The following is a 55,887-nucleotide window of genomic DNA, read 5'->3' on the forward strand; positions in this document are numbered from 1 at the left end:
GACTTAAGGAAGGAACCAGTTCATGACCACCGTCGGTATTCGCGGCACGTTCTTCGACTTCGTCGACGATCCCTGGAAGCATGTCGGCAACGAGCAGGCGGCCGCGCGCTTCCACCAGGACGGCCTCATGGTCGTCACCGACGGCGTCATCAAGGCTTTCGGTCCCTACGAGAAGGTCGCAGCCGCACATCCGGGCGTCGAGATCACCCACATCAGGGACCGCATCATCGTCCCGGGCTTCATCGATGGTCACATCCATCTGCCGCAGACCCGTGTGCTCGGCGCCTATGGCGAGCAGCTCCTGCCATGGCTCCAGAAGTGGGTCTATCCGGAAGAGCTCAAATACCGGGATCGCAACTACGCGCGCGAGGGCGTGAAGCGTTTCCTCGATGCGCTGCTCGCGTCCGGCACCACCACCTGCCAAGCCTTCACGAGTTCCTCGCCCGTTTCAACCGAGGAATTGTTCGAGGAAGCGTCCCGCCGCAACATGCGCGTGATCGCGGGTCTCACCGGCATCGATCGCAACGCGCCGGCCGATTTCGTCGATACCCCGGAGAATTTCTATCGCGACAGCAAGCGCCTGATCGCCGAGTACCACAACAAGGGCCGCAATCTCTACGCCATCACGCCGCGCTTCGCCTTCGGCGCCTCGCCGGAATTGCTCAAGGCATGTCAGCGCCTCAAGCACGAGCATCCGGACTGCTGGGTCAATACCCACATCTCCGAGAATCCGGCCGAGTGCAGCGGCGTGCTTGTCGAACACCCGGATTGCCAGGACTATCTTGGCGTCTACGAGAAGTTCGACCTGGTCGGTCCGAAGTTCTCCGGCGGCCACGGCGTCTATCTCTCGAACAACGAGTTCCGCCGCATGTCGAAGAAGGGCGCGGCGGTGGTGTTCTGCCCGTGCTCGAACCTGTTCCTCGGCAGCGGCCTGTTCCGCCTCGGTCGGGCCACCGATCCGGAGCATCGCGTGAAGATGTCGTTCGGCACCGATGTCGGCGGCGGCAATCGCTTCTCGATGATCTCGGTGCTCGACGACGCCTACAAGGTCGGCATGTGCAACAACACGCTGCTCGACGGCAGCATCGATCCCACGCGCAAGGACCTTGCGGAAGCCGAGCGCAACAAGCTCTCGCCCTATCGCGGTTTCTGGTCGATCACGCTCGGCGGTGCCGAAGGCCTCTACATCGACGACAAGCTCGGCAATTTCGAGCCTGGCAAGGAGGCTGATTTCGTCGCGCTCGATCCGAACGGCGGGCAAGCCGCGCAACCCTGGCACCAGTCGCTGATCGCCGACGGCGGCGGACCGCGCACCATGGACGAGACCGCGAGCATGCTGTTCGCCGTCATGATGGTCGGTGACGACCGCTGCGTCGACGAGACCTGGGTGATGGGCAAGCGTCTCTACAAGAAGAGCTGACGGCCGCTCATGAGCGCATCTCCCGACACCGCCGGCCAGCCGGTCGCCCTCGTCATCCAGCGCCGCATCGCGGACGACGGCTTTGCCGCGTTCGCGCGGTGGAACGGCGAGGTCGGTGAGGCGCTCAAGGCGTGGCCCGGCTTCCTCAGCCAGGAGGTGGTGCCGCCGCAGCCGCCGGCCCATGTGGACTGGGTGACGATCCTGCGTTTCGCGAATCCCGCCGCCGCACGCGCCTGGCTTCAGAGCGATGTGCGGGCGCGGCTGATCGGAGAGGTGCAGCGTTTCTTCGTCGGTTCGGAGGATGTCCATATCCTGCCCGACACCGGCGTTCAGCGCGACAGCGCGGTCTCCGCTGTCATCTCCTTCAAAGTGCCCGACGGTCTCGAAGACGAGTTCCTCAAATGGCAACAGCGCATCCAGGCCGCCGAGGCCGAGTTCAGGGGATTCCTGCGCCACAAGATCGAGCGGCCGATTCCGGGCCTGCATGATGAGTGGATCGTCATCCTGTCGTTCGACGGCGATGCCAATCTTAACGCATGGCTCGACTCGCCCGTGAGGCAGACACTGTTGAAGGAGGGCGAGCGCTTCAACGCCGGCATGAGCGTGAAGCGGGCGAGCTACGGCTTCAATTTCTGGTTCCCGTCCGGCAAGGTCCAGGCTCCGGAGCAAGGACCTGGCCTGATCTGGAAGAGCAACCTCATCGTCCTCCTGGTGCTCTATCCCGTCGTCTACCTCTGGGGCTATTTCATCAGCGCGCCGCTGATCGACAGCCACGGCGTGCCGGTCTGGCTGTCGCTGTTCGTCGGCAATCTCGTCAGCACCCAGCTGCTCGGCTGGTTCCTCGTGCCGGCCGCCTTCAGGGCGCTTGGCTGGTGGGTCACGCCGAAGGCGGCGCTCGGTCGCCAGATCGCGGGATACGCACTCCTTGCCGCGCTCTATGCGGGATCGATGGGACTGTACGCGCTGCTGCTCGCGTGGCATTGGGGGCGGTGAGGCCATCCACCGTGCGGACCCTTGAGGTGCTGTCGGGGAGCGGCCGGCCTCTGGACACTGACGCCCATGTTCGCCCTGACATTTCTCGGGACCTCGGCAAGCGTTCCCTCAGTGGAGCGCAACCATCCGGCCCTCCTCGTGGAGGCCGCCGGCAAGCGTATCCTGGTTGATTGCGGCGAGGGCACGCAGCGCCAGTTGCTGCGCAGCGGCGCCGGCTTTCGGCGGCTCGACCGCATCCTGCTGACACACGGTCATCTCGATCATGTGCTCGGTATCCCCGGCCTGTTCTCGACGCTGGGCTTGCGGCAGAGCGCCGACGCGATGACGATTCATGCCGGACCGGGCACGCTCGACATCGTCATTCGCATGCTCGCGGGCCTGTGGGGCGCGGGCAGGGCGCCGATCCCTGTGGAGTTCGCGCCGCTGACCGAGGGGCAGGTCATCGACGCCGGTGACTTTACCATCGACTGCTTTCCCGTCCGACACCGCGACACCGACAGCTTCGGTTTCGTCTTCCAGAGCCCCGCCCGCCGCCATCTCTTGTCTGATCGCCTCGAAGTGCTCGGCGTTCCCGATGGTCCCATGCGCGGAGAACTCGCCGCGGGGCGAGCGGTCGTGATCGGCGATCGAACGATCGATCCGGAAGACGTGCTGGGGCCGCCGAGCGGCGGTAGAAAGCTCGTCGTGATCGGCGACACCGAAACCACGGACGGGCTATCCAAACATGTCGCTGATGCCGATTTGCTGGTGATCGAGGCGACCTTCCTCGATCGCGACGCATCGACTGCACGGGACTATGGCCATCTCACCGCAACCGGCGCCGCTTCGTTTGCCGCGGCAAATAATGTCAAGCAGCTCGTGCTGGTCCATATGTCAGGACGCTATCCGGACGAAGAGATCCTGGCTGAGGCGACGAAGGTCTTTCCGATCACGCGGATCGCCGCCGACTTCGATCACATCGTGGTCTAGTCGGCGCGACGAGCACTCAGTTCGTCAAACCCGACTTGATCGCGAGATCCTGCACATGGCTCGTCACCTGCATCAGCCGCGGCAGTGCCTGGTCGCGGAAGGCCGCCATGTCCATGCGCATCGCATCGACCGTGACGCTCAGGCCGCCGATCACAAGACCCTGGGCGTCGAAGATCGGCGTTGCCAGCGTGCGGAGGCCATAGGCATTCTCGCCGTCGGAGACGGCATGGCCTTTCTTCTTCACCTGATCGAGCCGGGCGAGCAGGGCGTCGAGATCGGTCAGCGTTCGCTCCGACAGCTTTACGCGAGGGCGCAATTCCAGTCGCTCGATCTGCTGGTCCCGGGCCAGATGCGCCAGCATGACATGGCCGAGTGCGGCGCTGTAGGCGGGAATGCGCGTGCCCGGCCGCCGGTCCATCTTGTGACGGTCGAGACCGGCACCGACGCGTGCGAGATAGACCACGTCGCCGCCGTCGAGAATGCCGAGCGAGGCTGCATCGCCGACTGCCGGGACGAGATCGCGGAGCAGCGGCTCGACGATCGGCCGCAACGAACCGCGCGAGAGCACGGTGTAGCCGAGGTCGAGACAGGCAACTCCGAGACGGAACCGGCGGCTTTGCGGAACGGTCTGGAGATAGCCGAGCTCGACCAGGGTTTGGATCAGGCGGAACGCGGTCCCGCGATCGAGATCGGCCCGTGCGGCAATCTCACTCAGCGTGAGTTCAAAGGTTTCGCTCGTGAAACTCCTGAGCACGGCAAAGGCCTTGCCGACGGAAGCGACATAATTCTTGGGATTCTTCGCGCTAGCTTCCGGTTTGCGCTTTGCGGCCTTCTTTTCGACCTTGGCCATGCTCGAATGTCCCGCCAGCACAGCCGTCGCCCTTGACGCGGGGACGCGCTGATTTTACGACAGCATCAGTAAATAACAAATGTTCGCATTCCGAACAATATCAATCTGGCGATCGGAGGAAGTTTTGTCGACATCTTCGCTGCACCCTCATGGCGTCTTCTCCGCCGCGCTGACACCGCTCGATGCCGAACTTGCGCCCGATCACGCACGCTTCGTCGCGCATTGCCGCTATCTCCTGGATGAGGGCTGCGACGGCATCGCGATGCTCGGCACGACGGGGGAGGCAAACTCTTTCTCGGTCGCCGAGCGCACCGCGCTGCTGGAGGCCACGATCGCCGGCGGCATCAAGCCGAACCAGCTGCTGCCGGGCACCGGCGTCGCCGCGTTCACCGACACTATCGCGCTGACGCGTCACGCGCTGTCGGTCGGCGTCGACACCGTCGTGATGCTGCCGCCGTTCTATTACAAGAACGTCAGCGACGAGGGCGTTTATGCCGCCTACAGCGAGATCGTGCAGCGCGTCGGCGATGCGCGCCTGAAGGTTGTCCTCTATCACTACCCGCAGATGTCGGCGCAGCCGATCTCGCATGCGCTGATCGAGCGGCTGCGCAAGGCTTATCCGGCGACGTTCACCGGCATCAAGGATTCGTCCGGCGACTTCGCCAACATGACCGCGATGGTCGAGCGTTTCCCCGGCTTCGCGGTCCTGGGCGGTGCCGACCCGCTGATGCTGCCGCTGCTGCGCAAGGGCGGCGCGGGATGCATCACCGCGACCTCGAATGTCGTCGCGCGCAGTCTTGCTTACGTCTTCAAGCATTTTGGCGACAGTGACGATGATCCGGCCCTGAAGGCAGCGCAGGCGCGCATCGTGAGGGCGCGCGAGTTGGTCTCGCGGTTCCCGCAGATGGCCTCGCTGAAGGCATTGGCCGCGGACCGCACCAAGCATGCCGGATGGAAGCGCCTGCGGCCGCCGCTGGAATCCCTGCCGCCGGAGCAAGAGAAAGAGCTGCTCGTGAATGCCGCGGCATTCTCCGCCGCTGGCTAGCGCGGGCACCGGCGACGAGGCCATCGGATGTCAGACACCTTCCAGGTTGCGCTTTACGCGCTTGCCGTGATCGTCGGCGACAAGCACGTCATCGCGTCCGGCTCCGACCAGGAGCCTTATGTCGTGGACTGGCGCGGGCGCTATCGCGGCCGCGCAGTCGCGGTGGTGAAGCCCGGCTCGACCGCCGAGGTCGCCGCCGTCGTCAAGTTCTGTGCCGATAAGCGGCTCGCGATCGTGCCGCAGGGCGGCAACACCGGCATGTGCGGAGCCGCGACTCCAGACGATCACGCGGGCAATGTCGTGATCCGTCTCGATCGCATGCGGGCCGTGCGCGAGGTCAGTCCGCTCGCCAATACGATCACGGTCGAGGCCGGCTGCATTCTCGCCGAGGTGCAGAATGCGGCTCGTAGCGTCGACCGCTACTTTCCGTTGAGCCTGGGCGCCGAAGGCTCCTGCCAGATCGGCGGTAACATCTCGACCAATGCCGGCGGCACGGCCGTGCTGCGCTACGGACCGACGCGCGATCTCGTGCTCGGGCTGGAGGTCGTGCTGCCCGACGGGCGGGTCTTCAACGGCCTGCGCGCACTGCGCAAGGACAACACGGGTTACGCGCTCAAGCAGCTCTTCATCGGCGCGGAGGGGACGCTCGGCATCGTCACCGCGGCGGTGCTGAAACTGTTCTCGCCGCCGCGCAGCTCGGCCCTGGCGCTGTTGAAGTTGCGGGGTGTCGAACAGGCGCTCGAGATCATGGCGCGCCTGCGCGGCGCCGTCGGCGACCGGCTCGGCAGCCTCGAGATCATGTCGCGCGCGCAGATCGAAGCGATCGCGGAGACCGTGCCGCATGTCACGATCCCGTTCGAGCTGACGACGCCGTGGTACCTGATCGTCGAATTGACCGACACGCTCGCGGGCGTCGATCTCGACGAGCCACTCGCCACGGTGCTCGCGGATGCGATGGAGGCCGGCCTCGCCGAAGACGTCATCCTGGCGTCCAATCTTGCGCAGGCGAAGGCGATTTGGGCGGTCAGGCACAGCGTGTCCGAAGGCAACAAGCGCAGCGGTTATGTGGTGTCGCACGACAGCGTGGTGCCGCTGGAGCGTCAGGCCGCTTTCGTCACCAATGTCGAAGCCCGCATCAACGCCGCCGTGCCGCATGCGCGGGTCGTGATGCACGGCCATATCGGCGACGGCAACATCCACGTGATCGCGCTGATCGACCGCGCGCATTGCCAGGAGCCGGCGGCGACGGCTGCGCTGGTCGCGCAAATCAACGAGATCGTCGACGACGAGACCGCGGCGCAGGGCGGGGCGATCAGCGCCGAGCACGGCATCGGGATCACCAACCGCGGCCGGCTGGCCCGCGTCGCCGATCCCCTCGATATCGAGCTGATGCGCGGCATCAAGCGATTGCTCGATCCGAACGGCCTGATGAATCCCGACAAGATATTTGGCGCGGGAGCAGCATGACGATGACGAGCGTTCGCCTGCTTGCCGACGATCTCACCGGCGCGCTCGACACCGCGGCGGAGTTCGTCGGCCTGTGCGGACCGTTCGACGTCTCTTGGGCGGATGCGCCCGCGATCCCGGGCGCGCAAAGCCTCGCGATCGACAGCGGCACCCGCGAGCGGTCGAAAGCCGACAGCGTCGAGATCGTCGGACGACTGGCGCGGCAGCTTCAGGGTGGGACGATCGCCTACAAGAAGGTCGACAGCCTGCTGCGCGGCGCCTGGGCGGCCGAGCTTGGCGCCTGCCTGCGCAGCGGCCATTGGGCCTCGTGTGTGGTCGCCCCGGCCTTCGACTATCAGGGACGCCGCACCGTAGGTGGCCAGCAATTTGCGCGGACAGTGCAAGGCGACTGGCATCGCGTCGGGGACAATCTGCTCGATCAATTGCGGCTCGAGGGCATCGAAGCACGGCAGGGCCGGGCCGATACACTGCCGCAAGGCGGTGTCCAGGTCTTCGATGCGGAGAGTGACATCGAGCTCGATCGCATCGTCGAGATGGCGCGGCAGATGCCGGGGCCGGTGCTGTGGTGCGGAAGCGGCGGGCTCGCCGGTGCGCTCGCCCGTAGCCATCGCGCCGATGCGCCGAGCCAGTTGAAGCGGCCGGTGCTGGGGCTGTTCGGTTCTGATCAGGCCGCGACCGCCTCCCAGCTCGCAGCATGTGGCGAAGCCACCGTTGCGCTGATCGGGGGTGAGGGGCGCGCGCGCGTTCAACGCAAGCTGGTCGACGATGGCGTGGCGTTGGTGAAATTCGCACTCGCGGATGGCCTTTCGCGCGCCGAGGCGGCACAGCGGATCGCGCGGGAGCTGGCGGCGCTGGTCGCGGTGCTCGATCCGCCGGGAACCCTGATCGTCGCTGGCGGCGAGACCTTGAAGGCCGTATGCGTTTCGCTCGGCGCGCAAGCGCTCCGGGTGACGGGGCGTATCGTGCCGGGGCTGCCGCGCTCGGTGCTGCAAGGCGGCCGCTGGGCGGGCGTCGAAATCATCTCCAAATCCGGCGCATTCGGCGCGCGTGAGCTGTGGCGCGATCTGCTCCGGGACAATCATTTGCTCAACATGGGGAGTCCGACATGACCTCTCGTCATCTTGCCATCACCATGGGTGATCCCGCCGGGATCGGGCCCGAGATCATCGTCAAGGCCTGCATTGGGCTGAAGGACCGGATCGCGACGGGCGATTTGCGCCTGCTGGTCATCGGCAGCGGCGCTGCGCTCGATGGCGCGAAGGCCGCGCTCGGCACCGACATTGCCATCCCCGAAGTGAAGACCGGGGATCGCGACTGGCCGAACCTGTGCTTCCTTCAGGCCGACACCGAAGGTGATCCCATCAAGCCAGGCGTGCTCAGCGCCGATGGCGGCCGCTTTGCCTACAAGGCGATCGAGCAGGGCGTGCGCCTGACGCAGGCCGGGCGAACTTCCGCGATTGTCACCGCGCCGCTCAACAAGGAAGCGCTCAACAAGGCCGGCTATCACTTTCCCGGCCATACCGAGATGCTGGCGCATCTCACCGGCGTGCGCGGCTCGGTGATGCTGCTCGCCCACGGCAACATGCGCGTCAGCCATGTCTCGACCCATGTCGCGCTGGAAGACGTGCCGAAGCGTCTGACGCCGGAGCGCCTGCGCATGGTGATCGATCTCACCAACGATGCGCTGCTGCGGCTCGGCATCGCCAAGCCGAAGATCGCGATCGCCGCGCTCAACCCGCATGCGGGCGAGGGCGGCCTGTTCGGGCGGCAGGACATCGACGTCTCGGCGCCGACGATCGCGAAAGCGGTCGCGGACGGCCTCGACGTCGTCGGCCCCGTGCCCGGCGATACCATCTTCGTCAAGCTGCGCGCCGGCCAATACGATGCCGCGGTCGCGATGTATCACGACCAGGGGCATATCCCGGTCAAGTTGCTGGGCTTCCAAGTCGATCCCGCGACCGGCCGCTGGCAGGAGCTGTCCGGCGTCAACATCACGTTGGGCCTGCCGATCATCCGTACCTCCGTCGATCACGGCACCGCCTTCGACATCGCCGGCAAGGGCATTGCCAACGAGCACAGCCTGATCGAGGCCATCGACTATGCCGAACGGCTGGCCGGTGGCGCTCCCGCATCCAAGTTATGAGATCGAGCCCACGATGACCAATGCCTTCACGCCCATCGAAATCCAGCGTCCCGCCGTTCTCGAATTCGGCTGCGGCACGATCACCGCCGCTGCGCGCTTCGTCGAGCGCATCGGCGCCAAACGGCCGCTGGTGATCTCCGACCCGTTCAACGCACGCCGCGTCGACGCGCTGGCGCTGCCGGGCGCCGTCAAGGTGTTCGGCGAGGTGAAGCCGGAGCCGGACCTGCCCAACCTCGAAAAGGCAGTCGCGATGGCGCGCGAAGCCAAGCCCGATCTCGTCATCGGCTTCGGCGGCGGCAGCGCCATGGATCTGGCCAAGCTGGTCGCGGTGATGTGCACGAGCGACGTGACCTTTGCGGACATCGTCGGGCCGGAGAAGGTGGCCGGCCGCAGCGTCGCGCTGATGCAGATCCCGACCACGTCGGGTACCGGCAGCGAGGCGGGCACCCGCGCGCTCGTCACCGATCCCGCCAGCCAGAACAAGCAGGCGGTGCAGAGCCGCTTCATGCTGGCCGATATCGCCATCGTCGATCCGGATCTGACCATGACCGTGCCGAAGGAGGTCACCGCGGCGACTGGCGTCGATGCGCTGGCCCATTGCGTCGAGGCCTATACCAGCCGCAAGGCACATCCCATGATCGATCTCTACGCGATCGAGGGCGCGCGGCTGGTCGGGCAGTATCTCAAGCGCGCCGTGGCCGACGGCGGCGACCGCGAGGCGCGCGCCGGTCTTGCCCTGGCCTCGCTCTATGGCGGCTATTGCCTCGGGCCGGTGAACACCACCGCCGGCCATGCCGTGGCCTATCCGCTCGGCACGCGCCACCACGTCGCGCATGGCCTGGCCTGCGCCGTAATCTTCCCGCACACGCTGGCCTTCAACATGCCGGCGGTGGAGACGAAGACGGTCGCGGTGCTCGCGGCGCTCGGCCTGCCGGAGCAACGCGATCCGAAGCTTGCGCTCGAGGCGACCTATGGGTTCTGCAAGAATCTCGGCATCGAGATGCGGCTGTCGGCGCTCGGCGTGCCCAAAAATGATCTCGGCGTGATGGCCGACGAGGCGCACGCCATCCGCCGCCTGCTCGACAACAATCCGCGCGACCTCGGCCGGGATGCGATCCTGGCGATGTACGAGGTCGCATTCTAGCCATCTCCGCCGCTCATTCGCGGCGGCCAATCAACAAACACCGAAAACAGAGGAAACTTCGATGAGATCGATGTGGCTTGTTCTTGCATCAGCCGTGCTGCTGGCGGCGTCACCTGCAACGGCGCAGGACGGCTATCCGTCCAAGCAGGTGACGGTGATCGTTCCCTTCGCCGCCGGCGGCACCGCCGACATTTTTGCGCGCATGGTGTCGAACCATCTGCAGGTGAAGCTCGGCAAGCCGTTCGTGGTCGAGAACGTCGGCGGCGCCGGCTCGATCCTCGGTGTGACACGGCTCGCGAAATCCGCGCCGGACGGCATTACGCTCGGCCTTGCCAGCACCTCCGCGCTCGCGATCAATCCCACGCTCTACGGGCCGAAGCTCAGCTACCAGCCGGACAACGATCTGGCGCCGGTCGCCCAGATCAGCGTCGTGCCGAACGTCCTCGTCGTGAATCCCAACAAGATCAAGGCGCGCACCGTTCCGGAGCTGATCGCCTATCTGAAGGCGAACCCGGACAAGGTCTCGTTCGGCTCGGCCGGCGTCGGCACCTCGCAGCATCTGGCCGCCGAGCTATTTCAGCAGATGACCGGCACCAAGATGGTGCACGTGCCCTACAAGGGCTCCAGCCAGATGCTGACGGATCTATTGAGCGGCCAGATCGATCTCGCCTTCGACAACGTGCCGCTTCTGCTGCCGCAGGTGAAGACCGGCCAGCTCGCGATGCTTGCGACCGCAACGCCGAAGCGCGCCGCCTTCGATCCCGAGGTGCCCGCCGTCGCCGAATTCCTGCCGGGCTTCGAGGCCGTCGCCTGGCATGGCTTCTTCGTCCCCGCAGCGACGCCAAAGCCGATCGTCGAAAAGCTTTCGGCCGAGATCCGTGCCTTCATGCAGCAGCCGGAGACGGTGCAGAAGATGGCCGAGCTCGGCGCGGCTGCGGTTGCGGTGGATTCCGAACCTTTCAAGGCCTACATCGCCTCCGAGACCGAGCGGTGGAAGAAGGTGATCGAGGCCGCGAACATCAAGCTGGAGTAGGCGACAAGATCGTCCGGGTGGAGGTGAGGCTCCGGCGGTCGATGACGCGATCCGCGCCAAAGTCGCGGCCGGGACCTGAAAGTCCGGTCCGAGCGGCAGGCGATGCTCGGGTGATTTGTTGGGGCCTGACAACTGTCCGTCACGTTACGTCGATTTGATAGGCGGGATCGCAGTCCGCAACTTGGCAAGGGTGAGACATCATGACTGTCCTGCTGAGAGACACCTTCAAGGCCTGGATCGACCGCGCTCCGGGCGCGCCGCCCAAGCTGGTCATGATCGGCGACGTGAGGGTACCGGCCGATGGCTGGCAGGCCCGGCTGACCAGGCGCTCGCCGCAGGGCATCAATCCGAAGATCCTGATCCTCGACGTGAACACGCAGCAGCCGGGCGGCGAGACGCAGGAAGGGATCACCACGATCCCGCTCCGCTACGAGGAGAGTCCGCCGCAGGACGAATACGGCCAGGTGATGATCGCGAGCGGCACGGGTGAGATCGTGGTCCGCATCTGCGGCGCCCACTAGCCGAGCAGCAGATATAGCTTGGAGACCAAGTGAAGGCTCGGTGAGTGCCGGCGAGGCCTCACATGCCGTTGCAGGAACTATTGGCAATGCGGCGGACTTAACTGCGGCTCGCCCGCCACGATCGGGCGCAGTCCAAATGGACCGCTGGCCAAATGGGAGGTGCGACGCCCAGGCCAGCGGCTCCAAGGGAGAGCACTTACGTTGGCCGCTCGGGGTTAATCGTCCACTGAACGAGAAGCTGATGGAGGAGCCGTTCGGCCTGATCCCTCGTCAGTCTGGCTGCCAACTCTGTTCCAATCACCGCTGGGCCTCTGCGCTCCCGGTCGTAGACCATCCAACCGATGCCACCCATCCGAATGAGAAATCTGCTCTGCGAGCCCGTTTCGTCAGTCAAGACTACATGTCCCATGATCTGCCAATCGAAGACGATAGAGAAGCCGTCCCTCCCTGGAGATACGTTCGTGTATGGGAATCGGTTCGGGAAAGATTGGTAATTTTGGTCTGGGAATGTGCTGAAGCGAACAGAAGCGCTGTGAGGGCGGGGTAAGCTTGGAACCGCTTGGCCTTTGCCAAGGGCCAAGCGTCCCCAAGCGGCCCCGGCCTTCACCCCTATCAAGCCCCCCCGGCCGGGGTCGTCTTTACCGGGCTGTCGATATTCGGGACACCATTCCAGTTGAAGTCCGGTCGGACTCGCCGCAGACGGGAATTCGTCTTTCGCTGCAACCGGCTAGCCGCTTCGAAACGTCGCGGCCTGCGGGAACATTGTCCTGCGAATGGACGATGACCGCGTCCGAATCTTCTTCCTAGCATTCACGCGAGCCTCGTTCGGTTCGAGAACGTTCATCAAAAGGCTCCGGCCGTGGGCGGCTATGCCAAATCCGGCCACGACGTTTCGATGAATGAGGGACGACTGAAATGGACCAGTTGCACGCCGAGCGGCTTAGTTTTCACAGTTCGGAACAGCGGCCCTTCATTTCGGTGGCAATACCAACCTTCCGCCGACCGGAGATGGTGCGCCGTGCGATTGAAAGCGTGTTGCAGCAGAAGTTCTCCGACTGGGAAATGGTGATCAGCGACGACGAAGGCCCCGAAGGCGCGGCTTGGAGCATCCTGTCCGAATACGCGCGGAGCGATCGGCGCATCCGCGTCATCGAGAACCACCGCGGCCAGGGCCAAGTCGAAAATACCAACAACGCGATGCTCGCATGTCGCGGCCGCTGGATCAAAGTGTTGCATGACGATGACTGGCTCGCGCCAGCATCGCTCGCGACTTTCGCGGAGATGGCGCGGACGTACCCGACCGCTGCATTCATGACCTCCACATCCCATGTGGTCCATGACGGGGGTATAAAGTACCGGCGAGGGGGCCAGGTTTATCTGTATTCGAGCCAGCAGTGCCTGGAGGATCTCTATTTGGCGGGCAAGACCCGACTGCTTGGGATTGTTCCATCGACCCTGCTGATCAATGCCAACGTCATCCGGGCCGGATGTCTGATGCGAAACTACAAGTCGATAAGCTGGGGCGTCGACCAGCTGTTCTTTCTTGATCTCGCCTGCCAGGGCGACATGGTTGCGATAGACGATGGTCTTGTCTTCTATGACATGACCAGCCACGCGACCATCACGGCAACAGGATCGTTCCCCCAAATCGACCAGGAGACCGTCGATCTCAAGCACCTCACCTGGAGCCTTTTGGAGGATAAGGGACGGCTTCCCGATCCTGATACGGTGGTGCGTGCATTGCGGGTTGCGCGACTGCGCGGACGGATCTTCCACCAGCCCATGAGCGCAACGATCCGCGACGCGATTCAAATCTTGCGGCCCTCGGTCTTGAGGGCCGCTAATCTTGCGATCCGAGCTTGGGCGCGTGCACCGGGTGCGATTGTAAGCCTGTCTTATTGCACCTCGGATTTCTTGTGAGGGCCGTCGCCGACCCGGCAGCGTTGCGCTGGCCGCACCGCCCGTGAACGTAGAGAGAACAAGGCGTCGTTGTTCACAGAAGGGCTGGACCGCGAATGCCGACGCGGCTATATGAGCGGCCTGCGAGCCGGTGATTTGCAAAACTTTTGCCGGGGCTTGCAGCACTTCCGAAGAAAGTCTTGTGATATCAAGTGCTTCGGTGGGGAATGGTGTAACGGTAGCACAACAGACTCTGACTCTGTTTGTCTTGGTTCGAATCCAGGTTCCCCAGCCATTCCGGCGTTTCGCCAATAAAATCAGATAGTTGGGCCGCTTCTGGTCGCTCAAAAGGGTGCCGCTCGTAACCGCTTTTCGGGACCAAAACGCGTAGCCGCGACTCATTTTCGCCGTGATCAGCCTGCGTCATATTGTGACGTTTTGGGTTCAGTTTTTGAAGTAAAATTGCACACCAGAGAGGAGATTTCCCGTTCCGCCTAACCAGCGAACTAACCTCGGTGTGCCTTTTTTGTCTATCGCGTCCCCGCCTTAAATCCTTTCTTGGTATCGAGACCAAAACCTCCTCCGGCACTTCCTCGCGTGAGCCTTGGCTGCTCGACCTGCTTGGCGCGCGCTCGACCTTGGCTGGCGTGACCGTCACGCCCTATACCGCCATGACTTGCGCACCCGTCGCGTGCGCAGTGCGTTCGATCTCCGAGCCGGCAGGCTCGCTTCCCCTTCATAGCTACAAGCGACTTCCCGACGGCGGCAAAGAGAAGGCCACCGATCATCCGCTCTACGAAATGCTCTAGGACGCGCCGAACAGCTTTGCGCCTGCCGCGCTGTTTCGCACGCAGCTCATGGCAGACCCGCCGTTGCAGCCGCACGGCGCCTTCGCAAAAGATCATCCGCGTTGACGGCGGCAAGGCCGCAGAGCTTGTTCGGCTGGATCCCAGGACCGCGCCCGTTGCGGTAGACGACAGCGACATTGAGCCGACCTACAAAGTCAACGGCCGCGAGATCGCAGGCGCGGACCTGATTCATATTCCGTCCCCGCTTATGATCAGCGCAAAGGCCTAGTCGGCGAGGGCAGGGAGGCCATTGCGTTAGCGCTCAGCCGCATGTGATCGCGCCGTCCGTTACCGTCAACATGACCGGCAACCCTGGCTCATCGCCGAGCCAGCACCGTGAAACGGCAGAGCAGATCGGTAGGCTGGTCAACGACCACGTGCAGGTCGCGATCGCTTCCGCACTTCGGACATAGAGCAGGCCCGCGGGAACGCTCTTCCGCCGGTAAATACGAAAGAGAAAAGCCCCCGGTGGAGTTGCACACCGGAGGCTTTCCCTGATGAGACACACGGCGTCGGTGTCAGGCTCCATTATAGCAATCTCGCTGCCTTTCTCGTGAACTTTTTCGAAGAGGTTGGCAAAAAAACTTCGAAGGGTTCGCGATCGGCTCGCTATATCCGTTCCTGATGAGACCCCGTTGCGCCTTGCGCGGCAGTATAGCGGTCTAGAACGAAAGGTGTGGCGGAACATGACGCCACCTATGAGCCAGCCGCAGGCGCATGGATATCAGATCAAGCGCTCCCCTGTATAGGACGCCTTGGTAGGGTTGCACCGGACAATCGAGAGATTGTCGAACTCGCCAAAAGATGAAGGCCCTGCCTTGCGGCATCCTTCTCCACCCCTCTGTTGATGGACATCTGGCAGATGGGTGGGCATCCGGCTACAGCCGGGTAACAGCGTGATTGCTTGCAATCGAGACGCGGAGCTTAGGGCGAGGTCAATGGACGCCACCTCGCTGCGATGGTCATCACCAACGCTACGCTCCAGACTAACCTTCGATGGAATGAACCAACGAACCTCTCCCTTCGGGATAAGCACGGGGGCTACTGCTCTGTGCTTGTCTCTGGAGGGAAAAAGTTTCCCTTGGAATGGGGGACTTGGTTGTTGAGTGTATTGCTGGCAACTGGAGACAATGCAGCTTTCAACTTACCTAGTGTGGTGCGCGCGCAATAGATCGGCTGATTTGGCGTTGCCCACGTTTCGACGAGGAATGGCACGGCGATTTCGAAAACATGACTCAGTAGCGGCCTGTTGGATTGATCAATTCGCCAAGCCAGGCAATAGGCGGTATGGGCCTGCGCCGAATACTTCCTGAAGTTAAACTGACATGTATCCTCGTAGCGGTCGATAAGTCTGGATTTCACTTCGATCAATCGTCCGTCCTTGTGCAGATCGTGACCTTTGGTGTTTCTCCTTGTGCGTTTCGCGTCAGCGTAGATTGCAATCAGGGACTCAGAAATCTCTCCTAGGGCGGCCGACTGGGTTTCGCGGCCGAAATGCTTGTTCAAGACCGTTAGAGCTTCGATTGCTTCGCTCAGGGCCGTAGTCAAGCATGCTTGCACTTCGTTCGTTATATCGCGAACCATGGTATTTCTGTCCTTCCGCGCCGTCCTACCTGGGCAGGCTATATCGGATCGTGAACGATGGGCCGTCCCCGGCTGGTGGCGCATGAACCACATCGTCGCTGGCCTTCTGTAACTGGCGCATCGCAGCGCATGCCATGGGGTGCCGATTCTCGGAAGGGCTGACGATCCGATGAAGCTCGCCGGCATTGATCTCGACATGCGGTCGGCCTTGCGTGGCCGCCCTGGCAATCTGCGCCTCAAGCTCCTCGCGGAAGTCTCTCATAGTCGCCATCGCGCTGATGCCCTTCTGGTTAGTTCGACCAACCGCTGCACCTCATGGAGGTCATGTCTTCTTGGTCCAAGGCTTCCACGGCGCGTCATCCGGCTCATCCCAGATAACCTGTGCAACGCCGATAGGAGTTCCCACAGTCTGGGCGGCTGATCGGGCTGCTATTGCAGCCTCCGCCGATGGGTGAACGATGCCGCTTGGATATCGGCGTCCATCCCTGTCGGCAAAGATGTTGGTGTAGCCGGTGAAGGTAGTGAATTTAGACATGCTATGTATTCCACGCCGGATGAAAGGAATTTCAATTGCTCTGCCGCAAGACGCAAAGTCCAACGAATGCGACTCGAATCATCATTTCTTTTGTTTGGTTGCGCGGAACGTATAGTCCGACGCAGTTCTAAATGAAGTCCACTCGTATTTACCGGCCGATATAAACGCTGGTTGTTCTTTGGACGCATTCTGCACGAGCCGCTTGAACAGATTACCCCGTTCGTCCGTCGTGAGCTCTGGTGACAAGATCGCCATGCTTGAAACGATAAGGGCGGTAACGTAGATCGGCTCGCCCATTTTCCGGGGAAAGGTGATCTCCAGGTCAACAATGTTCTTGGATCGATCGCTATACGTGACTGTCTTCCAAGTCGTCGTTGGATCGTCCTTACTAGCGACGACCTCCTCGCACCGCTTTATGCCGGCGGCTGAGGGTTTGTCGCAGTGTTCGGGGGCACCCGTCGCTTTAAGCGGCGCGCAGCCGGCGAGCAGCATAAGCGCGAGAATTAGCTTTCGCATCAGTGCTGCGCGCTCAGCCAGAGATAGGCTAATCCGACTATGATGGCAGAGAAAAACAACGCCCTGCGCATGCTCTGCTTGTTGAGTCGTTTGGTTTCGTATTCGCCCCAGTCTTCCGGTCGCATATTTGGTCCCCAGCCCGCTCGGAAATATGCGCGTCGGAACTCGCGCTCACAACTGCTACTTGAGTCGAAGGGGTCTTGTAAGTCAGTCCCGACTTACAATCTTTAATTGATTCAATAGTTTGACGCTACTTGGCGAATACGGGTCTTATGGCGCAGCACCGCTGTGGTGGGGCTCTAAAGGGAATGCCATGCTGATTTCCGACGACCGTTATTTCGCACTCGTGCGCACGCTCACCGATGCATGTGCGGTTCCGACGAATACGTTGTGATGGGCCGCAACTGGGTGGAGACTCAGGTTCAGGTCGCGCTGGGCGCGGCCGACGTTTAACCGGCGAGTAGCGCCGATTGCGATCCCGCCCATCCGGCGATCGTGATGCACGGCGAGGAGCCGTCGGCCGAAGTGGTCGCGGAGATCGATCAGGTGCTCGCCGGCCTTGGCAGCGCCAGCGTGCACTAAAGGTGCGCGCATAGCCGTTATGCAAACAAGCCTTGTGAAAGCCCATATCGCGCTGACTACAGGCCAACCGAGCGTTCGGCTTTAGTTGGGCCGTTTGCTTCTCCTCTGTCAGTGCAACCAGCCGGCGCGCATCAACCGCCGTCTGATTTGTCAGGGGAGATCAATTCAACCACTGACAAGGAGTGTGAATGCCTATCGAGACCACCAATATTACGGGCCGCGACGACCACATAATCCGCAAGGCGCTGCCTTACGCCATCGAAACGATCGATCGTCTGCCGTCGCGCTGGCGAGAAGAAAGCGATCGCGAGGACATGACAACCCTGCTTGGTGTTTATGGCGATGCTGACGCGCACCGCCTTAATGCCCGTCAGCATCTCGCCGGTCGCGAGGAGAGCTGAAATGGCGTTCGAACCAACTAAGGCTGATCATGCCGCGCTCGATCAATTCCTCGAAACGGTTTTCGACGCCTACAAGGCCGGTCGCGCTGATCGGAATTCATGTGTCGGCGCCATTGCCCACGTCATGACGGCGGCGGCAATCGACAACGAGGCGGAGTTTAAGAATTATATCCGGCTTTCCGAACAGAAGCTTTTCGACTTCGGGACTAAGTGCAGCACACCCTTGCCCAAGATCGTCCCCCGCGCTTAGATTGTTGCGCGGGGGATTTCTCATGATTCGATCTTGTCTAGCCTTTGTTGTCGCCGTGTCGGTCATTGGTATTGCGACATCAAGCATCGCGGCGGAGACCTGCAGCTCGTGGAAGCAAACGTGCATCGCGAGCAGTCCGAACACGAAGATTGAGGACAACATACAGAAGTGCTCTGCCGCCGCGAAGGACTGCCAAGCCCGGTGTAAGAAGGGCCAGAAAAGCTACTTCGTCGGTCCCTTCAACGGGCAACAGCACCCCGTCGATTCCTGTGGCTGAACTCGCACCAAAAGCTTGACAACAAGGGCGCGGATCACAACGCGTCCACTTGCCCAAGATCGTCCCTCGCGCTTAGATTGCGCGGGGATTTTTATGGAGGGGCAACGATGCAGCAGAAGTGGCGCGGATTGCCGCCCGGCGAAACTGAGCCGACTATCTGGCCTTTTTTCATGATCGTTTTTGGCGTTCCCATTGTTGCAGTAGTCAGCGGCTATTTCCTCGCCACGATCTTTCTCGGCAGTGCCCTCGCTGTTGTCGCTATGGTCGTTTACAAGAGAGAAAAGACGGCCGTAGATGTTGCAGGGGCATTGATGGGGGCCGTCGCTCTGGCTTCAATCGGAGGTTTGTTCATTATGCCGTGGGGGGCGAACGACCACGGGTCCGCGCGGCAAGATACTGCCTATTCTTGCCAACCCGAGCACTATGATCGGGAAAACTGCGAGGCTCAGCGCCGTGGCATTAGTGCTTTGGGCCAGTTTGTGAACGAGTTCAATTCGAGCGCAGAGTTTAGGAGCGAGATCAAACGTCGCGTTGATCGTTGAGTCTAAGTTTTCAAAGACATGGAACGGGAAAGGGCGAGGACCACACCGCGTCCTTTCCCTTACCTAACGGCGCCCCCATTTCTTGAGCTGCTGGTGTGCAAGCATTTCGGATACAAGAGAGCTCAATCCAATTTTGAGCCGCTCGATATCTTCTACCAGTGCGACAAGGTAACCCATGTCGATCTCGACGGGAGTCTCAACGGACTTTGCGTTGTCGAGGCTTAGCGGCTGAATGCTGAATGTCCGATCGCTTGAGCCTTTGAGCCATAGCCCGTGCGCGAGCAGATTGCGACGATGCTGAATGGTCTGGAGCAAATCGAACTGAGTCATAAGACGATCGACATACTGCGGATAAGAAATCCGGACGGCAGAAGATACCTGCTCAAACACGATATCCTTCCGAGCCTGAAAAGCCCTCGGCTTAAAGAGCAGTTGTTCCCACCGACTGGCACTCTTGAAGTCAATGGACCTGAGAATCCAGAACAGCAGGAATTCAATGCCACCCCACTCCAGCGTGATCTTTGAAATTTTGTGGGCAAATTCATCTCCCCACAAATCGCGCTTAAACTCCGTTATCTGATTTTTGACGACCTGATGAACGTCAATGTCAGCCATAGCTCACCCGCAGAATTGATATCTAATCGCCTCAATCATCGCCACGCGATCCCGCAGCGTCCCGTCCGTGGGCAGTGCGGCGCGTGCCCGGCCGTCCTGGTTCAGCTCGGTCTCATAGTGCGACCACACGGCCGCCTGGAGATCGGTGGGGGAGGGCTCCCGGCGCAGATCAGCGAACCGGGCTCGGTAGGAGGCGATCAAGGGCGCCGCACGATCGCGAGCTTGTCGGGGGTCGGTCGTCTTGAGGGACTGCCAAATCTCTTTCCGCTTAAGCACTGGCTGGAGCTTCAGCGGCACGCCGACCCGGACATAGTAGGACGTGCGACCAGGACGTTTTTGGATATTCGTGGCGATCGACATTCGAGTCCTCGTAACCGTGACCCGTAACCACTACTCGTAACCGCTCAGCGTTAAATGCTGTTTTATTTCATGTCGTTATTAAGATCGTTGAATTTTTGCTGGGGGTCCTCAGAGTCCAGGTTCCCCAGCCAGTTCAGGGCAATTCCCCGAGATCCTCATCGGCTAGCGGCGCTTCTTCCGGCCGGCCTTGGCGGCACGCTTCTTCGGCGCCCGTCGCTGGCCGCGACCTGCATCCGCCGCACCCCATGGAATTTTCGCGCCGACACGCGTCTTGGCGCCGACGAGGTTGGGCGTCTGGTTGTATTTGAGACGACGTAGTTTGGCCGTGACGAGCTCGCTCAGCTCCTGGAACGACGGATTGGTGCCGCGCTCGCGTTGTTCGCGCAGCACCTTCGCCATGCAGAACGTGTAGGCACCATACGACGTGACGCCGTCACGATATTCGTAGGACAGCTCCTGTTCCTGACAGGCCTCGAGGAGGATCGGGAGGTAAGGCCCGTGATGCCCGAGCGCGGCCCGCGTCTTGTTGTATTCCCTGTCGGGTTGGGTGCGGAGCGCCATGCTGCGCCCGAGCCGCTGCGTGGCGCCGTTGTCGCCGAGATAGTCGGCGCCGTCCTTGCTCTTGCTCAGACTTTCGTTCAGGGGAGGGAACTCGCGCGGCACCCACATGCCTTCGCTGGCTTCCCACCGCAGCGCCCGGTGGCGGATATCGTCGGGCGGCGTCAGGCCGCGGATGCGTGGACCGCCGTCTCGCGTCATGCCGCCGGAATGGCAGCAGTCGAGCATGGCGACGAAATAGCAGTCGTATGGAAGCTGCGAGTAGAGCTGGCAGAACTGGCGATCGAGAATCGCGTGCTCCGGCGTCCAGTCGAAATCATAGGGAACCAGGCACTCGTCGACGCTGTCCGGTGCGCCGCTCGGACTGTATCTGGGTATCTGGGCGCCATGGCCCGAGTAGAACAGCATGCGCTCGTCGCCGTCGCGGACGCCCTCGAGCAGCCAGTGAAGCCTTTCCATGATGCCCTGCGCCGTCGCCCGCTCATTGAGAACGACGCGAATTTCGTCCGGCTTGAAGCCGCTTTCCTGTAGCACCGAGCTCATGAGGAATACGTCGTTGACGCATCCTTCCAGCCTGTCCGCGGGTTTGGGATAGTCGTTGATGCCGACCAGCAGGGCGCGGCGGGTCGGCCGCGTGTCGATGCGGGCAATGCCCCGCGCGGCGCTGACGATGGAGCGTGACGCTGGCACCGGCACCACATCGTGCCAGACGGTGGCCACGGTCTCGGGGCGCGAGAGGTACCAGGTCGCATTGTGATTCAGGACATCGTTGGGGACATCGAACGGTGTCAGCACCTGCTGAAAATTATCCGCGGCGATCTCGAGCGGATAGGTGAGAACGCGATCTTCCCGATTGAAGAGATGGTACCATTTTCGGCAGGGAAGGTCCTGAATGCGGCCTGCAAAGATGTCGCGCACCGCGGGATTGCCGATCTGCGAGCCCAGCGTGACAAAGACCTTGTCCTTGATCGCAGCGGGGTTGCGCACGAACGTGTCGTAGCAGATCAGCGAGCCCAGGCTGTGAGCCAGGACAACGTCGTAATTGCCGCTCTTCAGCTTGTCGAGGACTGCGCTGCGCAGTGCGGTCTGCAACTGCTCGTCCACCGACCACTGGGCGACCATGCCCGCGGTCCACCTGATCAGGGTTGGTACATCGTCGAGGCTGCGTGTGCCCGCGAGCAGATCGCCGATCCCATGGACGGTCGCGCTCGCCAGCAGTTTCGCCAACGCGATGCCATAGGTGACGAGGTTGGGCGGGCTCTTGTCGAAGAGGTCGTCATACGAGAGGAAGTCGATGGCCGGGTTGAGGCTCTGATCGACGGACTGAACTGCGCGTATAATGGCTTCGGACCATGACTTCCGGAACTCGGCGTCGATCTCCGCATGGCCGACGCCGTGGACGCAAAGCAACGACAGGCGGGTGCTCATGAAAGCTGCCTTCTGCAATCTGAAGTAGCCGGTATGCAAGCGTAAACGCCGGGGATGATGTCACGGCGCCGCGAGCTTCAAATGTGAAGTAGCGCACGAATTCTCGCGACAGTTTGCCTCACCTAGAAGATGCCATCACGAGTCGGATCGCCCTGCGCGGCTTCGTCCTCGGGACAGGCAACCCAAGGAGATTCGTGATGCCCTATGTCGATGGTTTCGTGCTGGCCGTGCCGAAGGACAAGATCGAGGCCTACAAGGCGCTGGCGCGAAAGGCCTGCGCGGTGTGGATGGAGCACGGCGCGCTCGATTACGTCGAGTGCATCGGCGACGACGTGCCCTATGGCGAGTTGACCTCGTTTCCGCGCGCAGTGATCGCGAAGGAGGATGAGGTCGTGGTGTTCGCCTGGATCGTCTACCGCGACCGGGAGACCCGCGATGCCGTCAACAAGAAGGTGATGGCCGATGAGCGGTTCAAGGGCGCCGACATGCCGTTCGACGGCAAGCGCATGATCTATGGCGGCTTCACGACGCTGCTGCGGGCGAGCGACGTCGTCGGCTGAGTGAAGCGCCGCGGGCATATCCGTAGCCCGGATGAGCGAAGCGACATCCGGGAGCGGTGCCGAGGCTATTCCGGGTATCGCTTCGCTCATCCGGGCTACTGCTGCCGCGGAAAACGCGGCGGCAGTTGTGCGCCGCCAGATTTAACGCTGCCTCTACCCGCGCGTTCGCTGCCTCCCATGCAGCATTATGCTAGCCCGTTTCACCTTGCCGGTATCCGGCTGGCATGCCATCCTCAGTCAGCCAGGCATAAACAAACGGAAGCGGGCGCTTAGCTCAAGGCTTCCAAAAAATCCTTGGCGGGGAAACCCTTTGGGAGGTCTGATTTGATGAATTTGAAACACATCACCGGGCTGCTTTGCGCGGCCGCGATATCCCTTACGCTCAGCTCCGGCGCGCAGGCCCAGGATAAGGTCGTCAAGATCGGCGTTATCATGCCGATGTCCGGCGGCACCGCCTCGATCGGTGCGCACGCCAAGGCGGCGCTCGAAGTCGCCATGGACATCATCAACAATGCTCATCCGGAGCTTGGCAATCTGCCGCTGGCGAAGAACGCCGGCCTTGCCGGCCTCGGCGGCGCCAAGATCGAGGCCGTGTTCGCCGACAACCAGGGCAACCCGGCGACGGGCCAGAACCAGGCGCTGCGCCTGATCACGGAAGAGAAGGTGGCCGCCGTGTTCGGCTCCTATCAGTCCGGCGTCACGCTGACCTCGAGCGCGATCGCCGAGAAATACGGCGTTCCCTTCCTGAACTCCGAGTCGGTCGCCGCCAATCTCACCGAGCGCGGCTTCAAATGGTTCTTCCGCACCACGCCGATCGCCACCGATTTCGCCAAGATCTATGTCGACTTCCTCGCCGACATCAAGGCGCAGGGTGCCAAGACCGACAACGTCGCGCTGGTCCATGACAACACCGAATACGGCACCTCGGTCGCCAACACGATCGCAGGCGCGTTCAAGGAGAAGGGCAAGCCGATCGCGCTCGACGTCGCCTATCCCGTCAATGCGACCGACTTGCAGGGGCAGGTGCTCCAGCTCAAGGACAAGAAGCCCGACGTCGTCATCATGATCAGCTACACGTCGGATGCGATCCTGTTCGCCAAGACCATGCAGTCGCTCGACTACAAGCCGGCCGTGCTGCTGGCCGACGATGCCGGCTACTCCGATCCGTCCTTCACCAAGGCGGTCGGCAAGATCTCGCAAGGGGTCTTCAACCGCTCGTCCTGGGTCGTGGGGCCGTCGGGCTCGGCGTCCGCGATCATCGCCGACATGTACAAGAAGAAGAGCGGCGAGGAGATGGACGATACGGTCGCCCGGCAGATGCAGGGCTTCTTCGTGCTGGCCGAGGCCATCGACCGCGCCGGCTCGACCGACCCGGCCAAGATCCAGGCCGCTCTGAAGGCGACGGACCTGAAGCCCGAGCAGCTCATGATCGGCTACAAGGGCGTGAAGTTCGACGACAAGGGCCAGAACGTCCTCGCGTCCGGCGCCATCATCCAGCTTCAGGATGGCGAGAACTATGTCTCGGTGTGGCCGAAGGCCAATGCCGAGAAGGCGCCGGTGCTGCCCTACAAGGGCTGGTGAGCTTGACGGCGGGACCGCGCGTCCCGCCTTTCCCGGAATGATCTGATCAGAGCAACGCAGCTCATGTCCTTTGTTCTCGTGCAGGTGATCGCCGGCGGGCTTCTGCTCGGTGCCGTCTACGCCCTGTTTTCTTCCGGCCTCACGCTTGTGTGGGGCATGATGAACATCGTCAATTTCGCGCATGGCGACTTCGTCATGCTCGGCATGTATGTGGCCTATGTCGTCTACACCCTGATGGGGGGAGGGCCGATCCTTGGCGCGCCGCTGGCGACCTTGGTGCTCGCGACCGTCGGCGTCGTGGTCTATTTCGCCCTGATCCGCGACATCATGAAGGGGCCGATGCTGGCGCAGATCCTCGGCACGTTCGGGCTCGCGCTGCTCTTGCGCTATTCCGTGTTCTGGTGGTTCGGCGCCAACTTCCTGTCGATGCCGCCGAACATCGTCGGCGGCACCTATGCGTTTGCGGGCCTGCGCATCGAAGCCTCGCGGTTGCTTGCCGGCGTCGTCGCGCTGCTGGTGACGTTCGGCCTCCATCTGCTCCTGACGCGCACATCGCTGGGCTCGAAAATGCTGGCGGTGGCGGAGGATCAGACCGCGGCTCAGCTCATGGGCATCCGGCCCGACACCATGCAGGCGATCGCCTGGGCCATCGCGGCCGGCGCCACGGGCCTTGCTGGCGCGCTGATCGCGAACTTCTTCTACATTGTGCCGACGGTCGGCGAGACGCTCGGCATCGTCGCCTTCGTCACGGTGTCGCTCGGCGGTTTTGGCAGCGTGCCGGGCGCGCTCGTGGCGGGCCTGTTGATCGGCGTAATCGAGTCGCTCTCCGGTTATCTGATCGGAGCCGTCTACAAGGACATCGTGGTCTATGTGCTGTTCCTGTTCTTCCTCTGGTTCCGGCCACAGGGCCTGATGGGGAAGATGTGATGCGACGCTGGATCTGGCTCTCGGTCGTCGCCGCATTGGCGATCGCCTATCCGCTGCTGCTGTCCTCGCCGTTCCAGCAGCGCCTGGGCGCGCTGGTGCTGCTCTATGCCATCGCCGCGTCGGCCTGGAACATCGTCGGCGGCTATGCCGGCCAGGTTTCGGTCGGCCATGTCGTGTTCTTCGGCTGCGGCGCCTATGCCGCGATGGGCTCCTACGCAAAATTCGGCCTGTCCCCGTTGTTCGGCATTCCCGGCGGTATCGTGCTCGCGGTCGGGCTTGCCGCGATCGTCGGCGTGCCGACGCTGCGGCTGTCGGGCCATTACTTCAGCATGGCGACGATCGCGGTGGCTGAGACCATGCGGCTGATCGTGACCAACACCGAATGGCTTGGCGCGGCCGTCGGCCTTTCCGGTCCGACCGTGCCGCGCAACATCTTCGATCTCTCGTTCCTGTCGTCGCTGCCGTATTATTATCTCTTCCTCGCCGTGCTCGTGATCACGCTTCTGATCACCTGGTGGATGACCAACAGCCGGATGGGATTTTACCTGCGCGCGATCAAGGATTCCGAGCGCGCCGCACGATCGCTTGGCGCGCCTGCCAGCCGCACCAAACTCTACGCCTACATGCTGAGCGCGGCGCTGACGAGCGTCGCCGGCGCGCTCTATGCGATGATGTTCGGTTTCGTCGATCCGGAGTCCGGCCTCGGAATCCTGATCTCGGTGAAGATCCTGATCATGGCGGCGCTGGGCGGGGCAGGGCTGCTGTTCGGTCCGCTGGTCGGGGCCGCGATCCTCGTGCCGCTGGAGGAGATCTCCAACAGCTGGCTCGGCGGCAAAGGTGCCGGCCTGACCTTCGTGGTCTACGGCGCGATCATCGTGCTGATCGCGCGCTTCCAGCCGGGCGGCCTGCTCAGCCTGTTCGCGGGACGCAGGAAGACCAATGCTGACAAGGGAGCCGGCCATGCTCCTTGAGGCACGCGGAATCACAAAGGCGTTCGGCAGCTTCAAGGCGGTCGATGATGCCTCCGTCACGCTGGAGCAGGGCGACATTCTCGGCTTGATCGGTCCGAACGGCGCCGGAAAATCGACCTTCTTCAACTGCCTCACCGGCGACCTCGAGACCACCGCAGGCCGCGTGTTGTTCGAGGGGACCGACATCACCGACTTCGCGCCGGAGCAGCGCGCCGGGCTTGGGCTGGCCCGCACCTTCCAGGTGCCGCAGACCTTCGAGGGCATGACGGTGCTCGAGAACGTCATGATCGGCGCCTTCCTGCGCACCTCGCACCGCGCCGAGGCCGAAACCAAGGCGCGCGCGGTGCTGGAGCGCGTCGGCATGAGCAGGCTCGCGGATGCGCCGGCGCGCTCGCTCGGCACGCCCGGCCGCAAGCGGCTGGAGATCGCCCGCGCGCTGGCGACCGAACCGAAGGTGCTGTTGCTCGACGAGGCCATGGCCGGCCTCAACGCGCATGAGGTGAGACTGGCCATCGATCTCGTGCGCGAGATCCACCGTTCCGGCATCACGCTCGTCATCGTCGAGCACATCATGGAAGTGATCATGTCGCTGGCGAGCCGCGTGATGGTGTTTCACCAGGGCAAGGAGATCGCCCGCGGCTCGCCGCGCGAGGTCACCTCCAATCCGGCGGTGATCGCCGCCTATCTCGGCACCCGCGCCGCCAAGGCGGCCGCGGGGCACACGCCGGTCGAGCTGATGGGCGGGCCGGACCTATGAGCGGGCCATTGCTCAGGATCGAGCACCTTGAGGTGCGCTACGGCGACCTCATCGGCGTCTCCGATGTCTCGCTCGAGGTGCCCGAAGGCAGCGTCGTCGCGCTGCTCGGCTCCAATGGCGGCGGCAAGACCACGACGCTGAACGCGATCGCGGGCCTCATTCCCGTGCATTCCGGCTCGATCAGCTTTCGCGGCGAGGACATCGCTGGCCAGAAGGCCTTTGCGATCGTGCGCAAGGGGCTTGCGCTGTCGCCGGAGGGATGGCGGCTGTTCGTGCAGCAGAGCGTCGAGAACAACCTCATGCTCGGCGCGACGCCGCTGCACGACAAGTCCCGTCAGGCCACGTTGCTCGAACGCGTCTACGAGATCTTTCCGCGCCTGAAGGAGCGCCGCAACCAGCGCGCCGGCACCATGTCCGGCGGCGAACGGCAGATGCTCGCGGTCGGCCGCGCGCTGATGAGCGACCCAAAACTCCTGATGCTGGATGAGCCATCGCTCGGCCTTGCGCCGGCAGTGGTCGAGTCCATGTACGAGACCTTCGGCCGTTTGCATCGCGAGGGCCTGACCATCCTGCTCGCCGAGCAGTCGATCGAGCTGGCGTTGGAGGTGTCGGACTTTGCGACGGTGCTTCAGGTCGGCAAGAGCGTGCTGACTGGGACGGCCGCGGCACTCGCGGAGGACCCGCAGGTGCAGAAAGCCTATCTCGGCGTCGACTGACTAATTTCCGCCTGGAGCAGCAGCAGCAGGCAACCGGCAAGCCGCGTCTCCATCTCTTTCGACGAAAGCGACAGCGGTCCGGGATCGTTGAGGATCGCGTTCACCAGCGTGCCCAGCACGACCTGGAAGCCGAACGCGATGGCGCGGGCCTTGGCGGCCTTGCGGCCCTTGCCCATGGCCGGCAGCAGGAGAGGGGTGGCGCGCATCGTGGTCGCTTTCGCGAGCGCCTTGAACGGTGTCCATTTGTCCGGGCGGGTGTCGTCGTGCTGGAGCGCGGCGCGCAGCACGCCCTCGTGGTTGCGCATCCAGGCGATGATGCCGCTGACGACGATGTGGCATCGCTTGTCGAGGCTCGTATCCGGTGATGGCGGCCTCATTTCACTGAGCCGCTGCTCGCCGTCGCGCGCGGCCAGCGCCATCAGCGCGTTGAAATAGGCCTCCTTGCTCTCGAACCGGCTGTAGAAGGCGCCGACGGTGGCGCCGACCTCAGCGCAGAGCGTCTCGATCGAAAGCTCGGCAAGGCTGCGCGTCCGCAGCATGCCGGCGCCGGCGCGCAGCAGCGCCAGCGTCGTCTCGCGGCTGCGTTTCTGGCGCGACGGGGCAACGCCCGGCAGGTCGAAATCGCGAAGTTCGGATTCCTCTCGGAGTAGCCGCATCCGCTCTTGCATCCGTGCTAAAGCATAATCATAATTCGGATTATAATTTATGGGCGAGCCGCAGGTCAACCGCGGCGGCCAAATGCACGGGGAGGAGCAGATGAGCGCAGGCAGCACCGCGCCGTTCCGCGGCACCGTCGGCAAGACGGTTGCTGACTCAAAGCCCTGGTGGCCGGAGGCGCCACGGCCGCCCGCGGGCGCGCCGAACATCCTGGTCGTGCTGTTCGACGATGTCGGCTTCTCCGATTTCGGTTGCTATGGCTCCGCGATCAAGACGCCGACCATCGACAGGCTCGCCGCTGAAGGGCTGCGCTACTCGGGCTTCCACACCACTGCGATGTGCTCGACGACGCGCGCGGCGCTGCTGACCGGGCGCAACCATCATTCGGTCGGCGTCGGGTGTCTGGCCAATTTCGATTCCGGCTATCCCGGTTATCGCGGCAAGATCGCGCGCGAGGCGGGAACGCTGGCCGAGATGCTGCGCGTCCATGGCTATCGCAACTACATGGTCGGCAAATGGCACGTCACGCCGCTGACCGAGAGCGGCGCCACCGGCCCGTTCGACGGCTGGCCGCTCGGCCGCGGTTTTGATCGCTTCTACGGCTTCCTCGATGCCGAGACGGACCAGTACGCGCCCGAGCTTGTCTCCGACAACACGCATATCGATCCTCCGGGCACCTATGCGGACGGCTATCACCTGACCGAGGATTTGATCGACCAGTCGATCCGCTTCATCGGCGATCACGTTGCCGACCGTCCCGACGTTCCCTGGCTGACCTGGGTCGCTCTGGGCGCCTGCCATGCGCCGCACCAGGCCCCGATGGATATCATCAGAAGCTACGATGCCGCCTTCGCGCATGGCTGGGACGTCGAGCGCGAGCAGCGTCTGGCGCGGCAGAAGGCGATGGGGCTGGTGCCGGAGGGAACGCGGATGCCCGCGCGCAATGACGGCGTGAAGGCGTGGGAGGAGCATTCGGCCGACGAGCGCCGCGTGTTCACGCGCCTGCAGGCGGCCTTCGCCGGCATGCTCGACCATTCCGATCGGCATCTGGCGCGCCTCGTCGCGTTCCTGGAGACTGCCGGCATCCGCGACAACACTGTGATCATCGTGATGTCCGACAACGGCGCGAGCCAGGAGGGCGGGCCGCTCGGCTTCGTCAATGCGATGGGTCCCTTCAACTTCAAGCCGGAGCCGATCGCGGAGAAGCTTGCCCGTATCGACGACATCGGCGGGCCCGACACCCACAGCAATTTCCCGCATGGCTGGGCGATGGCGTCGAACACGCCGCTGCGGCGCTACAAGCAGAACACCCATGGCGGCGGCATCCGCGATCCCTTCGTCATTAGCTGGCCGAAGCGGATCGCAGGCAAAGGCGAGCTGCGGCACCAGTTCGTCCATGCCAGCGATCTCACGCCGACGCTGCTCGAACTGATCGGCATCGAGGCGCCGAATGAAATCGCAGGCTGCGCGCAGATGCCTCTGGAAGGCGAGAGCTTTGCGCGCTCGATCAATGATGCGTCCGCGCCTTCAAAGAGCTCGCCGCAATATTTCGAGATGTTCGGCCATCGCGGGCTCTGGCAGGGCGGGTGGAAGGCGGTCGCCTTCCATCCCTCGGGCACGCCGTTCGAGAACGACAAATGGGAGCTGTTCCATCTCGACGAGGACTTCTCGGAGACCAACGATCTCGCGGCCAGGGAGCCGGAGCGTCTCGCCGCGATGATCGCGACCTGGTGGGCGGAGGCCGAGAAGCACAAGGTGCTGCCGCTCGACGACCGCTTCGGGCCGCCCTTTGCCGAGAACGCCGCGCGCTTCCACGGTGCGCGCCACCATTTCGTCTTCCACGCCGGCATGGGCCACGTGCCGACCGACGTCGCGCCGGACGTGCGCAGCCGCAGCTACACGATCGAGGCGCATGTCGAGATCGACGAGCAAGGCGGCGATGGCGTCTTGATCTCGCACGGCGATGCGACGTCGGGCTACAGCCTCTACGTCAAGGACGGCCACCTCGTGCACGACCTCAACATCGGCGGTAGCCATCAGATCGTTCGGTCGGACCGGAAAGTGCCGTCAGGCGCGCGGCGGCTCGGGGCGCATGTCGAGCGTCTCTTGCGCAAGGAGCCGCCGGCCAAGGGCTCGCGTACCGGCGTTACCGAATACACGCTGCTGATCGACGGCGAGCCGGCGGGTTCGCTCCAGACCCAGCTCGGCTTCCACACGCTGATCTCGTGGTCCGGCCTCGACATCGGCCGCGATCGCGGCAGCCCCGTGTCGCACTACGAGGCCCCGTTCGAATTCGAGGGGCGGCTGCTGCGCGTCACCGTGACCATGCACGACGACCAGCGGCTCGACGGCGATGCCGTCGGCAACGCGCAGATGGCGCGGCAGTAACGGGAAACGCCTTACTTGATCTTGTCGTAGGCTGCCGCGAAATCGCCCAGCGGCATCGGGATCGCGATCGTCTCCTTGGCCATGTTCTGGAAGGAGACCTTCAACTGCTTGCCCGACCTCAAGGCGCCCAGCAGGTCCGCCGCGATCGGCGTCGAGGCGTAACAGCCGCGGTTCTCGCAGGTCTGGATCTGGAGATCGACGGACTTGCCCTCGTCGACCTGGAGCTTGGCGCCGATGGGAAGGTTGAGACCGAGCGGCAATTGCAGCAGCGCCACCGGCGTGCGGGTGTCGGGCGCGATGCGAATGTTGATCAGCACGATGGTCTGGCCGGTCTTGGTCAGCACCGCGTTCTGCTCCATCGCGCATTCGAGCGGCGCGTCGCGGCTGACGCTGGTGCAGCGCACGACCCAGCCCGCCTGCTGCGCCGGAGCACCGTCAGCCTGTGGCTGCGTCGGGGCAGGCGTGGGCTGTGCGGCCGGCGCAGAGGAGTTCTTCTTGGCGCTCTGCTGGGCGTACGCACCGCCTGTCGACAACAGCAGAACGGCGGCGAGGGCTACAAGTCTGGATTGCATGGACATGGCGAAACCGCGTTGGCGTGAACCGAGGGCCCCGCTGTAGCGTCGCGGAAGCCGCGGCGCAAGCTTACTCGGCGGCTTGCTTAACGCTGCCGTGCTCTTGCGTCTCGTGACCTTCGCCGTCGCCCGAACGGCCCCAGCCCGAGAACCAGTTATTGAGCTCGTCGAGATAGAGATAGACCACCGGGGTGGTGAACAGCGTCAGCGCCTGGCTGACGATCAGGCCGCCGACCATGGCGTAGCCGAGCGGCTGGCGGATCTCCGCGCCGGTGCCGTGGCCGAGCATCAGCGGCACGCCGCCGAGCAGGGCGGCCATCGTCGTCATCATGATCGGCCGGAAGCGCAGCAGCGCGGCCTGGCGGATCGATTCCTCCGGCGTCTTGTGCTCGTCGCGCTCGGCGGCAATCGCGAAGTCGACCATCATGATGCCGTTCTTCTTCACGATGCCGATCAGGAGAATGATTCCGATCAATGCAATGAGGCTGAAGTCGAAGCCGGCCGCCATCAGGATCAGGAGCGCGCCGACGCCGGCCGAGGGCAGGGTCGACAGAATCGTGATCGGATGGATGTAGCTCTCGTAGAGGATGCCGAGGATCAAATAGACCACGACAAGGGCTGCGAGGATCAACAGCGGCACGGTGCCGAGCGATTGCTGGAACGCCTGCGCGGTGCCCTGGAAGCTCGAATTCAGGGTCGGAGGTGCGCCGAGATCGGCCATCGCCTTCTGCACGGCCTCGGTGGCCTGACCGAGCGCGACGCCCTGCGCGAGGTTGAAGCTGATCGTGATCGCCGGGAATTGGCCCTGGTGGCTGATCGAGAGCGGGCGGACCGGATCGGTGGTCCAGGTCGCAAAGGTCGACAGCGGCACCTGGTCGCCGGTCAGCGGCGATTTCACATAGAGCTTGTTCAGGCTCTCGAGGCTGCCCTGCAACTCCGGCAGGATCTCGAGGATCACCTTGTAGGTGTTGAGCTGGGTGAAATATTGCGTCACCTGGCGCTGTCCGAACGCGTCATACAGCGTGTCGTCGATCAGCTGCGGCTGGATGCCGTAGCGCGATGCGGTGTCGCGGTTGATCTTGAGCTGGACCGTGGTGCCCTGCGTCTGCTGGTCGGTCGCGACGTCCCGCAATTGCGGCAGCGTCTGCATCTTGGCGAGGATCTTCGGCGCCCAGTCGTTGAGCTCGGCGAGATCGGCATCCTGCAGGGTGAATTCGAACTGCGTGCGCGTCGGCCGGCCGCCGAGCCGGACGTCCTGGGCCGCCTGCATGTAGAGGCGGGCGCCCGACACTTTCTCGAGCTTGGGACGCAGCCGGGCAATGATCTCCTGCGCCGATGCGTTGCGCTCGTTGCGCGGCTTCAGCGTGATGAACATATTGCCGTTGTTGCCGGCGCGGCCGCTGCCGCCGATGTTCATCGCGATCGTGGCGACGTCGGGATCATCCATCACGATCTTGCCGAGCTCGACCTGGCGCCGCTGCATCTCGGCGAAAGAGATGTCCTGCGAGGCTTCGGAGGTCGCGGTGATCAGGCCGACGTCCTGCTGCGGGAAGAAGCCCTTCGGGATCAGGACGAACAGGTAGACCGACAAAGCGAGCGTGGCGAAGAAGATCGTGAGCGTGGTGCGCCGCCAGGCCAGCGCGTGGTCGAGCACGTATTCATAGCCGCGCAGCAAGCCGTCGAAGCCGCGTTCGCTCCACTGGTAGAACTTGCCGTGGGTCACCTCGCCATGGGCGCGCAGGAAGCGCGAGGCCATCATCGGCGTCAGTGTCAACGAGACGAACATCGACACGAAGATGGTCATCGCCAGCACGACGGCGAACTCGCGGAACAGGCGTCCGATGATGCCGCCCATCAGCAGCAGCGGGATCAGCACCGCGACCAGCGAGATGCTGATCGAGACGATGGTGAAGCCGATTTCCTTGGAGCCCTTGAAGGCGGCCGCCATCGGCGATTCGCCTTCCTCGATGTAGCGCGTGATGTTCTCGAGCATCACGATGGCGTCGTCGACGACGAAACCGACCGCGATGGTGAGCGCCATCAACGACAAATTATCGAGCGAATAGCCGGCCACCCACATGAGCGCACACGCGCCCAATAGCGCCAGTGGAACCGTGATGGTGGGAATGACCGTCGCCCAGAAGCTGCGCAGGAAGATGAAGATGACCATGACCACGAGGGCGATGGTCAAGAGCAGTGTGAATTGGACGTCCTCGACCGCGGCGCGGATCGTCGTCGTGCGGTCGCTGATGAGCTCGATCTTGATCGCGGGCGGGATTGCCGCGACGAGCCGGGGCAAGGTCGCCTTGATCCGGTCGACGGTCTCGATGACGTTGGCGCCCGGCTGCTTGAACACCACCAGGAACACGCCGCGCTTGCCGTTGGCCCAGGCCGCCTGTTTGGCGTCTTCAGCGCCGCTGACCGCCTGGCCGATGTCGCGGATTCGCAACGGGCCGCCGTTGCGATAGGCGATGATGACGTCGTTCCAGTCCTTGGACTGGGTGAGCTGGTCGTTGGCGTAGATCGTATAGGCGCGCTTCGGCCCGTCGATATTGCCCTTGGGGCTGTCGACCGTGGTGATTGCGATCTGGCTGCGCACGTCCTCCATCGACAGGCCCTTGGCGACGAGTTTCGCCGGGTCGATCTGAATGCGGATGGAGGGCTTCTGCTGGCCGCCGATGAACACCTGGGCTACGCCCGAGAGCTGGCTGATCTGCTGGGCGAGCTGGGCGTCGACGGCGTCGCTGACGCTGGTCAGCGGCAGCGTCTCCGATGTCGCCGACAGCAGCAGGATCGGCGCGTCGGCCGGGTTGACCTTGCGGTAGGTCGGCGGCGAAGGCAGGTTCTTCGGCAACTGGCCGCTGGCGGCGTTGATGGCGCCTTGCACGTCGTTGGCGGCGCCGTCGATGCTGCGGTTGAGATCGAACTGGATCGTGATCGAGGCGGTGCCGAGATAACTCGTCGAGGTCATCTGGGCGATGCCGGGGATCTGGGCGAATTGCCGCTCCAGGGGCTGGGCCACCGACGAGGCCATCGTCTCCGGGCTGCCGCCGGGCAAATTGGCGGTGATCTGGATCGTCGGGAAGTCCACCTGCGGCAGCGGCGCGACCGGCAGCAGGGGATAGGCGACGAGACCGACGAACAGAATGCCCGCCATCAGCAGCGAGGTGCCGATGGGATAACGGATGAAAGGTGCCGAAATCCCGCCCTCGGTCATTCCTGTCGTACCTTGTTCTGGCTTGGATCCGAGCTTGCAACGGCCGTCGAGACGAGGCTTCCGGGCTGGACCTTGAACTGACCGCCGGTGATCACCTGCTGACCCGGGCTCAAGCCTTCATCGACCACCGAACGACCGTCGATGGCGTAGCTGACCTTGATCTTGTGCACTTCGGCCTTGTTGTCCTGATTGACGGTATAGGCGTAGAGGCCGTTGGTCGAATGCTGAACCGCGTCGTCCGGAACCACGGTCGCGTCCTTCAGGGTGCGGACCAGAAGGCGCGTCGAAACCGACTGGCCCGGCCACAGCGTGTGTTCCTTGTTGTCGAACACCGCTTTGAGCCGAATAGTCCCGCTGGTCGTGTCGACCTGGTTGTTGATGACCGCGAGCTTGCCCTCGGCCAGCGTCTTCTTGCCGTCGGTGGTGAACGCGATCACCTTGAGCGCACCGGCCTTCTGGCCTTCGCTGATATAAGGCAGCTGATCCTCCGGCGCGGTGAAGATCACCGAGATCGGCTCGACCTGCGAGATCGTGACGATTCCCGTCTGCGTGGAGGCGTTGACGATGTTGCCGATGTCGACGAGGCGCAGCCCGGCCACGCCGGTGATCGGCGCCTTGATCTGGGTGTAGTCGAGCTGGGTCTGGGCGTTGGAGATCGCGGCTTCGTCGGCGGCGATCTGGGCGTTGAGCTGGGCGACCGTCGAGCGCTGGGTATCGACCCGCTGCGCGGTCGCGAATTCCCCGAGCCTCATGGCGCGCTGGAGTTCGAGATTGGCGTTGGCGAGGTTGGCCTCGTCCTGTGCCTTCTTGGCCTTGGCCTGGTCGAGCGTGGCCTGGTAGGGCCGGGGGTCGATCGAGACCAGAAGCTCGTCCTGCTTGACGATCTGGCCTTCCGTGAAGGCGATCTTGTCGATCTGGCCGTCAACCCGGCTCCGGACCTGCACGGTGTTGAAGCCCTGGACCGTGCCGAGACCGGTCAGGTAGACCGGGAAGTCAGTCTTCTGGACCGGCGAAACGCTGACCGGGATAGCCGAAGCGCGGGGCGGGCCCTTTTGGGCGGTCTGGGTTTTTCCGCCCTCGGGCGATCCGTATTTCTGCCAACCGTAGTAACCCGCGGTGGCCAACGCGGCGACAATGACAATCCAGAGAAGCGGCCGCGATTTTTTCATATCGGCTCGTTGGCTCGTGTGCCCAAAACTACGAATTGTGGGGCAATCATAGGGTTCCAGCGCGCTTGTATAATACACGCCAAGTTCCAGTGTAAACAGCACTATCGGTCGGGAATCCTAAACAATTGGAAAGCTTTGCATCGCCTAGGCAACCCTCTGGCGCGGCGGTGTGCAGTGCTGCATTTTCCCGGCGCGAGCGATCCGCGCGCAAATCCTAGGCAATGCTCGGACGTGGTGTGCGCGGGCCGGGTCACGCCTCGCAGATGAGCCGGACGCGACGAGTTGCAAGAACGGTTCTAAATCGCGAGCGCGGCGTTTCGGTTGTCAGGAAAATCCGCATCGGTCATATCGGCCCCCACCACAAGGGGAGCGCAGGATGGACGAGCTGAACGGCAAGCTGATCGCGTGTCAGATTCTGATCACGGGACTGATCGCACGCGTCGCCAACGAGCAGCGCGATCCCTTGCGATTCCTGACCGACTTCCGCGACGAGATCAAAGCCGTCGTCAACGGCGTCAATATCGCCGGCATGGACAACAGTGACCGCGTGCGCGCCGTTGCGCAGAAAACCGTCGACGAATTGTTCTCGCTGATGAAGCCGCCGAGCAGCGATTGATGCCGCGCGCGCGGCGCTGATTTGGCAGTATTTTTCGTGCTCGTTTTAGAATGAATCCAATCTCTATTTAGAACGATTTCAAAGTCCAATTTAGAATCGTTTTGATCTGGACTTATTCCGGGGTTCTCGCGGGTCGCCCGCATTGACCGGCTATTTTGCGGCCGATACCAACACCCATCGTTCGTCGAAGTGAATGAGCGAACAAGAATATGGGGCGTTTGGTAATGGGGCAGGTGGTCGCACCGAAGTCGTTGCGTTCGGTCGCAGCGTTCAATCCGACGGATGACAAGTTCGCGGGAATTTCTGGCAAGAAGGTTTCGGCGGTCGCGAGCCTGATCGCGGCTGCGTCGGTGTCGAGCGGCGCGCAGGCGCAGCAGTCGAACCTGCCGCCTGTGACGGTCGATGCTCCCGTCGAACGGCCGCGTCCGGCCGCCTCGAAGCCCACGCCGGAGCAGGTCCGCGCCCGCAACGCGGTTCGCCGCGCCGCGCAGCGCCAGCAGGCGCAGCAGACGGCTTCCACCACGCCATCAGGCCCCGCCGACGCCGATCCCTATGCCGACCCGGCCGCGCCCTACAAGGTCGACCGCGTCCAGGCTTCGAACAAGTTTCCCGAGCCGCTTCTGAACACGCCCAAGACCATCACCGTGCTCAGCAAGGAAATCCTCGACGACAAGAACGCCACGACGCTGAGGGAGATCGGGCGCTCGACCGCGGGCGTGACGCTGGGCTCGGGTGAAGGTGGCAACGCGTTCGGCGACCGCTTCTTCATCCGCGGCTTCGACGCGCGCAACGACGTCTTCATCGACGGCATCCGCGATCCCGCGGTCTCGATCCGCGAGAACTTCTTCACCGAGCAGCTCGAGATCCTGCGCGGCCCGGCCTCGTCCTATGCGGGCCGCGGCACTGCGGGCGGTGCGATCAACATCGTCACCAAGCAGGCGACCGATCGCAACTTCCAGAACGCCGAGACCACCTTCGGCACCGACATGACCAAGCGCGTCACGATCGATGTCAACCAGGTCGTCGACCCGACCTTCTCGGTGCGCGTTGGCGGCCTGTTCCAGGACGCCAACGTTGCCGGCCGCAACTTCGTGACCGACAATCGCTGGGGTACCTTCATCTCGACCAAGTACACCCCGACCACCGACATCAAGATCACCACGAACTACGTTCACACCGACCTCAGCGGCTATCCCGATTTCGGCGTGCCGTACTACAAGCAGGGCAACGTGCCGGCCACGGAAGCGGGCATTCCGCGCGGGACCTGGTACGGCTTCCTCAATCGCGACTTCCAGACCGCGCGGCAGGATTTCGGCACGCTTACGGGCGAGTACAAGCCGACCAACAACATCACCCTGATCAGCCGGACCCGCATGGAGCAGTCGACGCTGGAATATATCGGCACGCTGCCGCAGTCGCCGATCACGACCAATCCTGATCCGACGAAGTGGACCATCACCGCGAGCGCGCAGAGCCGCAACCAGTGGGTTGACGTCATCGCCAACCAGGAAGAGGCCGCGTTCAAGTTCAACACGGGATCGGTCAAGCATACGGCGGTGACCGGGCTCGAGGTGTCCAATGAACGCATCGGCATTGGCCGCTACACCGGCCTTTCGTCGGAAGCGTTCGGTGCCGGCTCCAACAGCAATGGCGCCCTGACGCTCCAGAACATGTACTCACCCGGCTACACCTACACTCCCGGCCCGTTCAATCCGGTGCTCGGCGGCGATCCGACCCGCTACAACGTCGACAGCGGCGCCGTCTACGTAATGGACACCGCGAACTGGGAAGACACGATCATCGTGAACGGCGGCGTGCGCTGGGACAGCTATAAGCTGAAATCGTCGATTGCCGCGGCTTCGAGCAGCGTCGACTCGGACTTCGTCAACTACAACGCCGGCATCGTCTACAAGCCCGTTCCGATCGGCAGCCTCTATGCGGCCTATGCGACCTCGACCAATCCGTTCGGTTCCGAGCTCGACGCAACCGGCACGGATTACGGCTCGTCTCCGCCGACCGGCACCACGATCCTCGGGCCCGAACAGAACAAGGCGGCGGAAGTCGGCACCAAATGGGAGCTGTTCGACCGTCACCTGCTGGTCAGCGGCGCGCTGTTCCGGACCACCAAGGACAATGCGCGCGAGACCGTCGGCACCACGCTGACATCGGGCGCGGCCTACCAGATCCAGGGTATCGACATCGAGGCCAGCGGCAAGCTGACCGACCGCTGGAGCATCTTCGGCGGCATCGTGCTGATGGAGTCAAAGGTGACCAAGAGCAACATCGCCGGCAATGTCGGCCTGCCGCTCGCCAACGTCGCCCACCAGTCGTTCAGCCTCTTGAGCAAGTACAAGTTCGACGGCGATTGGGAGCTCGGCGGCCAGGCGGTGTTCCGCTCCAAGGTCTATGGCGGCACCTTCGGCGCCAACACCGGCACGCTGATCCCGAGCTACTGGCGCTTCGACGCGTTCATCGAGAAGAAGATCGACAAGAACTGGACCATGAAGTTCTACGCCCAGAACCTCACCAACAAGCTCTATTACGACACGCTCTATCGCAGCGCGACGCCGTTCGTGGCGGTCGCGCCGGGCCGGGCGTTCTACATCGTAACAACAGCGAAGTTCTGATCATGTTGACGTGCCTGCCTGGCGTTCTCAGCAAAGATGATGTGGCGGATTTCCGCCGCATCATGAACGCCAGCGACTGGGAGGACGGCCGCTCCACCGCGGGTGCGCAGTCGGCCATCGTGAAGCGCAACGAGCAATTGCCGCCCGACAGCGAGGTCGCGCGCAAGCTCGGTCACCGCATCATTTCGGCGTTGACGTCGAACCCGCGGTTCCTGGCAGCGGCGATCCCGCTCCAGATCTTCCCGCCGCTGTTCAACCGCTATGCGGCGAGCAGCGGCCACCATTTCGGCCTGCACGTCGACAATGCGATCCGCGGCGACCGCCTGACAGGTCTTCGCATCCGCACAGACCTGTCGGTCACGCTGTTCCTCGCCGAGCCGGACGAGTATGACGGTGGCGAACTTGTGATCGAGGACACCTACGGTTCGCACGAAGTCAAGTTGCCAGCAGGCGACTGCGTGCTCTATCCCTCGACCAGCCTGCATCTCGTCACGCCGGTGACCCGCGGAACGCGGGTTGCGTCTTTCTTCTGGCTTCAGAGCATGATACGGGACGATCAAGCCCGGAGCATGATCTTTGACCTCGACACCGCGATACAGGCGCTGGTGGAAAGGCTCGGGCGTGACGATCCCGAGACGGTCAAATTGACGGGTATCTATCACAACCTCATTCGATACTGGGCAGAAGTATGAAGATCATGTCCCCCCAAGCAAGCCTTGCCGCCGCTGTGATGCTGGCGGCCGCCTGGCTCGCATCCCCTGTTTCTGCCCAGACACAGCCCGCACCGGCGCCGCCGGCACAGGCCCAGCCGGCACAGGTCCAGTCGCCCCCGGCTAGCCCGGCTCCCGCGCCATTGGCCGCCGCGCCTGCGGCTTCGACCGCTCCCGCTGCAACCGCTCCCTCTGCTCAGACGGCATCGCCTGCAGCCACCAACCCGGCGGCCGCGAAGGCGGAGGCCGTGACCGTTGGCGTGCCCGGCATGAAGGAATTGTCACCCTGGGTGATGTTCATGTCGGCCGACGTCGTCGTGAAGGCGGTGATGATCGGGCTCGCCTTCGCCTCGCTGATGACCTGGACCGTCTTTATCGCCAAGTCGATCGAATTGTCGGCTGCTTCGTCCAGGCTGCGTTCGGCACTGAAGAAGATCGCGGAGGCACGGTCGCTCGCGGAAGCGCAGATGGCGCTCGGCGCCAAGCAGGGCGTCCTGCCGTCCTTCCTGGCGGCGGCGCTGCGCGAGGCGCGGATGTCGGCCGGCCTGTCCAGCGATGCCGGCATCAAGGAGCGCGCCGCCTCGAGCTTCCAAGAGATCGTGCGCGCGGAGGCGCGGCGCATCCGCATCGGCATGGGCGTGCTCGCGAGCATCGGCTCCACGTCGCCCTTCGTCGGCCTGTTCGGCACCGTGTGGGGCATCATGAACAGCTTCATCGGCATCTCGAAGTCGCAGACCACGAACCTTGCCGTCGTCGCGCCCGGCATCGCCGAGGCGCTGCTCGCCACCGCGATCGGTCTCGTCGCCGCCATTCCCGCGGTCATCATCTACAACCACTTCTCGCGCATGACGAAGAGCTATCTCGAGCTCGTCAGCCGTGCCTCGGGCGCGGCGGGACGGTTGCTGTCGCGCGATCTCGACCGCAGCCACGGCAGCGTGCATTCGCGCGCAGCGGAGTGAACCATGGGTGTTTCGCTCGCAGACAACGATGACGACGACGATTTCTCCGAGACGCATGACATCAACGTCACGCCGTTCATCGACGTCATCCTGGTGCTGCTGATCATCTTCATGGTCGCAGCGCCGCTCTCCACGGTCGACCTGCCGATCGATCTGCCGACGTCGAGCGCGACGCCGCAGAAGAAGCCGGACAAGCCGACCTATCTCAGCATCAAGCCGGATCTGACGCTTGCCATCGGAGAGAACCCGGTCCACCGGACCGAGCTGATCGGGACGCTCGACGGAATGTCCGACATGGCCAAGGACAAGTACGTTTTCCTGCGTGCCGATCGTTCGGTGCCGTATGGCGAGTTGATGGGCGTCATGGAGCTCTTGCGCGCGGGCGGCTATACCCGGGTGAAGCTGGTTGCGCTGGAAGGCGCTCCGGGGATGCCCGCGGCAGGCGCCGCCCAGCCTTAGAGGCCCGCGATGTCCGACGAACCCAGACCATCCCGGAAGCTTTGGATTTTGGCGGCAGTGGCGGCGCTCGGACTCCATCTGGGCGGCGCTGCGCTTGCGCTGGCCCATTTGCGAACCGACGATGACGACGATGGCCTTGGCGCGATCGGTGCAGAGTTCGCCGTGGAGATGGCCTCGCCCAAGGCGCCCGAGACCGATTTGCCGCCCGGGCCCGACAGCGAGGCCATGCAGGAGCAGCAGGCGCTTCCCGAGCAAAAGGCCGAGACCAAGGAGACGGAGCTTCCAAAGGACCAGTCACAGGAGGTCGAGGATCCCGACCGGGTCGTGACCGAGAACAACGCGAAGAAGCCGACGGAAGACGAACCGAAGATTCAGGCGATTGAAACTCCGGCTGCCGAGGCATCGCCGAAATCGGTTGCGACGGCGCGGCAGACCCTCGATGAGGATGCGCGCGAGGCCGAGAAGGCGCTGGCGCCTGTCATTGGCATCGGCAAGGACATCCTGAGGATTACGGCTGACTGGAACCGCAAGATCAGCGCGCATCTATCCGCGCACAAGGTCAATCCGGAGGGCAAGGTGCCGAGCAACCAGACCGCAAAGGTGAGTTTCGCGCTCAACCGAAGGGGGAACGTGATCTCGGTCGACGTCATCGAGTCGTCCGGGGATGCGGCTTACGACGCCGCCGCGATCTCCATGGTCCACAAGTCCGATCCTTTCCCGATACCGCCTGCCGGGCTGACCGACGATCGGTTCGAACGCACCGTCGAGATCATGTTCAAGCCGCCGGACGAGAAGAAAAAGAAGAAGTCGGCTCAGCGCCAGTAGAGCCGGATCCCGACATAGACCACGACCAGGCAGGCGAAGATCAGCGCCACCGGCAGCGGCCTTTTCTGGACTGCACCGAACGCCGCCGCTCCGGAGGAGGCAATCTTCTTCGGCTTCGGGGCCGGGCGGCGGAAAGCGGTAACATTGTCCGCCGCGGTTTCAGGCGCGCGGGGGCGGACATCGGGCGGGGTTCCCGCGCCGCCCATCTCGGCATAGTAGGCCTTGTAGATCGCGCCGATGGTGGCCTCGGTGGCCTCGCCCTCGCTCATCTGCGCCAGCAGGTTCTTGTAGCTGGCGAGGAACTCCTGGGCCTCCGGAGGCAGGGCGGATGCCCCGTTGAGCTTGGCCATCATCTTCCAGGTGGCAAAATCGGCGCGGGCGCGGGTATCGGCGCGTCGCGCGATCAGCATATCGGCAGCTTTGACCAAGTCGGCCTCGAGCCCTTCGGCGTGTGTTCGGGTGTCGCTGTTCAACTACGCATTGCCGGTCAGGAAGAGAACAGCCTGAATCACATAACCGGTCAACGTTCGCAGTATTGCTGAAATAACATCAAGATTTAGACCGAACTGCGAGCCCGCGAGAGGCAGCAGGATCAACAGGCCGATCAGGATCAACATTCCGAACGGTTCGAGCCGGGCCAGCGGCATGGCGAGCGGCCGCGGCAACAGCCCGACCGCGACCCGTCCGCCGTCGAGCGGCGGGATCGGCATCATGTTGAACACCGCCAGGATCGCGTTGATCAGCAGTGCATTCTTGAGGTTATCGAAGATCCATTGGGCGGAGCCGGCCGGCGCCCAGGGCAGGGCGTGGAGGGCGAGGGCCGCCGCGAGCGCCAGCAGGATGTTGGTGGCCGGCCCGGCCAGTGCGACCCAGACCATGTCGAGCTTCGGGTGGTTCAGCTTGCGGAAATTGACCGGCACCGGCTTGGCATAGCCGAACAGGAACGGCGAATGCGCGAAAAGCAGCATCGCCGGCAGGATCAAGGTGCCGAACGGGTCGATGTGGCGGAGCGGGTTGAAGCTGACGCGGCCGAGCTGCCAGGCCGTGTTGTCACCGAGACGGTATGCGACGAAGGCGTGCGCGGCCTCGTGGAAGGTGATGGCGAGCACCAGCGGCAGCACCCACACCGAAATGTCATAGAAGGAAACGTTCACGGCTCGTCCGTCCCGGTTCTGCCTCGCGGCCTTGCAGCCAATCCGGCCAATCCGGTGGTGGGGCGACGCGTCAGGTCAGCATATGGGACGCCGGTTCCGAAATCCCAACCTGTAAATGATCCGCCAGCAGGCCGCCCGCACGCGACAGGTTGCGCGCGCGATGAAGGTGGATGTCCCCCGCCGGCAGCGGCGGCAGGCCGTCGCCTTCGGAGAGGATGCGCAGGCGAGGGGGCAGGTTGCCGGCTTTCACCACCGTGACCGCGAGACCTTGCGCCGCGATCGCCTCCACCGCTGCAAGCGTTCGGCTGACAAACGCCAGCCGCCACGGCCGGCCGACGGCATCGAGGGCTTCGGCGGCCCATTGCCGAAACAGGCAGCCGGGCGGGTAGAGCGCGACGGGCAGCGTGCCGTGCGCTGCGACTGGATACGCATTGGCCGCGGCCCAGACCGCTTGCTCGCGCCGGAGCAACTCGCCGTCGCCGCGTCCTTCCGGGTGCATGGCGATGACGAGGTCATAGGCTTCGCCGAGCCGTGCCGGCATCGTCGCGGTCAGCCCGGTCTCGATCTCGACCCGGATCTCAGGATGGCTTCGGGCAAAGCTTGCGAGCAAGGGCGGAATGACGATCGTGCCGTAATCATCCATCACGCCGAGACGGACCACGGCGTCGCGCTTGCGCGTCCGCAGCGCATCGACGGCCTCTGCATTGAGGTCGAGCAGCCGCCTTGCGTAAAGAAGGAGCTCATCGCCCGCCGCGGTCAACGCGACGCCGGCCCTGGTGCGCTGAAACAGCTTTGTGCCAAGCCGCTGCTCCAGACGCCTGATCTGGACGCTCACCGCCGACTGCGTCCGGTTGAGCGTCGCGGCCGCACGCGTGAACGAGCGATACTCGGCAACGCTGAGAAAGGCCTTCAGCAGATCGGGATCGAGCGAGGACGCGGTCATGACGAAATCTTATCCCGGCATGACGGAAATTCCATTCCCTGTTTCGGCGTGCCTCGTATGCTGCGTTCAAGGCATTGGCGGGAGGACGTGTGGGCGAAATTTCTGGCGTTCTGGCCGCCGTGCTGTCGAGCGGCCTTGGCGGCACCTCGATCGGCGCCACGCGTTATCTCGTGAGCAGCCTCGATCCACTGGCAATCGGCTCGTTCCGGTTCGGCATCGGCCTTCTCCTGCTGCTGCCGCTGACACTGCTGCGCGGCGATCGCTGGCCGGGGCGAGGGGACTGGGCCGCCGCCATCGGGCTCGGCGTTCTGTTCTTCGCCCTGTTTCCGATCCTGTTCAATGCATCGCTGATCTTCACGACCGCGGCGCGCGGTGCGCTCGCCTTGTCGACGCTTCCGCTGCTGTCGCTGGTGATCGGGGCCGCGCTCGGTGCCGAAGTGCTGACCTGGCGCAAATCAATCGGTGTCGTGATCGCAACTTGCGGGGTTGCCGTCGCGCTTCTCTCCGATCTGACCTCGGCACCGTCAGGCGCCTGGCGCGGTGATCTCCTGATGATGGCGGCCGCGCTGTGCATGGCGCTCTACGGCATCTGGTCGAAGCCGCTGATCCGGCGCTCCGGGCCGATCGCCTTCACCACGGTGAGCATGGCGGCAGGTGCGGTCTGCCTCATCCTGCTGTCTTGCGTCCGCGGCAGTTTTGCGCCCGTGGCCGGCTTCGGCGCGCCGCAATGGCTGGCGGCCCTCTATCTCGGCGCCTTCGGCGCGGCGCTGACCTTCTATCTCTGGGCCTTCGCGCTGGAGCGGACGACGCCGACACGCGTGGCGATCTCTGTGACGGTCAATCCGATCACGGCATCGCTGGTCGGGACCTGGCTGCTCAACGAGCCGCTGCGCTGGAATCTGGCAGCCGGCATCATCGCGGTCTTTGCCGGGATCTGGATCGCGACGACAACCGGCCGGCGTGTGCAGGCGGCAAGCACGCCCGTGTCAGGCAAGACCTGATATCAGGCCGGGATCGTCCCCTGATATTGCGTCAGACCGTCGTCGAGCTTCACCCAGACGAGCTTTTCCGAGACCCAGATGTGCTCGGTCGGCGCAAAGGCGTTGCGATCGTCGAACGTGGCGAGCGCCACGCCCGCCAGCGTGCCGTTGCGCCGCCACGAGAACAGTCGCGTGCCGCAGCGCTTGCAGAACACGCGATCGATATTCTCGGACGATGCGAAGCGGCCGGTCTCGCCCTCGACGGTCAGTGCGCGCTGGTCGAACTGCGCGCGAGCGAAATAGGGCGAGCCCATCGCCTTCTGGCAGAGGCGGCAATGGCAGACCCGGACGTTGAGCGGCTCGCCCTCTGCCTTGAACCGCACCGCGCCGCACAGGCATCCGCCTTCCCGGATCATGGTGTCCTCAATAGGTCGCCCGTCCGCCCGAAATATCGAACACGGCGCCGGTCGAGAATGCGCAGTCCTCGGATGCGAGCCAGGCCGCCATCGCGGCGAGCTCCTCCACCAGCACGAAGCGCGCCTTGGGGATCTTCGACAGCATGAAGTCGATATGCTGCTGCGTCATCTGGTCGAAGATCGCGGTCTTCGCCGCCGCCGGCGTCACCGCGTTGACGAGGATGTCGTGCGCGGCGAGCTCCTTGCCGAGCGATTTCGTCAGCGCGATCAGTCCGGCCTTGGACGCCGAATAGTGCGATGCATTGGGGTTGCCTTCCTTGCCGGCGATCGAGGCGATGTTCACGATCCGCCCGTATTTCTGCTTGAGCATCGTGGGCACGATCGCCTTGCAGCAGATGAAGGGGCCGTCGAGATTGATGCGCAGGACTTTCCGCCATTCCTCGAGATCGGTCTCCCAGACCGGCTTGTTGACGCCGGCGATGCCGGCATTGTTGACGAGGATGTCGATCTTGCCGAAGGCGGCGAGCGTCGCATCGCGCGCCTGCTCGACGCCTGCGGCGTCGGTGACGTCGACCTTGAAGACGCGAACGTTCTCGCTGATCTCACGGGCGGTCTTCTCGGCGAGGGCCGAGTCGAAATCCCAGATCGCGACCTTGGCGCCTGATGCAACGAAGCGCTGGGTGATGGCGCGGCCAAAGCCCTGCGCACCGCCGGTGACGACAGCGACGCGGTCGTTGAGATCGATCTTGTTCATTGAAAAATCCCCTTATCTATCCCTCATGGTGAGGAGCGCGCCCTCGGCGCGCGTCTCGAACCATAGAGCCCGTGGCCCATCCCTCGAGACGGCGCTGTCGCGCCTGCTCGGGATGAGGAGTTGATCAGAGCATGTAGCCGCCGTCGACGACGAGGTCGACGCCGGTGGTGAAGGCGCTTTCGTCGCTGCCGAGATAGACCGCCATGGATGCGATTTCGTCGGCGGTGCCGAGCCGGCCCATCTTCTGGCGGGAGACGAACATTTCCTTGCCCTGCGGACCTTGCGCCGCGGCGCGGTCGAGCATCGACGGGGTCTCGACGGTGCCGGGGCAGATCGAGTTGCAGCGGATGCCCTTGGTGATGAAGTCGAGCGCGACCGCGCGCGTCAGCAGCGACACTGCCGCCTTCGAGGCGCTGTAGACATAGCGGTTGGCCGGCGGCCGCAGTGCCGCGCAGGACGAGATGTTGACGATGCTGCCGCCGCCGCCCGCCAGCATCTCGGGCAGGAACGCCCTGATGGTCCGGTGCATCGATTTGACGTTGAGATCGAACGAGAAGTCAAAATCCTCTTCCGAGCACTCCAGGATGGTGCCGTGGTGCACGAAGCCCGCCGCGTTGAGCAGGATGTCGACCTTGCCGATGCGCTTGGCGAAGGCGTTGACGTCGGCGGTGTTGCGGACGTCGAGCTTCGCGACCTCGGCGATGCCTTCCTTGGCCAGGCTCGCGATGCCGCTCTCGTTGATGTCGGTCGCGATTACGGTTGCGCCCTCACGTGCGAATGCAATGGCGCATGCGCGCCCGATGCCTGCCGCAGCGGCCGTGACGACGGCGCGCTTTCCCTTGAGGCGGTCTGCCATGTTCTTCTTCTCCTCGATTTCCTCATTGCCGTAGCCCGGATGAGCGCGCGAGCGCGATATCCGGGAGCGGATGTCCCGGGTGTCGCTTCGCTCACCCGGGCTACGTATGCCTGCTTCAGTGATTATCCCGCGCCACACCAAAGGTGCCGGCGACATTCTGGTAGCGCGTGGCGAGCTCCATGCAGGCGCCGGTCGACTGCTGGCCGACGGTGTTGCGATAGATCTCCTGCCACGGCGTCTGGTTCGCCGGATGCTTGAAGCCGCCATCGGCCATCAGCTCGGCGTGGCGCTTCTTCACTTCGTCGTCCGAAATGAGAATATTGGCGCTGCCCTTGTTCAGGTCGATGCGCACCTTGTCGCCGGTCCTGAGGATCGCGAGACCGCCATTGGCGGCGGCTTCCGGCGAGGCGTTCAGGATCGAGGGCGAGCCCGAGGTGCCGGACTGGCGGCCGTCGCCGATACAGGGCAGAGACAGGATGCCGCGTTTGATCAGCGCAGCCGGCGGCTGCATGTTCACGACCTCGGCGCCGCCGGGATAACCGATCGGGCCGGTGCCGCGGATGAACAGCACGCAGCGTTCGTCGATGTCCAGCGAGGCATCGTCGATCCGCTCGTGATAATCCTCGGGACCCTCGAACACGATGGCGCGGCCCTCGAAGGCGTTGAGATCCCCAGGGTTGCTCAGATAGCGGTCGCGGAATTCCTTGGAGATCACGCTGGTCTTCATGATCGCGGAATCGAACAGATTGCCCTTCAGCACCAGGAAGCCGGCGTCCTTCACCAGCGGCTTGTCGTAGCTCCAGATCACGTCGTTGTCGGGGACCGGCGCATCCTTGCAGTTCTCGCCGATGCCGCGGCCATTGACGGTGACCGCGTCCTCGTGGATGCGCTTGTGCTTCATCAATTCGCGCACCACCGCCGGCACGCCGCCTGCGCGGTGGAATTCCTCGCCGAGATAGAAGCCGGCCGGCTGCATGTTGACCAGCAGCGGCACGTCGTGGCCGACTTTCTGCCAGTCGTCGATCGACAGCTCGACGCCGATGTGGCGGGCCAGCGCATTGATGTGGATCGGCGCGTTGGTCGAGCCGCCGATCGCCGAGTTGATCACGATGCAGTTCTCGAACGCCTTGCGGGTCAGGATGTCCGAGGGCTTGAGGTCTTCCCAGACCATATCGACGATGCGTTTTCCCGTCTCATAGGCGATCTGGCCGCGCTCGCGATAGGGCGCGGGGATCGCCGAGCAGCCCGGCAGCGAGAAGCCGAGCGCTTCGGCCAGCCCGTTCATGGTCGAGGCGGTGCCCATGGTGTTGCAATGGCCGACCGACGGCGCCGAGGAGGCCACGATCTCCATGAACTCTTCATAGTCGATCTCGCCGGCGGCAAGCCGCTCGCGCGACTTCCAGACGATGGTGCCGGAGCCGGTGCGCTCGCCGGCATGCCAGCCGTTCAGCATCGGGCCGCCCGACAGCACGATCGCGGGCAGGTTCACGGTCGCCGCCGCCATCATGCAGGCCGGCGTGGTCTTGTCGCAGCCGGTGGTCAGCACCACGCCGTCGAGCGGGTAGCCGTAGAGGATCTCGACGAGGCCGAGATAGGCGAGGTTGCGGTCGAGCGCCGCGGTCGGGCGCTTGCCGGTCTCCTGGATCGGATGGGTCGGAAATTCCATCGCAATGCCCCCGGCCTCGCGGATGCCTTCGCGGACGCGGTGGGCCAGCTCGATATGGTGGCGGTTGCAGGGGGAGAGGTCGTTGCCGGTCTGGGCGATGCCGATGATCGGCTTGCCGGACTGGAGTTCGGCGCGGGTGAGGCCGTAATTCAGGTAGCGCTCCATATAGAGCGCGGTCATGCCCGGATTATGCGGATTGTTGAACCATTCCTGCGAACGGAGGTGGCGGCGAGCGCCGTTGCCGGCGGGCGCGTGCCCATTGGTTGGTTTTTTTGTCATTGGTTTCTCCTGCAATGCAAACGCACTGGCGTCCGTCTCATGGTGTCGGCTTGTGCGATGCCCAACGGCGCGAGCGATGATCTGCTGTCCCGCTGGCGGGTCGTTTCCTCACAAGTGCGATACTAGTCTTGGCCACTTGGTAACGCTATCATTTTGTTCGGCGCGCCCACGCCCGATGCGGCCGGCCTGCTTTCCGAACGCCGCGACGACGAGCTTTGCCGCTCGATCACCTTGAAGCCGAGATCGAGCACCGGCTGCTCCGGGCGCCGTCCGTCGATCGCCTCGATCAGCATGGTGGCGGCCGTGTTGCCCATCTCGTAGCGGTTGGTGCGCACGCTGGTGAGGGTAGGGACGGCGGAGGCCATGAATTCGAGGTCGTTGAATCCGACGATCGCGATCTGCTCGGGGACAGCGATCTCCCGGCGCCGGCATTCGAACAGCACCCCGAGCGCGAGGTCGTCATTGGCGCAGAACACCGCATCGATGTCGGGCTCCCGCGCCAGCAGATCGGTGAACAGGGCGCCGCCGAGCGTCACCGAGGTCGGTGTCGCCGTCGTGACGACGAGGCGCTGCTCGAACAGTCCGGCGTCCTTCATGGCCGAGACATATCCGTCCAGCCGCCGCTGCACCCGCGGATCCATGCGCGCGCCGACGAAGCCGATCTTGCGATGGCCTTGCGCGAACAGGTGCGCAATCGCCGCGCGGGCTGCATCATAGTGCGAAAAGCCGATCATCATGTCGACCGGATTGGGCCCGATCTCCATGATCTGCACGATCGGGCAGTCAGCCGCCTCCAGCATCGCGCGCGATTCCGCGGTCTGGTCGATGCCGGTGACGATCAGTCCGGCCGGCTTCTGCGCGAGAAACAGGCGCAGCAGCTTCTCCTCCTGGAGAATACTGTAGCGTGTGTTGGACAACTGGATCGAGTACCGGCTGCCTTCGGAGGCGTCATAGATCCCGCGCAGCACGTCGGAAAACACGTTGTTGGTCAGTGACGGAATCAAGACACCGATCACTTCGGTGCGCTGCGAGGCCAGCGCCCGCGCCGCCAGGTTCGGCACATAGCCGAGCTCCTTGGCCGCGCTCTCGACCCGCGTCCGCTTGGCGACCGACAGCGCCTCCGGATTGCGAAAGAACCGGGACGCCGTAATCGGGCTGACGCCGGCAAGCTCGGCAACTTCCGCCAGCCGGATTTTACCTGACTTGGTGCGTTTTCGACCCATTTGCTGCTCTTAGCATAGCCACTGCCGCAAACAAAGGATCGTTGACAGCGCTACCAGCAACGACTAACCAAAGACAAATTGCCAAAACCGCACAAACTGCCGACAATGTCGCCCTGTAAGATCGGGCTTCGTTCGGTGAAGTCTGAAAAAACAAGACGGTCGCGGCGCAAGAGGCGTCGTGGACTTTCGAGGAGGGAGCTAGATGTCGTCTGTGCAAATCCGCGATGTGCGGAAATCGTTCGGCAATTTTGAAGTCCTGCACGGCGTTTCGATTCCGATCGAGGACGGCCAGTTCGTCGTTCTGGTTGGCCCCTCCGGCTGCGGCAAGTCGACGCTTCTGCGCATGCTTGCAGGCCTCGAGAACATCACCTCCGGCACGATCTCGATCGGTGACCGCGTCGTCAACAATATCCAGCCCAAGGAGCGGGATATTGCGATGGTGTTCCAGAACTACGCGCTCTATCCGCACATGACGGTCGGCGAGAACATGGGCTTCTCGCTGAAGCTGCGGAACGCGAGCTCCGACGAGATCAACAAGCGCGTCAAGCGCGCCGCCGAGATCCTCGCGCTGTCGCCGCTGCTCGAGCGCTATCCGCGCCAGCTCTCCGGTGGCCAGCGTCAGCGCGTCGCCATGGGCCGCGCCATCGTGCGCGATCCGCAGGTCTTCCTGTTCGACGAGCCCTTGTCGAACCTCGACGCCAAGCTGCGCGTCGCGATGCGCACCGAGATCAAGGAGCTGCACCAGCGGCTGAAGACCACGACCGTCTACGTCACCCACGACCAGATCGAGGCCATGACCATGGCCGACAAGATCGTCGTCATGCATGACGGCATCGTCGAGCAGATGGGCACTCCGCTCGAGCTCTATGACAAGCCGGAAAACCAGTTCGTCGCCGGCTTCATCGGTTCGCCCGCCATGAACTTCCTGAAGGGCCATGTGCGCGTCAACGGCGTCGCGACCTTCGAGGGTCCGAACGGTGTCAAGCTGCCGCTCAAGAGCGCGCCGGCTAATTCCGACGGCCGTCCCGCGGTCTACGGCGTGCGGCCCGAGCACTTCACCATCGCTGACGACGGCGCCGAGGCCGAGATCATCGTGGTCGAGCCGACCGGCTCGGAGACGCAGGTGTTCGCCAAGGTCGGCGGTGAGCAGGTCGTCGCGGTTTTCCGCGAACGTCACCAGTTCAACCCGGGCGACAAGGTGCGGCTGAAGCCCGACCCGTCGCTGGTTCATCTATTCGACGAGGCGACAGGCAAACGCATGTAGCGACGCCGAAGAACGACCCCAATACAAATATAAAATTTAAGGGAGAGAACGATGAGCGATTTCGACAGGCGTAGTGTGCTCAAAGCTGGCCTGGGCGGCGCAGCACTGCTGGCCGGCCCGGGCATCGTCCCGGTCCGCGCGGCGGAGTGGACCAACACCCCCGAGCCAAACGCCTCCATTCGCGTGCTGCGCTGGAAGCAGTTCATCCAGGCCGAGTTTGACAAGTTCGCCGAGCAGACCAAGAAGTTTTCCGAGAAGACCGGCGTCAAGGTGAAGCTCGAGGCCGAGAGCTGGGAAGACATTCGCCCGAAGGCGGCGGTCGCCGCCAATGTCGGCGCCGGTCCCGACCTCATCATCGGCACGCTCGATGATCCCCACAAATTCCCGGAGAAGCTGATCGACGTCACCGACGTCGCCGACTACCTCGGCAAGCAGTATGGCGGCTGGTATCCGGTCGCCGAGAAGTACGGCAAGAAGGGCAATGGCTGGATCGCCATTCCGCAAGGCGCGACCGGCGGCTGCCTGAACTACCGCATCAGCCATGTGAAGGCCGCCGGCTTCGACGAATTCCCGAAGGACACCGCCGGGTTCCTCAAGCTGTGCCAGGCCCTGAAGAAGAACAACACGCCGGCCGGCTTCGCGCTTGGCCACGCCACGGGCGATGCCAATGGCTGGTGCCAGTGGGCGCTGTGGGCGTTCGGCGGCAAGGTCGTCAACGAGAAGAACGAGGTCGTGATCGACTCGCCCGAGACGATCGCCGCGCTCGAATACGTCAAGCAGCTCTACGAGACCTTCATCCCCGGCGTGCTGTCCTGGAACGACTCGAACAACAACAAGGCGTTCCTCAACGGCGAACTCAGCCTCACGCTGAACGGCATCTCGATCTGGACCGTCGGCAAGAACTCGACCGATCCGAAGCAGCAGGAGATCGCCAAGGACATGAACCACGCGCCGATGCCGATCGGCCCGGTTGGCGTGTCGACCGAGCAGCAGAACGTGCTGGTCTACTACGGTTACAAGCACTCGAAGTATCCGAAGGCGGTCAAGGAATTCATCAAGTTCATGATGGACAAGGAGAACTACGACGCCTGGGAGGTCGCTTCCAACGGCTACGTGTCTCCGCCGCTGCCGGCCTACAACGACAACCCGGTGTGGACCTCGGACCCGAAGATCACCCCGTATCGCGACTGCCTGAAGCGCTGCCGCGACAACGGCTTTGCCGGCGATCTCGGCTATGCCTCCGCGGCGGTGATGGGCGACTTCGTCGTCGTCGACATGTTCGCCGAGGCGGCCTCGGGCTCGGCGACGCCGAAGCAGGCGGCCGCGCGCGCCGCCGAGCGCGCCAAGCGCTACTACCAGGTCTGATCAGCTCCAATCCCCGCGGCGTCCGGTTCGCCGGACGCCGCGACTCTTCTTTCGAGGGAAGTCCGACATGGCAGTCATGGCCGAGTCCGCCGCCGCGCAGGTCAAGCGCAGTAGCCTGTGGACCAGAGCATTCGAGAGCCGGAATTTTCTCGGCGCGATGTTCATGGTGCCGGCAATCGCCATCCTCATCCTGTTTCTGGCCTACCCGTTGGCGCTGGGTTTCTGGCTCGGCATGACCGACACGAAGATCGGCGGGGCTGGGCGCTATATCGGTTTTGCGAACTTCGTCTCGCTCTCGAAGGACTCGGTGTTCTGGCTGTCGGTGTTCAACACCATCTTCTACACGGTGTTCGCGAGCGTCGTGAAATTCGCGATCGGACTTTACCTGGCGCTGTTGCTCAACGAGCGGCTGCCGTTCAAGTCGATGATCCGCGCCATCGTGCTGCTGCCCTTCGTGGTGCCGACGGTGCTGTCCGCGATCGCGTTCTGGTGGATCTATGACAGCCAGTTCTCGATCATCTCCTGGGTGCTGATCAAGGCGGGCCTGATCACGCGCTACATCGATTTCCTCGGCGATCCCTGGAATGCGCGCTGGTCGGTCATCGCCGCCAATATCTGGCGCGGCGTCCCCTTCGTGGCGATCACGCTGCTGGCGGGCCTCCAGACCATCTCGCCCTCGCTCTACGAGGCCGCCAATCTCGACGGCGCCACCAACATGCAGCGCTTCCGCCACATCACGCTGCCGATGCTGTCGCCGATCATCGCGGTCGTGATGACGTTCTCGGTGCTGATGACCTTCACCGACTTCCAGCTGATCTATACCATCACGCGGGGCGGGCCGATCAATGCCACGCATCTGATGGCGACGTTGTCGTTCCAGCGCGCCATCACCGGCGGCAATCTCGGCGAGGGCGCGGCGATCTCGAACGCGATGATTCCGTTCCTGGTCGCGGCGATCCTGCTCAGCTTCTTCGGGCTTCAGCGCTCTCGCTGGCAACAGGGCGGGAGGGACTGACCATGGCCACCGTGGACGACCAAAGCGTCGGAATGGACTACCTCGAGAGCTTCCCGCGGAAGTTTCTCCGCGTCTACCTTCCGCTCGGCCTGATCATCTTCTTCCTGCTGTTCCCGTTCTACTGGATGGCGGTCGCGACGTTCAAGCCGGACGCGGAGATGTACGACTACGAGAAGTACAATCCGTTCTGGATCGTGAATCCGACACTGGAGCACATCAAGAAGCTGATCGTCGAAACCGACTATCCGCTCTGGATGTGGAACACCGTGATCGTGTCGGTGTCCTCCACCTTCATCTCGCTGTTTGCCAGCGTCTGCGCCGCCTATGCGATCGAACGTCTGCGCTACAAGGGCTCGCGCTATGTCGGCCTTGCGATCTTTCTCGGCTATCTGGTGCCGCCCTCGATCCTGTTCATTCCGCTGGCGGCGATCGTGTTCCAGCTTGGCCTGTTCGACGGCAATCTGGCGCTGATCCTGACTTATCCGACCTTCCTGATCCCGTTCTGCACCTGGCTCCTGATGGGCTATTTCCGCACCATTCCCTACGAGCTCGAGGAATGCGCGCTGATCGACGGTGCGACGCGGCTCCAGATCCTGGTCAAGATCACGCTGCCGCTGTCGCTCCCGGGGGTGATCTCGGCCGGTATCTTCGCCTTCACGTTGTCCTGGAACGAGTTCATCTACGCGCTGACCTTCATCTCCTCGTCGGAGAACAAGACGATTCCCGTCGGCGCCATCACCGAGCTCGTCAGCGGCGACGTCTACCATTGGGGCGCGCTGATGGCGGCGGCCCTGACCGGCTCGGTCCCCGTAGTTATCCTTTATTCCTTCTTCGTAGAGTACTATGTGTCGGCGATGACCGGCGCCGTGAAGGAATGATCGCGGGGCCTGTCTCGAGAGCGCACCAGGAGAACGTCCCAAGGGCGGTGCGCTCCGGCCAATAAGAAGGAGTAGGCTCTTGCACATTCTGGTTCTGGGCGCCGCCGGCATGGTCGGCCGCAAATTGTGTGAACGGCTGTTGCGCGACGGCCGGCTCGGCAAGAGCGACGTCACCAAGCTGACCATGCATGACGTGGTCGAGCCGAAGAAGCCGGAGAAGGCCGGTTTCCCCGTCGAGACCGTCTCGGGCGATTTCGCCGTCCCTGGCGCGGCCGAGAAACTGATCGCCGGCCGTCCGGACGTGATCTTCCATCTCGCCGCGATCGTCTCGGGTGAAGCCGAGCTCGATTTCGACAAGGGCTACCGCATCAACCTCGACGGCACGCGGATGCTGCTCGATGCCGTCAGGCTCGTCGGCGGCGGCTACAAGCCGCGCGTGGTGTTCACGTCCTCGATCGCGGTGTTCGGCGCGCCGTTCCCGGATGCGATCGGCGACGAGTTCTTCCACACCCCGCTGCTCAGCTACGGCACCCAGAAGGCGATCGGCGAATTGCTGCTCGCCGATTATTCGCGCCGCGGCTTCCTCGACGGCATCGGCATCCGCCTGCCGACCATCTGCATCCGGCCCGGCCTGCCCAACAAGGCAGCATCGGGCTTCTTCTCCAACATCCTGCGCGAGCCGCTGGCCGGCAAGGAAGCGGTTCTCCCGGTCTCCGAGGACGTCCGCCACTGGCACGCTACGCCGCGCTCCGCCGTCGGCTTCCTGCTGCATGCCGGCACCATGGACCTCGCCACCGTCGGTCCGCGCCGCAATCTGACCATGCCGGGCCTGTCGGCAACGGTCGGCGAGCAGATCGCTGCCTTGAAGCGTGTCGCGGGCGAAAAGGTCGCCGCTCGCATCAAGCGCGAGCCCGATCCCTTCATCGTCGGCATCGTCGGCGGCTGGCCGCGCAACTTCAATGCCAAGCGGTCGCTGGAGCTCGGCTTCACCACCGCCGAGAAGACCTTCGACGACATCATCCGCATTCACATCGAAGACGAGCTCGGCGGCAATTTCGTCGCCTGATCTCTGACTGAGCGGGTAAAGTGATGGCGAGCGTTGCTTGCATCGGCGAATGCATGGTCGAGCTCCGGCAGGCCCAAGGGGGACAGTCCGCCGGACCGTCCAGCGGGCAAGGGCAGGGCGGCGGCCTGTATTCGCGCGGCTTCGGCGGCGACACCCTCAACACGGCGGTGTATCTGGCGCGGCTCGAGGTCAAGGTCGATTATCTCACCGCGCTCGGCGACGACGCCTTGAGCGATGAGATGATCGCGGCCTGGAATGCGGAGGGCGTCGGGACCCGCCGCGTCGCGCGGCTGCCGGGCAAGCTGCCCGGCCTCTACATGATCCAGACCGATGCGAA

Annotated in this window: 54 protein-coding genes and 1 tRNA gene (2 of these 55 running past the window's edge); 36 read left to right on the forward strand and 19 right to left on the reverse strand. The window is 63.6% G+C overall.

Going from position 1 to position 55,887, the window contains the following annotated elements; genetic code table 11:
- From NLM15_RS18740 to rnz, 4 genes are all read left to right on the forward strand, one after another.
- A protein-coding gene (locus tag NLM15_RS18740; protein ID WP_254118536.1) for a multidrug effflux MFS transporter crosses the window boundary here: on the forward strand, positions 1-7 show its final stretch. 1,211 nt of this gene lie to the left of the window's left edge; the window shows 7 of its 1,218 coding nt (coding positions 1,212-1,218); the start codon falls outside the window, past its left edge; its stop codon occupies positions 5-7.
- A 15-nt stretch (positions 8-22) separates the two neighbouring features.
- Entirely contained in the window at positions 23-1,420 is a 1,398-nt protein-coding gene (gene guaD, locus NLM15_RS18745) for a guanine deaminase (RefSeq protein ID WP_254118537.1), read from the forward strand.
- Positions 1,421-1,429: 9 nt separating this feature from the next.
- Complete coding sequence (locus tag NLM15_RS18750) at positions 1,430-2,413, forward strand: antibiotic biosynthesis monooxygenase (protein ID WP_254118538.1); 984 nt, start codon at positions 1,430-1,432, stop codon at positions 2,411-2,413.
- A 66-nt stretch (positions 2,414-2,479) separates the two neighbouring features.
- The gene (gene rnz / locus NLM15_RS18755) at positions 2,480-3,382 is read left to right on the forward strand and encodes a ribonuclease Z (protein WP_254118539.1); all 903 of its coding nucleotides are present in this window, start codon (positions 2,480-2,482) and stop codon (positions 3,380-3,382) included.
- Between the two features lie 16 nt (positions 3,383-3,398).
- Here rnz and NLM15_RS18760 read toward each other — a convergent pair whose 3' ends face one another.
- The gene (locus tag NLM15_RS18760) at positions 3,399-4,232 is read right to left on the reverse strand and encodes an IclR family transcriptional regulator (protein WP_254118540.1); all 834 of its coding nucleotides are present in this window, start codon (positions 4,230-4,232) and stop codon (positions 3,399-3,401) included.
- A gap of 124 nt (positions 4,233-4,356) precedes the next feature.
- Between NLM15_RS18760 and NLM15_RS18765 the strand changes: the two genes are divergently transcribed.
- The 9 genes from NLM15_RS18765 (at position 4,357) to NLM15_RS18805 (ending at position 13,779) form a co-directional block, all read left to right on the forward strand.
- On the forward strand, positions 4,357-5,277 hold the full coding sequence (locus NLM15_RS18765; protein ID WP_254118541.1) for a dihydrodipicolinate synthase family protein: 921 nt from the start codon (positions 4,357-4,359) through the stop codon (positions 5,275-5,277).
- Between the two features lie 27 nt (positions 5,278-5,304).
- A complete protein-coding gene (locus tag NLM15_RS18770) occupies positions 5,305-6,744 on the forward strand; it encodes an FAD-binding oxidoreductase (protein ID WP_254118542.1) in 1,440 nt (479 codons plus the stop codon).
- 2 nt (positions 6,745-6,746) lie between these two features.
- Positions 6,747-7,853 (forward strand): four-carbon acid sugar kinase family protein, encoded by a 1,107-nt coding sequence (locus tag NLM15_RS18775; protein WP_254118543.1) that lies wholly within the window; start codon positions 6,747-6,749, stop codon positions 7,851-7,853.
- Positions 7,850-8,887 (forward strand): 4-hydroxythreonine-4-phosphate dehydrogenase PdxA, encoded by a 1,038-nt coding sequence (gene pdxA / locus NLM15_RS18780; RefSeq protein ID WP_254118544.1) that lies wholly within the window; start codon positions 7,850-7,852, stop codon positions 8,885-8,887. Before NLM15_RS18775 ends, pdxA begins: the two co-directional genes overlap by 4 nt.
- Positions 8,888-8,900: 13 nt before the next feature.
- Positions 8,901-10,031, forward strand: coding sequence for an iron-containing alcohol dehydrogenase (locus NLM15_RS18785; protein WP_254118545.1), 1,131 nt, complete (start codon positions 8,901-8,903; stop codon positions 10,029-10,031).
- Between the two features lie 61 nt (positions 10,032-10,092).
- Positions 10,093-11,064 carry a tripartite tricarboxylate transporter substrate binding protein gene (locus tag NLM15_RS18790; protein ID WP_254118546.1) on the forward strand — a complete coding sequence of 324 codons (972 nt, stop codon included), beginning with the start codon at positions 10,093-10,095 and terminating at the stop codon, positions 11,062-11,064.
- 200 nt (positions 11,065-11,264) lie between these two features.
- Complete coding sequence (locus NLM15_RS18795) at positions 11,265-11,585, forward strand: hypothetical protein (protein WP_254118547.1); 321 nt, start codon at positions 11,265-11,267, stop codon at positions 11,583-11,585.
- A gap of 915 nt (positions 11,586-12,500) precedes the next feature.
- Positions 12,501-13,505, forward strand: coding sequence for a glycosyltransferase family 2 protein (locus NLM15_RS18800; protein ID WP_254118548.1), 1,005 nt, complete (start codon positions 12,501-12,503; stop codon positions 13,503-13,505).
- Positions 13,506-13,705: 200 nt separating this feature from the next.
- A tRNA-Gln gene (locus NLM15_RS18805) sits at positions 13,706-13,779 on the forward strand.
- Between the two features lie 1,594 nt (positions 13,780-15,373).
- Here the strand turns inward: NLM15_RS18805 and NLM15_RS18810 are convergent.
- The 3 genes from NLM15_RS18810 to NLM15_RS18820 all read right to left on the reverse strand — a co-directional run bounded on the left by NLM15_RS18810 (position 15,374) and on the right by NLM15_RS18820 (position 16,967).
- Positions 15,374-15,916, reverse strand: coding sequence for a hypothetical protein (locus NLM15_RS18810; protein ID WP_254118549.1), 543 nt, complete (start codon positions 15,914-15,916; stop codon positions 15,374-15,376).
- 322 nt (positions 15,917-16,238) lie between these two features.
- Positions 16,239-16,451, reverse strand: a complete 213-nt coding sequence (locus NLM15_RS18815; protein WP_254118550.1) for a hypothetical protein — start codon at positions 16,449-16,451, stop codon at positions 16,239-16,241.
- Positions 16,452-16,532: 81 nt separating this feature from the next.
- On the reverse strand, positions 16,533-16,967 hold the full coding sequence (locus tag NLM15_RS18820; protein ID WP_254118551.1) for a hypothetical protein: 435 nt from the start codon (positions 16,965-16,967) through the stop codon (positions 16,533-16,535).
- Positions 16,968-17,737: 770 nt separating this feature from the next.
- On the opposite strand from NLM15_RS18820, the gene NLM15_RS18825 reads away from it, so the two are divergent.
- The 3 genes from NLM15_RS18825 to NLM15_RS18835 all read left to right on the forward strand — a co-directional run bounded on the left by NLM15_RS18825 (position 17,738) and on the right by NLM15_RS18835 (position 19,019).
- Positions 17,738-17,950 (forward strand): hypothetical protein, encoded by a 213-nt coding sequence (locus NLM15_RS18825; protein WP_254118552.1) that lies wholly within the window; start codon positions 17,738-17,740, stop codon positions 17,948-17,950.
- 1 nt (position 17,951) lies between these two features.
- Positions 17,952-18,200 carry a hypothetical protein gene (locus NLM15_RS18830; RefSeq protein ID WP_254118553.1) on the forward strand — a complete coding sequence of 83 codons (249 nt, stop codon included), beginning with the start codon at positions 17,952-17,954 and terminating at the stop codon, positions 18,198-18,200.
- A 384-nt stretch (positions 18,201-18,584) separates the two neighbouring features.
- Entirely contained in the window at positions 18,585-19,019 is a 435-nt protein-coding gene (locus tag NLM15_RS18835) for a hypothetical protein (protein ID WP_254118554.1), read from the forward strand.
- A gap of 63 nt (positions 19,020-19,082) precedes the next feature.
- Here the strand turns inward: NLM15_RS18835 and NLM15_RS18840 are convergent, their stop codons facing one another.
- From NLM15_RS18840 to NLM15_RS18850, 3 genes are all read right to left on the reverse strand, one after another.
- On the reverse strand, positions 19,083-19,634 hold the full coding sequence (locus NLM15_RS18840; protein WP_254118555.1) for a hypothetical protein: 552 nt from the start codon (positions 19,632-19,634) through the stop codon (positions 19,083-19,085).
- Positions 19,635-19,637: 3 nt separating this feature from the next.
- Positions 19,638-19,994, reverse strand: a complete 357-nt coding sequence (locus NLM15_RS18845; protein ID WP_254118556.1) for a DUF6538 domain-containing protein — start codon at positions 19,992-19,994, stop codon at positions 19,638-19,640.
- Positions 19,995-20,156: 162 nt separating this feature from the next.
- Positions 20,157-21,980, reverse strand: a complete 1,824-nt coding sequence (locus tag NLM15_RS18850; RefSeq protein WP_254118557.1) for a caspase family protein — start codon at positions 21,978-21,980, stop codon at positions 20,157-20,159.
- Between the two features lie 197 nt (positions 21,981-22,177).
- Here NLM15_RS18850 and NLM15_RS18855 point away from each other — a divergent pair, with 197 nt between their 5' ends.
- The 6 genes from NLM15_RS18855 to NLM15_RS18880 all read left to right on the forward strand — a co-directional run bounded on the left by NLM15_RS18855 (position 22,178) and on the right by NLM15_RS18880 (position 27,492).
- On the forward strand, positions 22,178-22,540 hold the full coding sequence (locus tag NLM15_RS18855) for a DUF1428 domain-containing protein (RefSeq protein WP_254118558.1): 363 nt from the start codon (positions 22,178-22,180) through the stop codon (positions 22,538-22,540).
- A gap of 327 nt (positions 22,541-22,867) precedes the next feature.
- On the forward strand, positions 22,868-24,121 hold the full coding sequence (locus NLM15_RS18860) for an ABC transporter substrate-binding protein (RefSeq protein WP_254118559.1): 1,254 nt from the start codon (positions 22,868-22,870) through the stop codon (positions 24,119-24,121).
- A 63-nt stretch (positions 24,122-24,184) separates the two neighbouring features.
- Positions 24,185-25,048 carry a branched-chain amino acid ABC transporter permease gene (locus NLM15_RS18865; protein ID WP_254118560.1) on the forward strand — a complete coding sequence of 288 codons (864 nt, stop codon included), beginning with the start codon at positions 24,185-24,187 and terminating at the stop codon, positions 25,046-25,048.
- Positions 25,048-26,019, forward strand: coding sequence for a branched-chain amino acid ABC transporter permease (locus tag NLM15_RS18870; RefSeq protein ID WP_254118561.1), 972 nt, complete (start codon positions 25,048-25,050; stop codon positions 26,017-26,019). Before NLM15_RS18865 ends, NLM15_RS18870 begins: the two co-directional genes overlap by 1 nt.
- Positions 26,009-26,776: an ABC transporter ATP-binding protein gene (locus tag NLM15_RS18875; RefSeq protein WP_254118562.1), complete on the forward strand. Its 768-nt coding sequence runs from the start codon at positions 26,009-26,011 to the stop codon at positions 26,774-26,776. The genes NLM15_RS18870 and NLM15_RS18875 overlap by 11 nt, the downstream gene beginning before the upstream one ends.
- On the forward strand, positions 26,773-27,492 hold the full coding sequence (locus tag NLM15_RS18880) for an ABC transporter ATP-binding protein (protein ID WP_254118563.1): 720 nt from the start codon (positions 26,773-26,775) through the stop codon (positions 27,490-27,492). Before NLM15_RS18875 ends, NLM15_RS18880 begins: the two co-directional genes overlap by 4 nt.
- Here NLM15_RS18880 and NLM15_RS18885 read toward each other — a convergent pair.
- Positions 27,474-28,160 (reverse strand): TetR/AcrR family transcriptional regulator, encoded by a 687-nt coding sequence (locus NLM15_RS18885; protein ID WP_375166851.1) that lies wholly within the window; start codon positions 28,158-28,160, stop codon positions 27,474-27,476. The two genes, NLM15_RS18880 and NLM15_RS18885, sit on opposite strands and share 19 nt — an antisense overlap.
- Before the next feature lie 88 nt (positions 28,161-28,248).
- Between NLM15_RS18885 and NLM15_RS18890 the strand changes: the two genes are divergently transcribed.
- Positions 28,249-30,537, forward strand: coding sequence for an arylsulfatase (locus tag NLM15_RS18890; protein ID WP_254118565.1), 2,289 nt, complete (start codon positions 28,249-28,251; stop codon positions 30,535-30,537).
- An 11-nt stretch (positions 30,538-30,548) separates the two neighbouring features.
- Here the strand turns inward: NLM15_RS18890 and NLM15_RS18895 are convergent, their stop codons facing one another.
- From NLM15_RS18895 to NLM15_RS18905, 3 genes are all read right to left on the reverse strand, one after another.
- Complete coding sequence (locus tag NLM15_RS18895) at positions 30,549-31,115, reverse strand: invasion associated locus B family protein (protein WP_254118566.1); 567 nt, start codon at positions 31,113-31,115, stop codon at positions 30,549-30,551.
- 64 nt (positions 31,116-31,179) lie between these two features.
- On the reverse strand, positions 31,180-34,326 hold the full coding sequence (locus NLM15_RS18900) for a multidrug efflux RND transporter permease subunit (RefSeq protein WP_254118567.1): 3,147 nt from the start codon (positions 34,324-34,326) through the stop codon (positions 31,180-31,182).
- Positions 34,323-35,495, reverse strand: coding sequence for an efflux RND transporter periplasmic adaptor subunit (locus NLM15_RS18905; RefSeq protein ID WP_254118568.1), 1,173 nt, complete (start codon positions 35,493-35,495; stop codon positions 34,323-34,325). The genes NLM15_RS18900 and NLM15_RS18905 overlap by 4 nt, the downstream gene beginning before the upstream one ends.
- 376 nt (positions 35,496-35,871) lie before the next feature.
- Here NLM15_RS18905 and NLM15_RS18910 point away from each other — a divergent pair, with 376 nt between their 5' ends.
- The 6 genes from NLM15_RS18910 (at position 35,872) to NLM15_RS18935 (ending at position 41,691) form a co-directional block, all read left to right on the forward strand.
- Positions 35,872-36,111 carry a hypothetical protein gene (locus NLM15_RS18910; RefSeq protein WP_028146580.1) on the forward strand — a complete coding sequence of 80 codons (240 nt, stop codon included), beginning with the start codon at positions 35,872-35,874 and terminating at the stop codon, positions 36,109-36,111.
- A 209-nt stretch (positions 36,112-36,320) separates the two neighbouring features.
- A complete protein-coding gene (locus NLM15_RS18915; protein WP_254118569.1) occupies positions 36,321-38,738 on the forward strand; it encodes a TonB-dependent siderophore receptor in 2,418 nt (805 codons plus the stop codon).
- A 2-nt stretch (positions 38,739-38,740) separates the two neighbouring features.
- Positions 38,741-39,430: a Fe2+-dependent dioxygenase gene (locus tag NLM15_RS18920; RefSeq protein WP_254118570.1), complete on the forward strand. Its 690-nt coding sequence runs from the start codon at positions 38,741-38,743 to the stop codon at positions 39,428-39,430.
- Entirely contained in the window at positions 39,427-40,407 is a 981-nt protein-coding gene (exbB, locus tag NLM15_RS18925; RefSeq protein ID WP_254118571.1) for a tonB-system energizer ExbB, read from the forward strand. The genes NLM15_RS18920 and exbB overlap by 4 nt, the downstream gene beginning before the upstream one ends.
- A 3-nt stretch (positions 40,408-40,410) precedes the next feature.
- On the forward strand, positions 40,411-40,866 hold the full coding sequence (exbD, locus tag NLM15_RS18930) for a TonB system transport protein ExbD (RefSeq protein WP_254118572.1): 456 nt from the start codon (positions 40,411-40,413) through the stop codon (positions 40,864-40,866).
- Between the two features lie 9 nt (positions 40,867-40,875).
- A complete protein-coding gene (locus tag NLM15_RS18935; protein WP_254118573.1) occupies positions 40,876-41,691 on the forward strand; it encodes a TonB family protein in 816 nt (271 codons plus the stop codon).
- On the opposite strand, the gene NLM15_RS18940 is transcribed toward NLM15_RS18935, so the two are convergent.
- The 3 genes from NLM15_RS18940 to NLM15_RS18950 form a co-directional block, all read right to left on the reverse strand.
- On the reverse strand, positions 41,679-42,101 hold the full coding sequence (locus NLM15_RS18940) for a hypothetical protein (RefSeq protein WP_254124292.1): 423 nt from the start codon (positions 42,099-42,101) through the stop codon (positions 41,679-41,681). The two genes, NLM15_RS18935 and NLM15_RS18940, sit on opposite strands and share 13 nt — an antisense overlap.
- Before the next feature lie 63 nt (positions 42,102-42,164).
- On the reverse strand, positions 42,165-42,845 hold the full coding sequence (locus NLM15_RS18945) for a site-2 protease family protein (protein WP_254118574.1): 681 nt from the start codon (positions 42,843-42,845) through the stop codon (positions 42,165-42,167).
- A gap of 70 nt (positions 42,846-42,915) precedes the next feature.
- Positions 42,916-43,788, reverse strand: coding sequence for a LysR family transcriptional regulator (locus NLM15_RS18950; protein ID WP_254118575.1), 873 nt, complete (start codon positions 43,786-43,788; stop codon positions 42,916-42,918).
- Between the two features lie 89 nt (positions 43,789-43,877).
- On the opposite strand from NLM15_RS18950, the gene NLM15_RS18955 reads away from it, so the two are divergent.
- A complete protein-coding gene (locus NLM15_RS18955; RefSeq protein WP_254118576.1) occupies positions 43,878-44,789 on the forward strand; it encodes a DMT family transporter in 912 nt (303 codons plus the stop codon).
- A gap of 2 nt (positions 44,790-44,791) precedes the next feature.
- On the opposite strand, the gene NLM15_RS18960 is transcribed toward NLM15_RS18955, so the two are convergent.
- From NLM15_RS18960 to NLM15_RS18980, 5 genes are all read right to left on the reverse strand, one after another.
- On the reverse strand, positions 44,792-45,184 hold the full coding sequence (locus NLM15_RS18960; RefSeq protein WP_254118577.1) for a GFA family protein: 393 nt from the start codon (positions 45,182-45,184) through the stop codon (positions 44,792-44,794).
- Positions 45,185-45,191: 7 nt separating this feature from the next.
- Positions 45,192-45,938: an SDR family NAD(P)-dependent oxidoreductase gene (locus tag NLM15_RS18965; RefSeq protein ID WP_254118578.1), complete on the reverse strand. Its 747-nt coding sequence runs from the start codon at positions 45,936-45,938 to the stop codon at positions 45,192-45,194.
- Between the two features lie 124 nt (positions 45,939-46,062).
- Entirely contained in the window at positions 46,063-46,794 is a 732-nt protein-coding gene (locus tag NLM15_RS18970; protein ID WP_254118579.1) for an SDR family oxidoreductase, read from the reverse strand.
- 115 nt (positions 46,795-46,909) lie between these two features.
- The gene (locus tag NLM15_RS18975; protein WP_254118580.1) at positions 46,910-48,739 is read right to left on the reverse strand and encodes an IlvD/Edd family dehydratase; all 1,830 of its coding nucleotides are present in this window, start codon (positions 48,737-48,739) and stop codon (positions 46,910-46,912) included.
- A gap of 122 nt (positions 48,740-48,861) precedes the next feature.
- Positions 48,862-49,962, reverse strand: a complete 1,101-nt coding sequence (locus NLM15_RS18980) for a LacI family DNA-binding transcriptional regulator (RefSeq protein WP_254118581.1) — start codon at positions 49,960-49,962, stop codon at positions 48,862-48,864.
- Positions 49,963-50,164: 202 nt separating this feature from the next.
- Here NLM15_RS18980 and NLM15_RS18985 point away from each other — a divergent pair, with 202 nt between their 5' ends.
- The 6 genes from NLM15_RS18985 to NLM15_RS19010 form a co-directional block, all read left to right on the forward strand.
- Complete coding sequence (locus tag NLM15_RS18985) at positions 50,165-51,226, forward strand: ABC transporter ATP-binding protein (RefSeq protein WP_254118582.1); 1,062 nt, start codon at positions 50,165-50,167, stop codon at positions 51,224-51,226.
- Positions 51,227-51,277: 51 nt separating this feature from the next.
- The gene (locus NLM15_RS18990; RefSeq protein WP_254118583.1) at positions 51,278-52,591 is read left to right on the forward strand and encodes an ABC transporter substrate-binding protein; all 1,314 of its coding nucleotides are present in this window, start codon (positions 51,278-51,280) and stop codon (positions 52,589-52,591) included.
- A 67-nt stretch (positions 52,592-52,658) separates the two neighbouring features.
- Positions 52,659-53,606 (forward strand): carbohydrate ABC transporter permease, encoded by a 948-nt coding sequence (locus NLM15_RS18995; RefSeq protein ID WP_254118584.1) that lies wholly within the window; start codon positions 52,659-52,661, stop codon positions 53,604-53,606.
- A 2-nt stretch (positions 53,607-53,608) separates the two neighbouring features.
- Positions 53,609-54,484 carry a carbohydrate ABC transporter permease gene (locus tag NLM15_RS19000; RefSeq protein WP_254118585.1) on the forward strand — a complete coding sequence of 292 codons (876 nt, stop codon included), beginning with the start codon at positions 53,609-53,611 and terminating at the stop codon, positions 54,482-54,484.
- Positions 54,485-54,563: 79 nt separating this feature from the next.
- The gene (denD, locus tag NLM15_RS19005) at positions 54,564-55,550 is read left to right on the forward strand and encodes a D-erythronate dehydrogenase (protein WP_254118586.1); all 987 of its coding nucleotides are present in this window, start codon (positions 54,564-54,566) and stop codon (positions 55,548-55,550) included.
- A 23-nt stretch (positions 55,551-55,573) separates the two neighbouring features.
- Positions 55,574-55,887 carry the 5' end (the start) of a sugar kinase gene (locus tag NLM15_RS19010; protein ID WP_254118587.1) on the forward strand. Its footprint extends 673 nt past the window's final position, so only the first 314 of its 987 coding nucleotides appear in the window; its start codon is at positions 55,574-55,576; the stop codon falls past the right edge of the window.

Origin of the sequence: Bradyrhizobium sp. CCGB20, from assembly GCF_024199855.1 — a bacterium.
Lineage (GTDB): Bacteria > Pseudomonadota > Alphaproteobacteria > Rhizobiales > Xanthobacteraceae > Bradyrhizobium.

What these genes read in the sequence shown, in the direction of transcription:
- guaD (WP_254118537.1), top strand. Translation starts at nt 23, where the DNA reads ATGACCACCGTCGGTATTCGCGGCACGTTCTTCGACTTCGTCGACGAT.
- NLM15_RS18750 (WP_254118538.1), top strand. Translation starts at nt 1,430, where the DNA reads ATGAGCGCATCTCCCGACACCGCCGGCCAGCCGGTCGCCCTCGTCATC.
- rnz (WP_254118539.1), top strand. Translation starts at nt 2,480, where the DNA reads ATGTTCGCCCTGACATTTCTCGGGACCTCGGCAAGCGTTCCCTCAGTG.
- NLM15_RS18760 (WP_254118540.1), bottom strand. Translation starts at nt 4,232, where the DNA reads ATGGCCAAGGTCGAAAAGAAGGCCGCAAAGCGCAAACCGGAAGCTAGC.
- NLM15_RS18770 (WP_254118542.1), top strand. Translation starts at nt 5,305, where the DNA reads ATGTCAGACACCTTCCAGGTTGCGCTTTACGCGCTTGCCGTGATCGTC.
- NLM15_RS18775 (WP_254118543.1), top strand. Translation starts at nt 6,747, where the DNA reads ATGACGAGCGTTCGCCTGCTTGCCGACGATCTCACCGGCGCGCTCGAC.
- pdxA (WP_254118544.1), top strand. Translation starts at nt 7,850, where the DNA reads ATGACCTCTCGTCATCTTGCCATCACCATGGGTGATCCCGCCGGGATC.
- NLM15_RS18785 (WP_254118545.1), top strand. Translation starts at nt 8,901, where the DNA reads ATGACCAATGCCTTCACGCCCATCGAAATCCAGCGTCCCGCCGTTCTC.
- NLM15_RS18790 (WP_254118546.1), top strand. Translation starts at nt 10,093, where the DNA reads ATGAGATCGATGTGGCTTGTTCTTGCATCAGCCGTGCTGCTGGCGGCG.
- NLM15_RS18795 (WP_254118547.1), top strand. Translation starts at nt 11,265, where the DNA reads ATGACTGTCCTGCTGAGAGACACCTTCAAGGCCTGGATCGACCGCGCT.
- NLM15_RS18800 (WP_254118548.1), top strand. Translation starts at nt 12,501, where the DNA reads ATGGACCAGTTGCACGCCGAGCGGCTTAGTTTTCACAGTTCGGAACAG.
- NLM15_RS18810 (WP_254118549.1), bottom strand. Translation starts at nt 15,916, where the DNA reads ATGGTTCGCGATATAACGAACGAAGTGCAAGCATGCTTGACTACGGCC.
- NLM15_RS18815 (WP_254118550.1), bottom strand. Translation starts at nt 16,451, where the DNA reads ATGTCTAAATTCACTACCTTCACCGGCTACACCAACATCTTTGCCGAC.
- NLM15_RS18820 (WP_254118551.1), bottom strand. Translation starts at nt 16,967, where the DNA reads ATGCGAAAGCTAATTCTCGCGCTTATGCTGCTCGCCGGCTGCGCGCCG.
- NLM15_RS18825 (WP_254118552.1), top strand. Translation starts at nt 17,738, where the DNA reads ATGCCTATCGAGACCACCAATATTACGGGCCGCGACGACCACATAATC.
- NLM15_RS18830 (WP_254118553.1), top strand. Translation starts at nt 17,952, where the DNA reads ATGGCGTTCGAACCAACTAAGGCTGATCATGCCGCGCTCGATCAATTC.
- NLM15_RS18835 (WP_254118554.1), top strand. Translation starts at nt 18,585, where the DNA reads ATGCAGCAGAAGTGGCGCGGATTGCCGCCCGGCGAAACTGAGCCGACT.
- NLM15_RS18840 (WP_254118555.1), bottom strand. Translation starts at nt 19,634, where the DNA reads ATGGCTGACATTGACGTTCATCAGGTCGTCAAAAATCAGATAACGGAG.
- NLM15_RS18845 (WP_254118556.1), bottom strand. Translation starts at nt 19,994, where the DNA reads ATGTCGATCGCCACGAATATCCAAAAACGTCCTGGTCGCACGTCCTAC.
- NLM15_RS18850 (WP_254118557.1), bottom strand. Translation starts at nt 21,980, where the DNA reads ATGAGCACCCGCCTGTCGTTGCTTTGCGTCCACGGCGTCGGCCATGCG.
- NLM15_RS18855 (WP_254118558.1), top strand. Translation starts at nt 22,178, where the DNA reads ATGCCCTATGTCGATGGTTTCGTGCTGGCCGTGCCGAAGGACAAGATC.
- NLM15_RS18860 (WP_254118559.1), top strand. Translation starts at nt 22,868, where the DNA reads ATGAATTTGAAACACATCACCGGGCTGCTTTGCGCGGCCGCGATATCC.
- NLM15_RS18865 (WP_254118560.1), top strand. Translation starts at nt 24,185, where the DNA reads ATGTCCTTTGTTCTCGTGCAGGTGATCGCCGGCGGGCTTCTGCTCGGT.
- NLM15_RS18870 (WP_254118561.1), top strand. Translation starts at nt 25,048, where the DNA reads ATGCGACGCTGGATCTGGCTCTCGGTCGTCGCCGCATTGGCGATCGCC.
- NLM15_RS18875 (WP_254118562.1), top strand. Translation starts at nt 26,009, where the DNA reads ATGCTCCTTGAGGCACGCGGAATCACAAAGGCGTTCGGCAGCTTCAAG.
- NLM15_RS18880 (WP_254118563.1), top strand. Translation starts at nt 26,773, where the DNA reads ATGAGCGGGCCATTGCTCAGGATCGAGCACCTTGAGGTGCGCTACGGC.
- NLM15_RS18885 (WP_375166851.1), bottom strand. Translation starts at nt 28,160, where the DNA reads ATGCAAGAGCGGATGCGGCTACTCCGAGAGGAATCCGAACTTCGCGAT.
- NLM15_RS18890 (WP_254118565.1), top strand. Translation starts at nt 28,249, where the DNA reads ATGAGCGCAGGCAGCACCGCGCCGTTCCGCGGCACCGTCGGCAAGACG.
- NLM15_RS18895 (WP_254118566.1), bottom strand. Translation starts at nt 31,115, where the DNA reads ATGTCCATGCAATCCAGACTTGTAGCCCTCGCCGCCGTTCTGCTGTTG.
- NLM15_RS18900 (WP_254118567.1), bottom strand. Translation starts at nt 34,326, where the DNA reads ATGACCGAGGGCGGGATTTCGGCACCTTTCATCCGTTATCCCATCGGC.
- NLM15_RS18905 (WP_254118568.1), bottom strand. Translation starts at nt 35,495, where the DNA reads ATGAAAAAATCGCGGCCGCTTCTCTGGATTGTCATTGTCGCCGCGTTG.
- NLM15_RS18910 (WP_028146580.1), top strand. Translation starts at nt 35,872, where the DNA reads ATGGACGAGCTGAACGGCAAGCTGATCGCGTGTCAGATTCTGATCACG.
- NLM15_RS18915 (WP_254118569.1), top strand. Translation starts at nt 36,321, where the DNA reads ATGGGGCGTTTGGTAATGGGGCAGGTGGTCGCACCGAAGTCGTTGCGT.
- NLM15_RS18920 (WP_254118570.1), top strand. Translation starts at nt 38,741, where the DNA reads ATGTTGACGTGCCTGCCTGGCGTTCTCAGCAAAGATGATGTGGCGGAT.
- exbB (WP_254118571.1), top strand. Translation starts at nt 39,427, where the DNA reads ATGAAGATCATGTCCCCCCAAGCAAGCCTTGCCGCCGCTGTGATGCTG.
- exbD (WP_254118572.1), top strand. Translation starts at nt 40,411, where the DNA reads ATGGGTGTTTCGCTCGCAGACAACGATGACGACGACGATTTCTCCGAG.
- NLM15_RS18935 (WP_254118573.1), top strand. Translation starts at nt 40,876, where the DNA reads ATGTCCGACGAACCCAGACCATCCCGGAAGCTTTGGATTTTGGCGGCA.
- NLM15_RS18940 (WP_254124292.1), bottom strand. Translation starts at nt 42,101, where the DNA reads ATGCTGATCGCGCGACGCGCCGATACCCGCGCCCGCGCCGATTTTGCC.
- NLM15_RS18950 (WP_254118575.1), bottom strand. Translation starts at nt 43,788, where the DNA reads ATGACCGCGTCCTCGCTCGATCCCGATCTGCTGAAGGCCTTTCTCAGC.
- NLM15_RS18960 (WP_254118577.1), bottom strand. Translation starts at nt 45,184, where the DNA reads ATGATCCGGGAAGGCGGATGCCTGTGCGGCGCGGTGCGGTTCAAGGCA.
- NLM15_RS18965 (WP_254118578.1), bottom strand. Translation starts at nt 45,938, where the DNA reads ATGAACAAGATCGATCTCAACGACCGCGTCGCTGTCGTCACCGGCGGT.
- NLM15_RS18970 (WP_254118579.1), bottom strand. Translation starts at nt 46,794, where the DNA reads ATGGCAGACCGCCTCAAGGGAAAGCGCGCCGTCGTCACGGCCGCTGCG.
- NLM15_RS18975 (WP_254118580.1), bottom strand. Translation starts at nt 48,739, where the DNA reads ATGACAAAAAAACCAACCAATGGGCACGCGCCCGCCGGCAACGGCGCT.
- NLM15_RS18980 (WP_254118581.1), bottom strand. Translation starts at nt 49,962, where the DNA reads ATGGGTCGAAAACGCACCAAGTCAGGTAAAATCCGGCTGGCGGAAGTT.
- NLM15_RS18985 (WP_254118582.1), top strand. Translation starts at nt 50,165, where the DNA reads ATGTCGTCTGTGCAAATCCGCGATGTGCGGAAATCGTTCGGCAATTTT.
- NLM15_RS18990 (WP_254118583.1), top strand. Translation starts at nt 51,278, where the DNA reads ATGAGCGATTTCGACAGGCGTAGTGTGCTCAAAGCTGGCCTGGGCGGC.
- NLM15_RS18995 (WP_254118584.1), top strand. Translation starts at nt 52,659, where the DNA reads ATGGCAGTCATGGCCGAGTCCGCCGCCGCGCAGGTCAAGCGCAGTAGC.
- NLM15_RS19000 (WP_254118585.1), top strand. Translation starts at nt 53,609, where the DNA reads ATGGCCACCGTGGACGACCAAAGCGTCGGAATGGACTACCTCGAGAGC.